Raw genomic sequence first — 57,671 nt, 5'->3', positions numbered from 1 at the left:
TTGAACTTGATGATGTTGAGCTTGATTTTGAAGAAGGCGCACTTGAAGAAATTGCTAAAAAAGCAATTGAAAGAAAAACAGGTGCCCGAGGACTGCGCTCCATTATTGAAGGAATCATGCTGGATGTAATGTTTGATCTTCCATCACGCGAAGATATTAAAAAATGCATTATTACGAAAGAAACGGTTATTGATAATGGTTCGCCAAAACTTGTTTTGGAGGACGGAACAGTCGTAGAAGAAGAGCGTAAGACGTCAGCATAATAAAAAGTGGCCAGCCTTGAGGCATGGCCATTTTTTATGCTCTTAAATATTTATTCTTGAGGCCCCCAAGGATGGGGTCATGCGGACATTGCCACAGGACAAGGAAAGCTGTGGTATCGATACATCGCAGGACCGAAAGCGGCAGCTTTTGGGAGGAGGCGGCGCTTTAATCTGTGTTCCTTCGTGAGCAAGACGCTTCCGCTTTCCATGCTTACTTTTAAATGAATTCCTTGTTTATTCCAACTCAGTCAGGGAGATACTAGCATTATCAACGAGAACAAATAATGCAGGAGGGAACACAATGAGTTGGACGGGGATCGCTTTATTTATCCAATTGTTTTTTGGAATTGTCATTGGGCTTTACTTTTGGAATTTGCTTAGGAGCCAGCGGACACAAAAGGTTTCTATCGACCGTGAATCAAGGAAGGAAATGGATGTATTGAAAAAGATGCGTTCCATTTCATTAACTGAACCTTTATCAGAAAAAGTTCGTCCAGCCAGTTTTGCAGACATTGTAGGACAGGAGGATGGAATTAAATCTCTGAAAGCGGCATTGTGCGGACCCAATCCTCAACATGTAATTATTTATGGTCCTCCCGGCGTGGGAAAAACGGCTGCTGCCAGATTGGTACTGGAAGAGGCCAAGAAAAATGCAAAGTCCCCTTTTGAGGCAGCTTCTGTTTTTATAGAACTGGATGCTACTACGGCGAGATTCGATGAGAGGGGCATTGCAGATCCTCTAATAGGTTCTGTTCATGATCCAATTTATCAGGGAGCCGGGGCAATGGGCCAGGCGGGAATCCCGCAGCCTAAACAGGGGGCTGTTACAAATGCACATGGTGGGGTGCTTTTTATTGACGAAATCGGTGAGCTTCACCCCATTCAAATGAACAAGCTTCTGAAAGTGCTTGAAGACCGGAAAGTATTTCTGGAGAGTGCTTATTATAATGAAGAAAATACTCAAATACCAACCCATATTCATGATATCTTTAAAAATGGCCTGCCGGCGGACTTTCGCCTGATTGGAGCAACTACCAGGACCCCGAATGAAATACCGCCTGCCATTCGTTCCAGATGCATGGAGGTATTTTTCAGAGAGTTAGCTGAAGAAGAGATTTCAGCTGTAGCCAAAAAGGCTTCGGAAAAGGTCAATCTCACTATTAGTGAAAATGCTCTAGGCATTCTCGCCAATTATGCAAGAAATGGACGAGAAGCGGTTAATATGATTCAAATTTCTGCTGGGTTAGCGATTACTGAAGATCGTGATTACATAAAAGATGAAGATATTGAATGGGTTGTGCAATCGAGTCAGCTTTCACCGAGAATGGAAAGGAAAATCAATTCTCATTCTGCTGTTGGTCTTGTAAATGGTCTGGCCGTATATGGACCGAACACAGGTGCTTTGCTTGACATTGAAGTTACTGTGATTCCTGCAAAAGAAAAGGGCAGTATTAATATAACAGGCATAGTAGAAGAAGAAAGCATTGGCGGCCAAGGAAAGTCAATCCGCAGAAAAAGTATGGCCAAGGGTTCAATTGAAAATGTTATTACTGTTTTGAGATCAATGGGCGTACCGGCTGACGAATATGATATTCATGTCAACTTCCCCGGCGGAGTTCCTATTGACGGCCCTTCTGCCGGCATTGCCATGGCGACAGGGATTTATTCTGCCATTTATAAACGGCCAGTCGACAATACTGTAGCCATGACCGGGGAAATCAGCATTCACGGGTATGTCAAGCCAATTGGAGGCGTATATCCAAAGGTGAAAGCTGCTAAAAAAGCAGGAGCACAGACAGTTATTATCCCAAAAGAAAATATGCAATCCATCTTAAAGGAGATAACAGGCATTAAGATTATCCCTGTAACCCATTTGAATGAAGTATTTGATGCAGCGCTGCAAAAAGAGTATCTCAAAGAGCAAGCCATAACCGCTTCAATCGAATTAAAGAAAAAAGAGAGCATATGATGTGTGGCCCAGTAACCCATTCAGGGTTTGTCAGTTATTGAAAACTTGCTGTACAAACGCCTCCCGCTAATCGCGGTCAGAAACTTCGGTTTGCAGTTTAGGCTACAAACCGAAGTTTTATTTGCGTAAAGAAGGATAAAGTGTAATTATAAATGAATATCTTTTTAATACAGGCTTTCAGCAATTTCTCTTTAATAGACACTGCTATTTAAATACGATAGAATTGTACAAAGAAATTATTAGCAATAATGGGGTTAAAAAGATGCATTTTGGAGGTGCAAAGGAATGGCGAAAAAGAAAGAAATCATCGTCCCCCTCCTGCCGCTTCGAGGCTTGCTTGTTTATCCGACCATGGTTCTGCATTTGGATGTAGGCCGTGAGAAATCGGTTCAGGCCCTTGAAAAAGCAATGGTAGATGACCATTTAATTTTCTTAACAACACAAAAGGATATATCTATAGATGAACCATCAGAAGATGATCTATATAGAATGGGCACGCTAACACGTGTAAAGCAGATGCTCAAGCTTCCAAACGGTACCATCCGAGTTCTTGTTGAAGGGCTTAAGAGAGCGGAAATTATTGATTTTCAGGATGAAGCCGAACATTATTCTGTTAGTGTAAAGGTTTTTGAGGATCCTGAGACCAAGGACGTAGAAGATCAGGCATTGATGAGGACCATGCTTGAATATTTTGAGCAATACATAAAGGTATCGAAGAAGATTTCAGCCGAAACGTACTCCTCTGTAGCAGATATAGAAGAGCCGGGGCGCATGGCAGATATCATTTCTTCCCATTTGCCTTTAAAGCTTAAAGAAAAACAGGAAATTCTTGAAACCATAGATGTAAAAGAGCGGATGAACCAGGTTATTGAAATCATCCATAATGAAAAAGAAGTTCTGAACCTTGAAAAAAAGATTGGCCAGCGTGTGAAAAAATCGATGGAGAGAACGCAAAAGGAATATTATTTGCGTGAACAGATGAAGGCAATCCAAAAAGAGCTGGGGGATAAGGAAGGCAAGACAGGAGAAATAGCTGAGCTGACGGAAAAGATTGAAAATGCCGGCATGCCTGAGCATGTCGAGCTGACAGCTTTAAAAGAACTGGACCGCTATGAAAAAGTTCCATCCAGTTCAGCTGAAAGTGCAGTTATCCGCAACTATATCGAATGGCTTGTCACATTGCCATGGTCAAAGGCAACAGATGATGACCTGGATATCCTGAAGGCGGAAAGAATTCTGAATGAAGACCATCATGGCCTGGAAAAAGTTAAGGAACGGGTTCTGGAATACCTTGCAGTGCAAAAGCTGACGAATTCCCTTAAAGGGCCGATTCTTTGTCTTGCAGGCCCTCCTGGTGTCGGCAAAACAAGCCTTGCCCGTTCTATCGCGACATCGCTTAACCGCAATTTTGTCCGTGTATCACTCGGCGGAGTTCGGGACGAGTCTGAGATTCGCGGACATAGAAGAACTTATGTAGGTGCAATGCCTGGCCGCATCATTCAGGGCATGAAAAAGGCAGGTACGATTAACCCTGTGTTCCTGCTTGATGAAATCGACAAAATGTCTTCTGACTTCCGCGGGGATCCTTCATCTGCGATGCTGGAGGTTTTAGACCCCGAGCAGAACCATAATTTTAGTGATCATTACATTGAAGAAACATATGATCTTTCAAAGGTCATGTTTATAGCCACAGCCAACAATCTCGGGACGATTCCTGGTCCGCTGCTGGACAGAATGGAAGTTATCACGATTGCAGGCTATACAGAGCAGGAAAAGATTCATATAGCAAAAGACCACCTGCTGCCTAAACAAATTAAAGAACATGGTCTTTCCAAATCTCAGCTTCAGATTCGTGAAGATGGCCTTCAGAAGGTAGTCCGCTATTATACTCGTGAGGCAGGAGTCCGGGGCTTGGAGCGTCAGCTGGCTACTATCTGCAGGAAAACGGCTAAAATTATCGTATCCGGCGAAAAGAAGAAAGTGATTGTGAATGGTAAAAATACTGAGGAGTTTCTTGGAAAGCCAAAATACCGCTACGGTCAGGCTGAGCTTGAAGACCAGGTTGGTGTTGCTACAGGGCTGGCCTATACAACAGTTGGCGGCGACACCCTTCAGATAGAAGTATCCCTCTCTCCTGGAAAAGGGAAGCTTGTTCTTACAGGTAAACTTGGGGATGTCATGAAAGAGTCTGCTCAAGCGGCATTCAGTTATGTTCGTTCTAAAGCAAAGGAACTGGGAATTGATGAGAATTTCCATGAAAAGCATGACATTCACATTCATGTTCCAGAAGGTGCAGTCCCAAAAGATGGTCCATCTGCAGGGATTACTATTACAACCGCACTGGTTTCTGCGCTGTCTGGAAAGCCAATCCGTAAAGAAGTGGGAATGACAGGGGAAATCACTTTAAGAGGCCGAGTGCTTCCTATTGGCGGTTTGAAAGAAAAGTCTTTGAGCGCCCATCGGGCAGGATTGACTAAAATCATCCTCCCTAAAGATAATGAAAAAGACATAGAAGATATCCCTGAAAGCATCAGGGAAGAGCTTGATTTTGTTTTGGTATCACATGTGGACGAAGTCTTAAAACATGCCCTGAATGGCGGTGTCGAAGCATGAAAGTAACCAGCTCAGAAATCGTCATCAGTGCTGTTAAGCCTGATCAATACCCTGAAAGTGAATTGCCGGAATTCGCCCTTGCCGGCCGTTCCAACGTCGGCAAATCTTCATTCATTAATAAAATGCTTAATCGAAGGGGACTTGCAAGAATATCCTCTAAACCGGGGAAGACACAAACCCTGAATTTTTACCTTATTAACGAAATTCTTCACTTTGTTGATGTTCCAGGCTATGGATATGCTAAGGTATCCAAAAAGGAACGTGAAGCTTGGGGAAAGATGATAGAAACATACTTAACCAGCAGAGAGCAGTTAAAAGCAGTTGTGCTGATAGTTGATTTGCGCCATCCCCCTTCAAGTGACGATGTCATGATGTACGACTTTTTAAAGCATTATGATATTCCCTGTGTAGTGATTGCTACAAAAGCGGATAAAATACCTAAGTCCAAGTGGCAAAAACATATGAAAATCACGAAAGAAACCTTGGATATCGATCCGAATGATCAGATCATTATGTTTTCCTCCGAAACGGGTTATGGAAAAGACAAGGCCTGGTCTGCATTGAAAAGCTTTATGTAATTCAAAAAATCCCGCTGCATTGTGCAGCGGGATTTTTTGTGATTTCTCCATTTGGGTCTTTCGTCATAGAGAAGCTTTCAGTGCGATATTTTGCAGGGTGAAAGAATGGGATAATATGGATAATATTTTTGTCGAAGGGTGAGGAATCTGCAGAATACTGGAGGATAAGGAGTCATGTTGGAGTTCAAAGAGGGTAAGTTAATGAGAACAGCTTAAATTCTGTAATATCATTAATTATCATAAAATATGAATTTTGAGAATATTTTAAAATCATGATAGAGTTAAAGGGCATTTATAAAAGAGAGATACTGAAGGGGGAATTTAGACTAGTGAGACATTGGTTAAAAGGAATTATAGCAGCTGCTTTTGTATTGGTCCTGGCGGCATGCGGCGGATCAGAGGAAGCGTCTAAAAGCGGAATGGATCTAGTAAACGATGACAAATTTACGTATGCAGCTTCAGGAGAGTTCAAACCTTTTAGTTATACAAATGATGATGGAAGCATGAGCGGATTTGATATTGATGTGGCCGAAGCTGTAGCAAAAGAACTCGGGCTTGAGCCGGTTCAGAATAAATTTAAGTTTGGCGGTATTGTCGAAGGTGTGAAATCCGGCCGTTTTGATGCAGCGGTAGCCAGCCATACCATTACGGAAGAACGTTTGAAGGCAGTCAATTTTTCGACGCCATATTACTATTCTGGCCCGCAAATTTATGTGCGTCCAGACAGCAGCGTTGAAACGCTTGCTGACCTCAAAGGCATGGAAATAGCAGTATCGAAGGGTTCTACATATACTTCAAATGCAGAGGAGGCTACAGATAATATCCAGTTCTATGATAGTGATGTTGTGGCCCTGGAGGCCTTGAGCAAGGGAAAACATGATGCGGTCATCACAGACTTTGTAACAGGTAAAGAAGCGATTGGCGCCGGAATGAAAATCGAAGGCAAAGAGCTGCTGGGCCGCAGTGAGCAGGCAATTGCTGTTGCAAAGGATAATAAAGAGCTGCTCGAAAAAGTGAATGAAGCTCTTGAAACACTTCGAGAGAATGGAACACTCACAGAAATCAGCAAAAAATATATCGGTGAAGATATAACAGTTGATCCTGAGAAGGAATAACATTGCGGGCGGATGTGTGTCAAACATTCGCCTGTTTTGTTTTTTACACAAACTGAAATAGCCAACTGAAGGGGGATTTTTGTGGATTTGCTTACAAAGTTTATGGATACATATCCCGTATTTTTAAAGGGAATGCTCTTAACCTTTCAATTAACCATTGTAGCGGTGTTTATTGCTATTTTTATAGGATTGTTTTTTGCCTTTTTAAAGATTTCGAGAATTAAAGTTCTGGAATGGATTGCGGACATCTATATTTTCCTTGTAAGGGGAACGCCGCTTGTTGTTCAGATTTTCATCTTCTATTTCGGTTTGACAGCATTGGATATTTCACAGTTTTGGTCAGTTGTCCTTGGACTTGCTTTTCACAATGGTGCCTATATAGCCGAAATTTTCAGGGGCTCCATTCAATCCATCGACAAAGGACAAATGGAAGCAGGGCGTTCGCTGGGTATGACTGCTGGCCTTGCAATGAGAAGGATCATTCTGCCTCAGGCTTTCCGCCGGGCTATGCCGCCTCTTGGCAATCAATTTATCATTGCTTTGAAGGATTCATCACTTGCTTCCTTTATCGGCATGTACGAGCTCTTTAATGTGGCCACGACTTACGGTTCCAATGAATATGACTACATGAGTTATCTGCTGATCGTAGCTGTTTACTATTTAGTACTTGTACTTATTTTCTCTATCCTTGTAAATATGATTGAGAAAAGAATGGCTAGCAGTGATTAAGGGGGAATGAAGGCATGAGTGAATCGTATATGATTAAGGTAGAAAAATTGAACAAATCATTCGGGGATCTGCACGTACTAAAGGACATTGACATAACAGTAAAAGAAAGTGATGTTGTTTGCCTGATCGGTGCAAGCGGGTCCGGTAAAAGCACACTTCTCCGCTGCTTGAACTTTCTAGAATTAAAGGACAGCGGCAATATCATTTTTGAGGGCGAAAAGGTTGAAAAAGAAACACATGATCTAAATAAAGTAAGAGAAAAAGTAGGAATGGTTTTTCAGCATTTCCATTTATTTCCTCATATGACTGTTCTCGAAAATGTGATGGAAGCACCATTACATGTGAAAAAGCTTCCAAAGGATCAAGTAAAAAAAGATGCCCAGGACCTATTAAAAAAAGTAGGGCTTTCTGACAAGGAGAATGTATATCCATCAAAACTTTCGGGCGGACAAAAACAGCGTGTAGCCATTGCAAGAGCGCTGGCAATGAAGCCCGATATCATGCTTTTTGATGAGCCGACATCGGCACTTGATCCGGAGCTTGTAGGGGAAGTGCTTTCCACAATGAAAGAGCTCGCCCTTGAAGGGATGACAATGGTCGTCGTCACCCATGAAATGGGCTTTGCAAGAGAAGTAGCAGACTGGGCTGTCTATATGCATGATGGTAGAATTGTAGAAGTGGGGCATCCGGAGGATTTGTTTAACAATCCAAAAGAACAAAGAACCAAAAATTTTCTCGATTCAGTACTCTAACCAGTTTGAATATAAAAAGACAGGGAAAAGTTTACTATCCCTGTCTTTATTTTTTTGCTCCAGCGCCTGCCCCCTCGAGGTCACAAGCCTGTCTAGTTGCGGCTCCCAGGGACGAAAGACTAGCCAATCCCTTCCAGAAGGAAAGAACACTTCCGGCAGGGCTCGTCTTATGCTTGTCATCCCTGTGCAGTTGCCTTCACATTTCAAGCAATCCTCCCCAAAAGGCAAAGAATGCCTTTCCGTGAGTCTCGTCTTGTGCTTGCAGGGGGTGAGCAGTAAGGGAAAGCTTCCTTGGGTGTTCTTCGCAGGAACAGGCGCTTTTGGCTTGCTCCGAAGATGCTTACGCTTTTACTTTTTCTTCACTAATAAAAAATATAATCCAATTAGCATTAAAAGAATTGGCCATAGCTGCCAAACATCAGAAACACCATTTTCCAGGAGCCCCATCCACTCTGCAACCCTGTCATAAAAAAGAAGCAATGCGGCAAGAATTAAAAATAAGATGCCCTGGAACAATCCTGCCCCTGTTTTCTGATGACGAAGGAGGAAGCCGAGAGCAATTATCAGAATAAATGTTCCGATATGATCCGGCCAAATTTCCAGGCGGTTCACCACATGAAAGTGAAGGCCAAATCCTGTTAAAATGACACCTGGCAATATGGAATCATAATCCCTTGCTCCATATCCCTGAATTAAAAAGGCTGCTCCGACGATAATGAGAAGGGTCGGCCAGGAATAGAACGGCTGTAAGGCAGTAAATCCGCTCTGCTGAAGGAAAAAGTAGGCTCCAAATCCGAGTAAAATAATTCCTGGAAAAACACGCTGATTTTTCATAAAAAACACCACTTCCAATAAGGTATACTTGAATCCGGCAAGTTTTTTTGTTACTGTACATAAGGGAGTATTTGTCTATTTAAGGATACCTATGACCAGGCTCCTGTTTAAAAAATATAGTACCATATGTGTTCAATATCTGTTCACATTTAAGCATTAATTGAAAAAATAGAAATGATATAATTAATATTAATGAACAAGGCAATAATTCTGGGGGTGTCAATTTCAATGCATATCTTGGTCGTCGGTCTAAACTATAAAACTGCCCCTGTTGAAATCCGTGAACGTCTAACCTTTAATCCTTCACAATTGGGCGAGGCAATGAAGACATTAAATGACAAAAAAAGCATTTTAGAGAATGTCATTCTGTCTACATGCAATCGGACCGAAATTTATGCAGTTGTGGACCAGCTTCATACTGGCCGCTATTATATAAAGGAATTTTTGGCAGAACATTTCAAAATGGATCAGAGTGAATTTTCTCCATTCCTATTTATTTATGAAGAGGATGGGGCCATTGAGCATCTATTCAAGGTAGCATGCGGCCTTAACTCCATGATCCTTGGCGAAACACAGATTTTAGGACAGGTAAGGACAAGTTTTCTGGAGGCTCAATCAGAAAATACAACCGGAACAGTTTTTAACCACTTGTTTAAGCAGGCAGTAACGCTCGCTAAGCGGGCACACTCTGAAACGGAGATAGGGGCAAATGCAGTTTCTGTCAGTTATGCAGCAGTGGAACTGGCTAAGAAGATTTTCGGATCCCTCCAAAATAAACATGTTCTTATTTTAGGAGCCGGTAAAATGGGGGAGCTGGCAATCCAAAACCTTCATGCCAACGGAGCCAGTAAAGTAACAGTTATTAACCGTACATTCGAAAAAGCGCAGGATCTCGCAAGCCGCTATGCGGGCCAGGCAAAAACATTGCATGAGCTTCAATGTGCCCTTGTTGAAGCAGATATTTTAATTAGTTCTACTGGGGCAAAAGAGTTTGTTGTCACGAAGGAAATGATGGCTTACGCAGAAAAAATGCGCAAAGGCAAGCCTCTATTTATGGTGGATATTGCTGTCCCAAGAGATCTGGATCCGAAACTGGCTGATCTGGACAGCGTTTTCCTATATGATATTGATGATCTTGAAGGCATTGTTGAAGCAAACCTTCAGGAGCGTAAAAAGGCAGCCGAGAAGATTCAGCTTATGATTGAAGGGGATATTGTTGAATTCAAGCAATGGCTGAACTTGCTTGGTGTTGTTCCGGTAATTTCCGCTTTGCGTGAGAAAGCACTGGCTATACAGAGTGAAACCATGACAAGCATTGAAAGAAAGCTGCCGCATTTGAGTGATCGTGATAAAAAAGTGCTGAACAAGCATACAAAGAGCATCATCAATCAGCTATTAAAAGATCCTATTTTACAAGCTAAAGAAATGGCTGGACAGAAAGATTCGGAACAGGCATTAGACTTATTTGTAAAAATCTTTAATATAGAAGAACTTGTTTCAGATCAGCAGAACGTGCCCGCAGCAGCCAAACCAAAGCACGCATTCGCTCAATCACCGCAGACTTCCTTTCAATCATAAAAGGGGTCCTGTCCATGTCTGACATCTATATGACACGGCTGCACGAATTAACGGTGGTTCTGTATGCCCTATGTGTCTTATTATATTTTATTGATTTTCTTCATCATAACCGGAAGGCGAATAGGATTGCCTTCTGGTTACTTGCATTTGTATGGGTGCTTCAAACGGTGTTCCTGATACTTTATATGATTAATACAGGAAGGTTTCCTGTATTGACCATTTTTGAGGGCCTATACTTTTATGCCTGGGTGCTTATCACTCTTTCTTTGGGAATTAACAGGCTGCTCAGAGTCGATTTTATCGTCTTTTTTACAAATGTTCTCGGCTTTATCATAATGGCGATCCATACATTCGCACCTGTGCAGATTGATTCGGCTGTCAAAGCACAGCAGCTCATATCAGAACTTCTGCTGATTCATATAACGGTTGCAATCCTTTCATATGGAGCGTTCTCGCTATCCTTCGTTTTTTCATTGCTTTATCTGATTCAATACGATTTGCTGAAAAGGAAAAAATGGGGAACGAGGCTGCTCCGGATAACAGATTTGTCAAAGCTTGAACATATGTCGTATGTATTAAATGTAATCGGTGTACCTATGCTGATGATAAGTTTAATTTTAGGTATTCAGTGGGCCTACATTAAATTGCCCCATATGGTCTGGTATGACTCAAAGGTGATCGGTTCTTTCATTGTCCTTGCTTTATATAGTATTTATCTCTATATGAAAGTTGGAAAGGGCCTATATGGAAAATCTTTAGCCCTCTGGAATTTGGCATCATTTTTAATTGTATTAATCAACTTCTTTTTGTTTGGTAAACTTTCATCTTTCCATTTTTGGTATTCATAGAAAAGCGGAGGCGACTGTTCAGCCCCGACAAGCATAAGATGGGCTGTGGCGCGGCGCAGTTTGCCGCAGAGCAGACCAGCTTATGACCTCGAGGGGCTAGGAGCCGCAGCTGGACATAGCAAAGAAAAGCGGAGGCGACTGTTCAGCCCCGACAAGCATAAGATGGGCTGCGGCGGGGCGCAGTTTGCCGCAGAGCAGACCAGCTTATGACCTCGAGGGGCTAGGAGCCGCAGCTGGACATAGCAAAGAAAAGCGGAGGCGACTGTTCAGCCCCGACAAGCATAAGATGGGCTGCGGCGGGGCGCAGTTTGCCGCAGAGCAGACCAGCTTATGACCTCGAGGGGCTAGGAGCCGCAGCTGGACATAGTAAAGAAAAGCGGAGGCGACTGTTCAGCAGGAGCCATAGCTAGACATATTTGCAGGAGGCAGTCATGAGAAAAATTATCGTAGGTTCAAGACGAAGCAAGCTGGCACTAACTCAGACAAATTGGGTGATCAGCCAATTGAAAAGCATTGATCCATCCTTTGAGTTCGAGGTGAAGGAAATTGTCACTAAGGGTGATAAAATTCTTGATGTTACCCTTTCAAAGGTCGGAGGAAAAGGGTTGTTCGTAAAGGAAATAGAGCAGGCCATGCTTGATGAAGAAATCGATATGGCTGTACATAGCATGAAGGATATGCCCGCTGTTCTTCCGGCAGGGCTGACAATTGGCAGCATTCCTGAAAGAGAAGACCATCGGGATGCCCTTATCTCAAAAGGGCATATAAAACTGAATGACTTAAGGGAAGGATCTATTGTAGGAACAAGCAGCCTGCGCAGAGGGGCACAATTGCTGGCACAGCGTCCGGATCTGGAGATTAAGTGGATCAGAGGAAACATTGATACCAGATTATCTAAACTGGAAACGGAAGAATATGATGCGATTATTCTTGCAGCAGCAGGTCTCTCCCGAATGGGCTGGGCGGCTGATGTTGTTACAGAATTCCTGGAGCCGGAAGTTTGTGTGCCGGCTGTTGGCCAGGGGGCACTATCCATTGAGTGCCGTGAAAGTGATAAGGAGCTTCGGGCATTGCTGGATAAATTTACATGCTCTGAGACGAATCAGACTGTACGTGCAGAGCGTGCGTTCCTTCATAAAATGGAAGGCGGCTGCCAGGTTCCGATTGCAGGGTTTGCCACAATTAATGAAACGGGTGAAATGGAGTTAACCGGACTTGTAGGTTCCCCTGATGGAAAAGTGATTTATAAGGAGACCCTAACAGGTTCTGATCCGGAAGAACTTGGTGTTAAGATGGCTGACATGCTAACCGAACAAGGGGCCAAAGAGCTGATTGACAGAGTGAAAGAGGAGCTTGACGGGCAATGAAACAGACTTCCCCTTTAGAAGGCATGACTGTTTTAGTGCCAAGAGGGAAAAAACAGGCTCACTCCTTTTCGGCTCTTATCCAAAGCTATGGGGGGATACCTGTTGAGATCCCCTTGATTGCTTTCGAGACATTGCAGGATAAGGAAACTTTATATAAAACACATAAGCGGATTCAAACTTATGATTGGGTGATTTTCACAAGCGCGACAGCTGTGGACGCTTTTTTTGAAAATCTGAGTCAGGGCGGGCCTTTCCCTAACATAGCGGTTATCGGAGAGAAGACTAAGAAATTGCTTATGGATAAGGGATTAAAAGTGCAATTTATGCCTCGGGATTATGTTGCTGAAGGGTTTGTTGAGGATTTTTTGCCATTAGTAGAAGAAGGGATGAAAGTATTAATCCCCAAAGGGAATCTGGCGCGTGACTATATCGCAGCCTCCCTTTCGGAAAATGGTGCAGACGTTGATGAAATCATTGTTTATGAGACAACTTTTCCACGTGAAAGCATCGGTCTGTTAAAAAAACAGCTTTCAGGAAAAGGGTTAGATATTCTTGCTTTTACCAGCCCTTCCACAGTAGATCATTTTATAGGGGCTTTAAAGGAGCTTGGATATGAGAATGCTGTTAAAGACAGTGTGGTGGGCTGCATCGGGCCTGTGACTAGAGAACGCGCAAAGGCTTATGGGCTGCAGGTTCATGCGGTTCCTGAAGAATATACAGTACATAACATGCTTAAGAGCATTATTAGCTACTTGGCAGAAATCAGGAGGGAAAATTAATGGATCTTCAATTTAATAGACATAGACGCCTTCGCAAAAGTCCGAATATGAGAGCGCTTATCCGTGAGAACTTCTTGCGTACAGAGGATTTAATTTATCCAATTTTCGTGGCAGAAGGAGACGATATTAAAAGAGAAATCCCTTCGATGCCGGGAATATACAATTTGTCGCTTGATCACCTCGAAGAGGAAATGAATGAAGTTGTTTCTCTTGGAATAAAATCGGTGCTCTTATTTGGAATACCTAAAGAGAAAGATGCATGCGGGGAGCAGGCTTATCATGATCATGGGATCGTGCAGGAAGCTACAAGATTTATAAAAGCTAAATATCCGGAAATTATCGTAATTGCTGATACATGCCTTTGCGAGTATACCGATCATGGCCATTGCGGATTAATTGAAAATGGAGAAGTGCTGAACGATGCATCCCTTGAACTGCTTGTGCAGACAGCTGTCAGCCAGGCTAAAGCAGGAGCAGACATAATTGCCCCGTCAAATATGATGGATGGATTTACAGCAGCTATCCGGGCAGGTCTTGATGAAGCCGGATTTGAAGATATCCCGGTTATGTCTTATGCGGTTAAATATGCATCTGCATTCTATGGTCCTTTCCGTGATGCAGCTGACAGCACGCCGCAATTTGGCGACCGAAAAGCATATCAGATGGATCCTTCCAACCGCATGGAAGCCATGCGAGAAGCAGAATCTGACTTAATGGAAGGGGCAGACTTCCTGATTGTTAAACCGGGAATGCCTTATCTGGATATTGTTCGGGATGTGAAAAACACCATCAACCTGCCGATTGTGATTTATAATGTGAGCGGTGAATATTCAATGGTTAAAGCTGCTGCACAGAACGGCTGGATCGATGAACAGAAAATCGTCATGGAAATGCTCACAGGCATGAAGCGTGCAGGAAGTGATTTAATTATTACTTACCATGCGAAAGATGCGGCAAGGTGGATTAAGGAACAGGACTAATAATATGATGTCTTAGTAAGTCTTAGTAATTGAAAACTTCTTATTAAACGAAAAGAGGGATGACATGCGCTCTTACGAAAAATCTAACAAGGCTTTTAAAGAGGCAAGCGAATTGATGCCTGGGGGAGTAAACTCTCCTGTACGTGCCTTTAAATCAGTTAATATGGACCCCATTTTTATGGAACGCGGACGAGGCTCTAAAATCTACGATATCGATGGAAATGAATATATCGATTATGTTTTGTCCTGGGGCCCATTAATCCTGGGACATACTAATGAACGTGTGGTCGAGGGTATTAAGAAAGTAGCTGAAATGGGGACAAGCTTTGGCGCTCCTACCGAAATCGAGAACGATCTTGCCAAGCTGGTCATTGAACGTGTGCCTTCCATTGAAGTAGTGCGAATGGTTTCTTCCGGAACAGAAGCTACTATGAGTGCCCTGAGGCTTGCTCGAGGATATACCGGCCGAAATAAAATCATGAAATTTGAAGGCTGCTATCATGGCCACGGCGATTCCCTTTTAATTAAAGCTGGTTCTGGTGTAGCAACTCTGGGGCTGCCTGACAGTCCGGGGGTTCCTGAAGGAGTTGCCAAAAATACAATTACCGTTCCTTACAATGACCTTGAAAGCGTAAGATATGCCTTTGAGCAATTCGGAGACGATATCGCAGGTGTGATTGTGGAACCGGTAGCTGGAAATATGGGTGTCGTTCCTCCTCAGCCAGGTTTCCTTGAAGGCTTAAGAGAAATTACAGAACAAAACGGCTCTCTGCTTATTTTTGATGAAGTAATGACTGGTTTCCGCGTCGGCTATAATTGTGCGCAGGGTTACTTTGGAGTGACACCGGATATTACATGTCTTGGAAAAGTTATTGGCGGTGGGCTCCCAGTCGGTGCATATGGCGGAAAAGCGGAAATTATGAAGCAGATTGCACCAAGCGGTCCAATTTACCAGGCAGGAACACTATCCGGAAACCCTCTTGCCATGACAGCAGGTTACGAGACATTAAGCCAGCTGACTCCACATTCCTACAAAGAATTCGAAAGAAAAGCAGACAGACTGGAAGAAGGGCTTAAAGCAGCTGCAGAAAAATATGATATCCCGCACACCATTAACCGTGCAGGTTCAATGATCGGTATATTCTTTACAAATGAAGATGTTATTAACTATGAAAAAGCCAAAACATCCAATCTGGAGTTCTTTGCAGAATACTACAGGGAAATGGCAAACCAGGGAGTCTTCCTGCCGCCATCCCAATTCGAAGGACTCTTCCTCTCAACTGCACACACTGATGAAGATATTGAAAAGACTATCCAGGCAGCGGAAAAGGCATTTTCAAAATTAAAATAAGCAAGACCTGACACTCATCGATTGATGGGTGTTTTTTTATGCCCTTGGAAATATAGTTATTAGAGCTTTTATCCATCGTTTGGGAGAAACCCCTTTCCTGTGGCTGGATTCAATAGACTGTGAAAATGCAAAATTTTTATTTTGCACGGTGTTGATTGGAGTGGAAGGCGCTAATCCCGCGAAAATGTATCCGCATTTTATTCGTGCGGTGTTGATTCAAGGAAGCTTATTTATTGTCCTGCGGGAGTAGCGTACAGGGAGACCCCACAGACGCATAGCGCCGAGGAGGCTCCCGGCAGCCCCGCAGGAAAGCTTGAGTGCCTGCAGCGGAAATCAACACTCATAGCAAACAGCCGCTAAAAAAGTCTTATCTAAGGAACTTTTTCTAAATTAATCTAAGATTCCCTTAGAGCGCTATTTTTCTAATCATAAAGTATCCTAATCCTTCATAGGATTGTTAATGACATAGTGATTAAACGTAAAGATTCGAAGGGAGGAGTCGCTTTGTCTCAGGGGAATCCATCGTGCTTACGATTTTCTTTAGAAGAATCAGTATGGTTTCAAAAAGGACAGGAAGTATCGGACCTGATTACCATCTCGTTAGACCCCAATATAACAATTCAGGAAAGCGATCAATATGTAACAATCCAGGGAGCACTTGAACTGGCAGGTGAGTATAGACGCAGCGATGAAGAAGCATCCGAGGAAGATCAAGAGGGTTTGGCAGTCACCAAATTCGTTCAGACAGTTGAAGAAAGAGGAGAAGGAGTTTGTGAATTCAAACACTATTTTCCTGTCGATATAACCATTCCGAATAATAGAATCCAAAGCATCTACGATATTGATGTTGCGGTAGAGTCCTTCGATTATGTTCTGCCGGAAAGAAGCTGTATGAAATTGACAGCTAATTTAACCATTACCGGATTATATGGTGATCAGCAGCATATTCCTGTTCAAGAATGGGAGGAAGAAGCGGAAGCTGAAACTGAAACGGAAGAATTAGAGGTTCAGTACAGATCTTCTGAGGTGGCAGAGGAGACAGAGGAAGAAGAAATTATACAGCAGGAATGGCCGTCATATCAGCAAGAAGAACAGGACCTAGAGGAAGAGGAAGAAAGAGAGGAACAGGTATACTCGAGCGCCGAGGAAGATATACGGGAAGAGGACCCGCAGGAAGAGCAGTCAGAAACCGATGAGGTTTTTATTCCATTTGAGGCAGAAGCAAGAAAGCAGCCTGAAGTGGAAGAGCAGGCCGTCATTAGACCTTCAGTGCCGGCGGCGCTCGAATTAAAACAAGAGCAGCCAGAAGAAGAAGAACAGACTCCGAAAACTGCACCGGAAATATCTTTTTCTTCTCAGCGCAATGAGGAGGAAGCACCGCCAACCGCACAGGAAATCTATCAAATGACGGAAGCATCCGAATCAGATAGTCCTTCCTTTGAAAAGAAGCCTGTTCAAGCGGCTGCACAGGAAACCCATGAGGAAACAGAGGAATCCTCATCCTCTTCAGAACAGGAGGCTAAGAAGAAGAAACTCTCCAAGAAGAAAAGCATGTCGTTAACAGAGTTCTTTGCCCGGAAGGAAGAGACAGAGGAACATGTTAAGCTCAAGGTTTGCATTGTGCAGAACGGCGACACAATTGATGCCATTGCTGAAAGGTATGATATACCAGCCCAGCAGCTATTACGGGTGAATCACCTTGAAATCAATCAGGATATTTATGAAGGGCAAGTGCTGTACATTCCTGTTGCGGTAGCCCATTAAATGGTTAAAAGGCTGAGCAGGTATTAATAACCCGCTCAGCTATTTTCATTTAACCAATATATTTTAGAATAACATCATTCTTTCTCATTCTGGAAAGTGAGTGGTTAAGGTGGAAGAAAAAAATCGGCTGCGGAAAGTCTCCCCTATTTTAAATCATTATTCAATAGAGCCGCATTTTGTAGAGGAGTTTGGGAGAGTTCAGAAGGTATACAGCAGCAAAGGTGTATTTGCCTTGAAGAAAATAAAGCCTCAGCATGGAGCAGATTTTATAAGGCATGTACAAACCCTCTTTCAAAAAGGCTATAACAGAATTGTCCCTATTTACCCGACGGTGGATGGAAGATATGGGGTGCTCCATCAGAATGAATTATATTATTTAATGCCATGGATGCCTAATGAAGAAAAAGAGGATAGATTTGAGAGGCATCAGCAGATGCTGAGGGAATTGGCAAGACTGCATACATTGTCCTCGAGGGAAGTTCCTATAAACAAGGAAGACAGAACCGAACATTATGAAAAAACTTTGCAGGAATGGGAGAAAGAAAAGGAGTTCTTGGAGGGATTTATCGAAGCCTGTGAAAGAAAAGAGTATATGTCTCCTTTTGAGCTAATGTTTTCCCTATATTATCACGACGTCAGCCAGGGACTAAAATTCTCCACAAACAAATTTAAAGATTGGTATGAAAAAACAAAAGAAAGCGACAAAGCACGAACGGTAATCGTCCATGGGAAAGTTTCAACCGAGCATTTTCTTTACGATGATAGGGGATATGGGTACTTCACGAATTTCGAAAATGCAAGACAGGGGTCGCCGCTCCATGATATATTGCCGTTTTTATCAAGGACACTGAAAACTTATCCAAAAAGATCAGAAGAATGTGTAGAGTGGATTTACACCTATATGAAATACTTTCCATTCAGAGACGATGAGATGCTGCTGTTTCAAAGCTACTTTGCTCATCCGGGTCCTATTATCAGGGCGGCCGAACAATATTATAAAGGGGAGAGTAAAAGGGGAGAAAGAAAGGCTGTCCAGCATTTGCAAAGGCAGTATTGGCTCTTGAAAAATATTGAATATGCTGTAATGAGAATCGATGAAATCGAGAGGCAAAAACAAGAAGCAAAAGCAGCTGCCGAAGCTCAAGCACAAGAAGGAGCCCAAAGCTAAAAGATGCGGGCTCCTAAACCAATTGAAGATGGAAAGCAATAGCAATCAGAATGAACAGCGATAGCAGCAGTACATCAAAGGTGGTAGGCAACAAAATTGTTCTTATGCCTTGAAAAACACAGAACGGGATTATGAACTGTGCACATACATTCCTGAAAGTTCTTAACCAGGGAGGCAGTGTGTAAGGATTATATTTTCTTCTCATTGTCGCATGCCCCTTTCCCGAATGTTCATATGTATATTCTATGATTCATTTTTCGGTAAAGTGCCTATTTTCGTTTCTTTCCTGTATAACAGTATTTTAAAACTCCCCTAAAGAAGTCTTTTTCGGGCAAAATCATCATCACTTCGGTAGAAATAATGAATAATATATAAAAAACTCGGGTATCCTTATTGACTATAACAGTCTTTTTTCGGTAGTATATTTTATATATAAAATTGTATATCGATGCTAAGACAGGGAAGAGTACAATGGCGATTTGCCTTTTAGAGAGGAAAACCAGCAGCTGAAAGGTTATCCAGGCAAAACTGTTGGAAGGTCGCCCTAGAGCATCTTTTGCGAAAGGCTGCAGCCAAGTAGTAAAAGACGGGAAATCCGTTATCTGTTTAAGTGTCAATCTCTATAAGAATGTCTTTCCCTGATTTTCTTTAGTGATTGAAAAAAAGGTGGTACCGCGAAGCAAACTCCATTCGTCCTTTTATGGCGAATGGAGTTTTTTATTTTTTTGGATTGCTTTCAGAAAGGAAGAATGACACATGGATAATAATGAATTATCAATGCCGACGAAATATGATCCGCAGGCGATTGAAAAAGGACGATATGACTGGTGGCTGGAAGGTAAATTCTTTGAAGCAAAAGACGATGAAACAAAGCAGCCATATACAATTGTGATTCCGCCTCCGAATGTAACAGGAAAGCTTCATCTCGGTCATGCATGGGATACAACTCTTCAGGATATCCTTACTCGAATGAAGCGAATGCAGGGATACGATGTTCTATGGCTTCCAGGAATGGACCATGCGGGCATCGCCACTCAGGCAAAGGTTGAAGAAAAGCTTCGCAATGACGGCAAAAGCCGCTATGATTTAGGCCGTGAAAAATTTGTAGAAGAAACATGGAAGTGGAAAGAGGAGTATGCCAGCCATATCCGCCAGCAATGGTCAAAGCTTGGATTGGGACTTGATTACAGCCGCGAACGTTTTACACTGGATGAAGGCCTTTCAAAAGCTGTAAGAGAAGTTTTCGTTTCACTTTATAATAAAGGATTGATTTATCGCGGCGAGTATATTATTAACTGGGATCCGTCTACAAAAACGGCTCTTTCTGATATCGAAGTTATTTATAAGGATGTTCAGGGTGCCTTCTACCATATGAGATATCCTTTAACGGATGGTTCAGGACATATCGAAATTGCCACTACACGCCCTGAAACGATGCTTGGCGATACAGCTGTAGCAGTACATCCGGAAGATGACCGCTATAAGCATTTAATCGGCAAAACGGTTAAACTGCCGATCACAGGACGCGAAATTCCGATTGTTGCAGATGATTATGTAGAAATGGATTTCGGATCCGGCGCAGTAAAAATTACGCCGGCTCATGACCCAAATGATTTTGAAATAGGAAACCGCCACAATCTTGAAAGAATTCTTGTAATGAATGAAGACGGCACAATGAACAGCCGAGCCGGTAAATACCAAGGTATGGACCGCTTTGAATGCCGCAAGCAAATCGTGAAGGATCTTCAGGACGAAGGAGTGCTTTTCAAAATTGAAGAGCATATGCATTCTGTGGGCCATTCAGAGCGCAGCGGCGCAGTTGTTGAACCTTACCTTTCAACACAATGGTTTGTAAAGATGCAGCCTCTTGCTGATGAAGCCATCGCTCTTCAAACTAAAGAGGAAAAAGTAAACTTTGTTCCAGAGCGATTTGAAAAAACGTATTTGCGCTGGATGGAAAATATTCGTGACTGGTGTATTTCACGCCAGCTTTGGTGGGGGCATCGGATCCCGGCCTGGTACCACAAAGAGACAGGTGAGGTTTTCGTAGGGCACGAAGCACCAGAAGATATTGAAAACTGGGAACAGGACAAAGATGTTTTGGATACCTGGTTCAGTTCAGCTCTATGGCCATTTTCAACAATGGGCTGGCCGGATACAGACTCAAGCGATTTCAAGAGATACTATCCGACTGCTGCTTTGGTAACTGGCTATGACATCATTTTCTTCTGGGTATCACGAATGATCTTCCAAGGTCTCGAATTTACAGGGGAGCGTCCATTCCAGGATGTATTAATTCATGGTCTTGTTCGTGACTCACAGGGACGCAAGATGAGTAAGTCCCTTGGAAATGGCGTTGATCCAATGGATGTAATTGATCAGTATGGTGCTGATTCACTCCGCTATTTCCTTTCTACAGGAAGCTCGCCGGGACAGGATCTGCGCTTCAGTATGGAAAAGGTTGAGGCAACATGGAACTTTGCCAATAAAATCTGGAATGCATCCCGATTTGCATTAATGAACATGGATGGATTAACATATGAAGAAATTGATTTAAGCGGTGAAAAGTCTGTTGCTGATAAATGGATATTAACCCGTTTGAATGAAACTATTGAGACGGTTACAAGATTATCTGACCGCTATGAGTTTGGCGAGGTTGGCCGAGTGCTGTATAACTTCATTTGGGATGACTTCTGTGATTGGTATATCGAAATGGCAAAGCTTCCGCTGTACGGAGAAGATGAAGCTGCCAAGAAAACCACCCGTTCCATCCTGGCATATGTTCTGGACAATACAATGCGTCTGCTGCATCCATTTATGCCATTTATCACGGAAGAAATTTGGCAGAATCTTCCTCATTCAGGTGAATCCATTACGGCTGCACAATGGCCGGCAGTTAACAATGAATACACTGATAACCAGGCTGCAAATGAAATGAAGCTGCTTGTAGAAATTATTCGCTCTGTCCGCAACAGCCGTGCTGAAGTAAACACGCCTATGAGCAAGAAGATTAAAATGATGGTAAAAGCTAAGGATGAGGAAATTCTGGGCACACTGGAAAATAACCGTGCCTATATTGAACGATTCTGTAACCCAGAAGAACTAGTGCTGGCTCTGAATGTTGAGACGCCTGATAAGGCGATGACAGCAGTTGTGACTGGTGCAGAAATCATCCTTCCGCTTGAAGGCCTGATTAACATTGAAGAAGAAGTTGCCCGCCTTCAGAAAGAGTGGGATAAATTAAATAAAGAAGTTGAAAGAGTCCAGAAGAAACTTTCAAACGAAGGCTTTATTAAAAAAGCGCCTGAAAAGGTAATTGAAGAAGAGAAAGCAAAAGAACAAGACTACAGCGAGAAGAGAGCTGCTGTAGAAACTCGCATTAAAGAGCTAAAAGGAGAATAATTAATAGTTGCGGAAGGCGGGTCCATATGAAGGATTCGTCTTCCTTCCTGTATAACGGAGGTGCATGTATATATGTTTTCTACTTATGAGGAAGCACTGGAATGGATTCATTCAAGGCTAAGACTTGGGATGAAGCCGGGACTGCAAAGGATGGAATGGATGATGGAAAAACTCGGGCATCCCGAAAGAAGAATTAAGTCCATCCATATTGGCGGAACGAATGGTAAAGGCTCAACTGTAACGTTTCTAAGATCCATTCTTCAGGAGGCGGGTTATTCTGTCGGAACTTTTACATCGCCATATTTTGAGAAATTTAATGAACGGATTTCTCTGAACGGAATTCCAATTAACGATGAAGATCTTGTTCGGCTTGCTAATGATATATATCCGCTTGCGATTGAATTGGAACAGACGGAACTCGGCGGTCCAACCGAGTTTGAAATCATTACCGCCATGGCTTTCCAATATTTTGGCCATGTACAGCCGGTGGATCTCGTTTTGTTTGAAGTGGGCCTTGGCGGAAGGTATGACTCTACGAACATCATCTATCCTATATTATCAATCATTACAAGCATCGGACTCGACCATACAGCTATCCTTGGGAATACATACGAGGAAATCGCTTTTGAAAAAGCGGGAATCATTAAACCTGGAGTCAGTGTGATTACAGCTGTTAAACAAGAAGAAGCGCTCGCTGTTATTCAAGATAAAGCTTTAAGCATGAAGTCACCAGTTTATCAGCTGGGGAATGAGTTTGCTATTTCTGATCATAAATCCCTGGACCTGGGAGAATTCTTCTCCCTTAAGACAGTCTTTCAGAACTTCCCTGATCTTGAGACAGGAATGAGCGGAAAACACCAGACTGAAAATGCTTCCCTTGCTGTAATGGCAGCAGAGCTATTGAATAAATTTTATTCTTTCCTTATAGAGGTAAATCATATTAGAGCGGGATTGAAAAAAGCTTTCTGGCCCGGGCGATTTGAAATTCTATCTGAAGACCCGCTGGTAGTAATAGATGGAGCGCATAATGAAGAAGGGATAGCTGCCTTAACTGCTGAGCTGAACAACCGTTTTGAGGATAAAAGCAAAAATATTGTATTCGCTGCACTTGCTGATAAAAAGCTTGATAAAATGATCGGTAAGCTTGATTCTGCTGCAGATCGCATCACCTTTACCGAATTTGAGTTTCCGAGAGCAGCAGCAGCTGAAGATTTATATAATCTCAGTAAAAACAGCAGGAGACAGTTTCATACGGACTGGAAGGAGCTATTGGAGGCTGAACTGCGTGAAGCAGGAAAAAACAGCGTACTGGTTATTACCGGATCACTTTACTTCCTCTCAGAAGTGAAGCCTATTCTTTTGAATCTTTTGAAAAAAAATAAATGAAATATGACAAAAGTTAGAAAATTTGATAAAATGTTCGTGTTATCCGACTATTTTCCTGAATAAATTGGAGGAGGGGGAAAAGATCGTTAGTTCACAAGCCAAAAAAATAATATGGTTATTATGGATATTAATATTTCCTGCAGGTTCCATGCTAACCTATCATTTTTACCCTCCAGATTTTTCAGGACAGGGAATCAGTTTGTTTGCCTTTTTCATATTGATGTTTTTCGTTTCTTCCATGCCGATGGTAATCAATAATACACCAATCTTTTTAATTCAATGGGTTACGATGGCAGTGTTTTTAACCTTTGGGCTCTTTGCTGAAATGATAATGGTACAATTGGGGATCCTGGTACTTCTATTAAGGCTGAAAATACAAAAGGATCAGCTGTTTCGTCTGCCGCTTAACTCACTTTTGTTCTTTACATTATCTTTATTGAGCGGGCTGGCTTACTTTGCAATGGGTGGCAAAATAGGCGTAGATCTAATAGAAAATCCCCAATATTTCTGGATTGCTGCAGCATACCCGATAATCCATTTTACTTTAAATCAGGTATTAATCAGTGTAATTCAGGCTGCATTGTATGGCAGGAAAATTTCCTTTCTGGAAAAAGACCTTATATGGGAAACTGTTACTTCTCTCATAACATTCCCGATTGGCCTTATCCTTTACATTTTATATTCTGAAGTGGGAATTCTTGCACTGCTGTTTGTAGGGGTCCCATTTGTAAGTCTTTCTATCATTCTTCATCTTTATTACTCAAGTGAAAAGGTTATTGATTACCTTCAAAAAGCCGCAGATATAGGGCATCAAATGGCAGAGCGCCTTGATGTGAATGAGGTTATGGAGCTTTTCATTTTGAAATTGAGCGAAATGTTGCCTGTTGACTATGCCTATATTCTTGATATTAAGGATAACGATGAACTTCACTCCATTTACCGAATTGAGCATGGACAAATAAAGCCGAATGACCTTAAGCCTACCAAAAAAAGTGAGGGAATCAGCGGATTGGTTTTGGGTACCCGAAAATCTGCCCTTTTCCATTCGCGGAAGAAATGGAAAGGCATTGCTAAGGAATTCTTGCCTGAAGATGCCGAAAGCCTTATTTGTGTTCCAATAGTCCGGAGCAATGAAGTATTGGGGATACTGCTGCTTTCTTCAGCAAAAAAGAGGTCCTATGAAAAGTCACAGCTCATGATTGTCGATATTTTATGTTCGCACTTTGCAATAGCAATAGAGAATGCAAAGCACTATGAGGAAACAAAAGCCAAAAGCGAGCGCTGCGCGTTAACGAAACTATTCAATTATAGATATATGGAAGCTAAATTAAATGAAGAATTCAGCAGATTGCAAAATGGTGAAAGAGAATTCCTTTCACTCATCATCCTTGACATCGATCATTTTAAAAAAGTGAACGATACTTATGGGCACCAAAGCGGAAATGAAATCCTCTGCGAACTGGCAGGAAGGCTGGCAAATTTAATAGATGAAGCAGGAATTGCTGCCAGATATGGCGGAGAAGAATTTGTTGTCTTAATGCCGGATACAAGCAAAGAAGATACGCTTGCCTGGGCAGAGCTTATCAGGCAGACCATAGCTAACCGTCCATTCATACTCAAACAGAACATCGATGGAAGCAGCAGCAGCACAAAAGTTTATATAACTGCCTCCATTGGGGTAGCTGCTGCACCTGAAGATGCTGATGATTCACTGGCCCTTATACGCCATGCTGACAGGGCATTATATGTTGGAGCGAAGCGGGCAGGGAGAAATAGGGTTGCGGAATATGTGAAGTAAAAATCCTTTTGTTTGTCAAAAGGATTTTTTTGTGAAAATAAACCTTTTTACCTATTAATATATTGGTCCTATAGTGTATTGGTGTAATGTTAGTGATATACATCATTGAAGTTCATAAAGAATACACATATACTGTCCAAGTATATTTATATTTTTTTGGTTTTACAAATTTTGGAGGAGGAAACAAGCTGCGGGCATATCACAATATTGAGGACCTCTATATAAAATAGGACACTGAGGAAATCCAGCTTTCTTGTGCCTGCGCCGGCGCGTTGATATTTATGGTAAATCTCTTAATAATATTATTTTTATTCGGTACCATATTAGGTTCTTTCTACAATGTAGTTGGCCTAAGAGTTCCTGAAAATCAATCAATAGTAAAGCCGAGATCTCATTGTAAACACTGTAAGCATACTTTATCATATTTGGAGCTTATCCCAATTCTGTCTTATGTATTTCTAGGTGGAAAATGCAGGCGCTGTAAGGTGTCAATTTCAGCCTTATATCCGGCTGCAGAGCTTTCGACAGGTACTTTGTTTGCTGCTGCTCCATTAATTTTAGGGTGGACTTCCGAGGTGATTGTTGCCTGGACACTAGTTTCCCTTATGGTCATTATATTTGTATCTGACTATAAATATATGATCATTCCAAATAAAGTTCTCTTAGTTTTTGGTGTGATCCTAACAGCAGAACGTATTCTTATTCCTCTTTCTCCTTGGTGGGACAGTTTAGCAGGTGGGATACTTGGTTTTTTACTCCTTTTATTTATAGCTGTAATCAGTAAAGGCGGCATGGGTGGAGGTGATATAAAACTATACTCAGTTATTGGTATTGCTTTAGGTGTGAAGCTTGTGTTGCTTTCGTTTTTTCTAGCCACTTTGTTTGGTGCATTTCTAGGTGGTACAGGCATGCTTATAGGAGTTGTGAAAAAGGGAAAACCAATTCCATTCGGTCCTTTTATTGGTTTGGGAACAATAATTGCTTACTTTTATGGCAATGAATTGATAAAATGGTACTTTCACGCAGTCCTGTGAGTATAAAATCTGTAATTTTTCTATTCTGATGGCAATGAAGGAATACCTATAAATAAATTAGATCTAACTGAAAATCAAAATGAAAAATTTGACGAAATCCTTCCGTAGCAAGACGACAAAAGTCTTGTTATTTTTTTTTTTTCTTATGTTAGGATGAAAACAATTCAGGAAACGGCACGGAAGGAGGATGAGATATGGACAAGCCTAAAAGCGAGAAAACGATCACGATTAAGATAAATGGCAAGGACCGTCCGTTTCAGGAGAAAAAGGAAGAAATGCAGGAAAAAGCATGGGATCCGAGACAGCTGGATAGACAGAAAAAACAGGAACAAACTGAATTTTTCGCATCCATACAAACAGCGGCTGGCAAAGAGGCGGATGACAGCTTTGACTGGATTCTGCCTGAGGAAACGGAAGATGCGGATATAAAGGAATATAAAATAGCAGCCCCTCCTAAATCACCAGCTAAAAATGGTTTGAGTACACTGGCTAACAAATTCCAGGGAAGAAATAAGCAAGGATTCTTAACATCCATTTTTCTGGCTGTCTTTTTTGCTGTTCTGCTTGGGACTGGCTTCGGATTCATCATGCTGAAGCTGGTATTTACCGATCAGGCAGGCGAAACTGTGGCGCCTCCAATTAAAGAAACTCCGGCAGCATCAAATCAGCAGGCTCCCGCTGCAGCCGCAGAATTAGAAACATTAACAGCATACGTAGTTCAAGGCGGCGTATGGTCAAACAGTGAGGCAGCACAGCAAGTCCAGGAAGCGAACTCGCAAAAAGGAGTCTATAGCCAATCATTAAAAATGGGAGAGCAGACTTTTCTTTTTTTAGGGGTAACCGGAAGTCTTGATCAGGCGAAGGAAATAGGTGCCGATCTAAAAAGCAAAGGAATTGATGTATTTGCAAAAGAAGTTGCCTTTGAAGGTAAAGTAATTGAAGGGCTGAATGCTGAAGAGAAAAAGCTGGCTGACATTGCACCTGCTTTATATCAAAGCCTCTCAGAAGGCGCTGCCAGTGCCTCTCTCGGCAGCTCCATAACGCCAGAGACGGCTCAGGAAATAAAAAATCATAGCAAGGCAGTGAATGAACTGCAGGCAGATCAAATTCAAAATAAAAGCCTGACATCTATAAAAGAGGAACTTTTGGATGCCTCGAAGCAAATAGAAACTTACCAGCAGGCAGGGGATTCTGCATCAGCCGGTAAAATTCAGGAGCACCTGCTGGCATTTCTTGCCGCTTATCAGTCTCTGCTCCAGTCAGACGGGCAGTAAGGTCCCGGCATATTGTGCCATAATTTTATCCGATTCGAATATTTTCTGGGAAATATCACATATTAAATGGAGTCTGTTCGGGAAATTTAGACAGACTCTTTCTTTTTGCCACATTTCGATAATTTATGATAAAAATATCAACAAATTACCTCTTAAAAATTGTTTGTCTGGCAATTTTTTGATACGATTAATCTGTATCTCCCAATATGATACATAAAGGTAAGGTGATTACATGCAAAACCTCATTTTAGCCTCTTCTTCCCCGCGGCGAAAAGAACTTCTTGAAAATCTTCATTTGCAATTTGAAGTCTCCAGCAGTGATGTCGATGAAAGTTTTGATCCAGTGCTGAAACCAGGAGAGATCGTGAAGGAGCTTGCCCATAGAAAGGCACAGGCTGTATTTAATAAACACCCTGATTCATATGTAATTGGCTCAGATACAGTTGTAGTTAAAGACGGCAATGTTTTAGGAAAGCCAGGCAGCAGCAAGGAAGCCTTCACTATGCTCAAAAGTCTGTCTGGAACCACCCATTCTGTTTACACAGGTGTATCCATCGTGACGCCTGAAAATGTAATTACATTTTATGAAAAAACCGAGGTGGTGTTCTGGGAGTTAACAGATGAAGAAATTGACTCTTATATCGGCACCGGTGAACCATTTGACAAGGCAGGTGCATATGGGATACAAGGCATTGGCAGCATGCTTGTAAAAAGCATAAATGGAGATTATTTCTCTGTTGTCGGCCTTCCTGTCTCCAGAACGGTTCGTGAACTAAGGAAAGCAGGATATTCGCTTCCTTAATATACTTTTTTTCATCCTCAGCTCCTGGCCCCAGAGTTTAGGGAGGAAAATATGCAAACGGATACTCTATTGATTAAAGATTTCCCTCAAGATGAACGCCCTCGTGAGCGCTTTGTCCTAAATGGTCCGCAAAGCTTATCCAATCACGAACTGATAGCGATATTACTCAGAACAGGCACGAAAGATGAATCTGTCCTCCAATTAGCGAACAGGCTTATTACCCATTTTGAAGGACTCCGGCTATTAAAGGATGCATCCCTGGATGAAATAACGGCCATTAAAGGAATAGGATCGGCAAAGGCAATACAGCTGCTGGCAGCAGTTGAAATTGGCCGGAGGATTTCAACTCTCACATATGACGACAGATATACTATCCGTTCTCCTGAGGATGGAGCAAATTATGTCATGCATGATATGCGATTCCTGTCTCAGGAACATTTTGTATGCCTTTATTTAAATACAAAAAATCAGGTGCTTCATAAGAAGACCATCTTTATTGGAAGCCTGAATGCTTCAATTGTTCATCCGAGAGAGGTTTTTAAAGAGGCCTTTCGCAGATCGGCTGCGTCGATTATCTGCATTCATAATCATCCGAGCGGTGATCCGACTCCAAGCCGGGAAGATATTGAAGTAACCAAGAGACTTGCAGAGTCCGGGAAAATAATCGGCATTGAAGTGCTGGACCATCTTATCATCGGTGAAAATAAATTTGTCAGTTTAAAGGAAAAAGGGTATTTATAACACTATGTTTTTATTTGACGTTACGCTATAATATTGGTTATGATTTTTGAGATGCCTCGCATTTTGGAGGCTCATTGTACTAGAAAAATTAAAGAAAATTCCATTAAAATACCTTACTTAGGAAAATGAGCAATTTGTATCAGAAAGGGAGATACCATTTATGTTTGGAATCGGTACTAGAGACCTTGGAATAGATTTAGGAACAGCTAATACACTTGTCTATGTTAAAGGAAAAGGAATTGTTGTCAGAGAGCCGTCAGTAGTAGCACTGCAGACAGATACTAAAAATATTGTAGCTGTCGGCAATGATGCAAAAAATATGATCGGCCGTACACCTGGCAATATTGTTGCGCTCCGTCCAATGAAGGATGGCGTTATTGCGGATTATGAAACAACCGCTGTCATGATGAAATATTATATTAAACAAGCCAATAAAAATAAGGGCTTCTTTGCAGGCAAGCCATATGTAATGGTTTGTGTGCCATCCGGCATTACAGCTGTTGAAGAACGTGCTGTTGTCGATGCAACCCGCCAGGCAGGGGCACGCGATGCTTATACCATCGAAGAGCCGTTTGCCGCTGCAATCGGGGCTAATCTTCCTGTTTGGGAACCGACAGGAAGCATGGTGGTTGATATCGGGGGAGGAACTACCGAAGTTGCCATCATCTCCTTGGGCGGAATTGTTACGAGCCAATCCATCCGCATTGCCGGTGATGAAATGGATGACGCGATCATCAATTATATCCGCAAAACTTACAACTTAATGATTGGTGACCGTACAGCAGAAACCGTTAAAGTAGAGGTTGGCTCTGCAGGAGATCCTGAAGGTGTTGAAAACATGGAAATCCGCGGACGTGACCTGCTGACAGGCCTGCCAAAAACAATTGAAATTACTGCTGAAGAAATTTCAAAAGCATTGAATGATACTGTATATGCGATTGTGGATGCAGTAAAAAATACTCTTGAAAAAACTCCTCCTGAACTGGCAGCAGATATTATGGACCGAGGTATTGTCCTGACTGGAGGGGGGGCGCTTCTTCGCAACCTCGACAAGGTGATCAGCGAAGAAACAAAAATGCCTGTCCTTATTGCAGAAAACCCATTGGACTGTGTCGCAATTGGTACTGGAAAAGCTCTTGACCATATCGATTTATTCAAAACAAAAGCAAAAGAATCCAGATAAATTGAAGCCTGAATAAGAAAATGATAAAGCCCATTCACTTCTTAAAAAGTGCATGGGCTCAAATTTGGTTTTTTTCTTGAACCATAAATGATAATTTTGCAGATATATGTTATATTTTGTTGAGCAGTGCCTGAATGGCGCAATCTTTTCTGAAAAAATACTAATCGAGGTGTAACGGATGCCACAGTTCTTTTTGAACAAACGCCTGATTATTTTGCTTGTCAGCATTATTATTCTCGTGGCATTGATTGGATTTTCTTTAAAAGATAGAGAAAATTTGACCTGGCCTGAACAATTTTTAAAAGATACTACCGGGTTTATACAAAATGCTGTTTCCAGCCCAGTGAATTATGTGGCAGGATTCTTTGAAAATGTCGAAGACTTGCAAAATACATACAAAGAAAATAAAGAGCTAAAGACAAGGCTGGATGAGCTTGCACGCCTTGAGTCTGAGGTTCAGCGACTGAAAAAGGATAATACAGAACTTCGTGAGATTCTGGATAAGAAAGACTCTTTAAGTGAATTTGAGCCAAAGCAGGCAACTGTTATAGGAAGAAATCCCGACAGATGGCATGAATTGCTTATCATTAATAAGGGAAAAAATGCTGGCATTGAACCGAACATGGCTGTTATTACGTCTAAAGGCCTGATCGGCAAAGTGAAAAGCAGCAATACCTTTACTTCAACAGTTCAGCTTCTTAGTTCAATGGACCCAACAAATCGCATCTCTGCAGAGATACAGGCTGAGAAAAGTGAATATGGACTAATTGAAGGCTATGATAAGGAAAAAGGTCTCCTTCTGCTTAAGAGAATTCCATATGATGCTAAGATTAAAAAAGATCAAAATGTAATTACATCTGGTTTAGGTGGTGTTTTCCCTAAAAGTTTACTAATTGGGAAGGTTGTAGATGTTGTTCCTGATGAATTTGGTCTCACTCAAACCGCCTATGTTAAGCCGGGGGCAGATTTCTACGATATTGGACATGTAATGGTCGTCAAAAGAGGTGCTTTACAGCCTGAGCTAATGGAAATGGTTGATGAGAAGGAGGAGGAACTGTGAGAAGATTCCTTCTTCCTCTCATACTCCTGGCCTTATTTATCGGTGAAAGCATATTTGTTCAAATAACTCCGCATGATTTGTTAGGCAGCGGAAAAATAGCTGTTCCCCGTTTCCTGCTGGCCGGATTGCTTTTTTTGACCATCTTTGGCTCAAAAAAACACGGAATTCTTTACAGCTTATTATTCGGCTTGCTTTTTGATATTGTATATGTTGAAATTATCGGCATTTACCTGTTTCTATTTCCAGTCATTGCTTTTATTACAACTAAACTGATGAAAATTCTTCAGACAAATATGGCTATGGCTTCCATCATTGTGCTTTTAGGCATCACTCTCCTTGAGGCCGGTGTCTACCAGATGAACTTATTAATTCACCATACTGATATGGTTTTTGCAGCTTTTCTATCGTCACGCCTCGTGCCAACTCTGATTTTAAATGCCATTTTCATTATTTTAGCTGTTTATCCATTTAAAAGACTTTCTGAAAAATTTTCAGATAGCTTAAACGACTAATTGTTTGAAGTGATATAATTTCACAGTTCATTTAAAAGAAACCGGATTAATCCGGTTTCTTTTAAATGAATAATTTTTAGTAAAAAAGGAATTTAGAAGGTTTCTGTCGAATTCTACCTTTATGGGCAAATTAGATAGGGATAATTGACATAATTTATTTTTAAAAGAATGGCCCTGCGAGGCTGATTGAAAATATAGCAGTTCATGGACTGCTTTAAAATAGAGTGCCACCAGCACTTATGTGTTTCTTATCATTGAGGTGAACATCTTGAAATGAAAAAAAACCAAAACGTTACAATAAAAGGGACGAAAGATGGTCTGACACTGCATCTCGATGATTCCTGTTCATATGGAGAGCTGAAGAAAGAACTTGATAGAAAGCTTTCAGAAAACTCGAGATCGGTTGAAGACCGGCTTCTTTCAGTGAGGGTACAAGTCGGCAATCGTTATCTCACAGAAGAGCAGCAGGAAGAATTGAAGGAGTTAATAAGGCAAAAGAAGAACCTGATCGTTGAGTCTATAAGCTCGAATGTCATTACCAAAGAAGAAGCTGAAAAACAGAAGGAAGAAAATGAAATTGTATCTGTTGCGAAGGTGATTCGTTCCGGGCAGGTTCTCGAAGTGGCGGGAGATCTGCTTCTTATCGGAGATGTAAACCCCGGAGGCACTGTCATGGCAGGTGGAAACATCTTTATAATGGGGGCGCTAAAAGGCATAGCCCATGCCGGATGCCATGGGAATAAGGAAGCTGTGATCGTTGCTTCGCTTATGAAACCATCCCAATTAAGGATCAGCAATTGTATTAACCGGGCTCCAGACAAGGATCAGGATGACGAAAAAAGAGAAATGGAATGTGCTTACATAGATGAAAATGATCAAATAACTGTAGATAGATTACAAGTATTAATGCATCTGAGACCTAATATAACTAGATTGCAAGGGGGAAGCTAGGATGGGAGAAGCGATTGTCATTACGTCCGGAAAAGGCGGAGTCGGAAAAACGACTACTTCCGCAAATGTAGGTACTGCTCTTGCCCTTCAGGGGAAAAGAGTGTGCCTGGTGGATACAGACATTGGCCTTCGAAACCTTGATGTGGTGATGGGATTGGAAAACCGCATTATTTATGATCTGGTCGATGTAGTCGAAGGCCGGTGCAAAATACATCAGGCTGTGGTTAAAGACAAACGGTTTGATGATTTGCTGTATTTGCTTCCTGCTGCTCAAACAAGTGATAAGACGGCTGTTACTCCAGAGCAGATGAAAAAGCTGGTCGATGAATTAAAGCAGGATTATGACTATATTGTCATAGACTGCCCTGCTGGAATTGAGCAGGGGTACAAAAATGCTGTTGCCGGTGCTGATAAAGCAATTGTTGTTACCACTCCGGAAGTTTCAGCCGTACGTGATGCTGACCGGATTATCGGCTTGCTTGAAAAAGAGGAAAATGTAGAGGCTCCAAAACTGATAATAAATAGAATTAGAAGCCATATGATGAAAAATGGCGACATGCTCGATGTAGATGAAATTACCGCACATTTGTCGATTGATTTAATTGGAATTGTGGCAGATGATGATGAAGTAATCAAGGCATCCAATCATGGTGAGCCTATTGCATTAAACCCTAACAGTAAGGCTTCTATTGCTTACCGTAATATCGCCCGCCGCATACTTGGTGAAGCTGTTCCGCTTCAGCCTCTTGAAGAAGAGAATAAAGGTGTATTCTCAAAACTAAAAAAGTTTTTTGGTGTTAAATAATTATAATTTATCGAACAAAAGCCGGGGAGACTTCTCCGGTTTATTTTTTTATCTCAGACACCCACTTCAAGTCATACTCTATTTGGACAACTCATAAACTTGTACAAATAGAGCTATATAGAAATGGTGGGGATATTATGAATTCAAGAGCGGATGAAATACGCAAGAGAATTGAGCGGAGAAAAAAAGAGAAAGAAAGATTCTCAAATAAGAAAGATTCAACAGTTCTTTGGACAGAAGATGAAGAGCGGTATGGGTTTAGTAAGCTGCCTTCATACGAGAGCAAACTCGATGAGGGGAACCACCCTTTATTTCGAAAGGAACTATTTCTATTCAAGCTGCTAGCTTCTGCCTGTATTTTTTTATTCGCTGCTATTCTTTTTAAAAACCAGGCTGCGACATTTGATCCTGCTAGAGATTTTGTAAAGGCAGCCATGGAGAAGGATTTTCAATTCGCCGCAGTTTCCGGCTGGTATGAAGAACAATTCGGAAAACCACTGGCACTGCTGCCATTTTCAGATGGCAAAAAAGATGAGAAGAACGTTGAAGAAAACAGTGAGTATGCATTGCCTGCTTCTGCAAAAATCCTGGAAGACTTTAATGATAATGGACAGAGAATAACAATCGAAACAGGTAAAGAAGCATCCATCGAAGCAATGAGTGAAGGGCTTGTGCGGTTTGCTGGAAAGAAAGATGGTTTCGGAAATACGGTTATTATTCAGCATGGTGATAAAAGTGAGTCCTGGTATGGCAATTTGGCTGAAATTAATGTGAATTTATATCAATATGTTGAAAAAGGAACCGGTATTGGCACTGCAGGTGACACCGGTGATGGAGAAAAAGGGTCTTTCTATTTCGCGATTAAAAAAGATGATGATTTTATAGATCCGATCCAGGTGATCCCATTTGAATAAAATAACAGGATTAATTAAATATATTCATATACATCCTTTGTTATGGGCCATTATCGGACTATCTGTCGCAACTGCTCATTTTATGGAATTATGCATGCTGCTCCTGATTATCTTCGTTCATGAAATGGGCCATGCAGCTGCAGCATCCCTTTATTCCTGGAGAATAAAAAAGATCGCCCTTTTGCCATTTGGCGGTGTAGCGGAAATGGATGAACACGGAAACCGGCCGCTGAAAGAGGAAATCGTAGTCATTATAGCAGGGCCGCTTCAGCATATTTGGATGATGGGGGCGGCGCTGTTATTTTATGAGCTCTCTTTTGTATCTGCTGATATTTTTCACCTGTTTATTCAGTTCAATTTAATGATCCTGATTTTTAATCTGCTACCTGTATGGCCATTAGATGGAGGAAAGCTTGTTTTTTTATGGCTTTCTCTTAATAAGGCATTTCCGGAAGCGCACAGAAAAACACTTTTCATTTCGGCTGCGGGTCTATTCAGTTTCATAATATTAACTTTGCTGACCTCTCCTGTAAACCTGAATATATGGGTAGTCCTCGCTTTTTTGGTGTTTTCGCTATATCATGAATGGAAGCAGAGCCGATTCATATTTATCCGTTTTCTCCTCGAAAGATACTATGGGAAGCACAGCGACTTCCGGACATTAAAACCTATCGTTGTAAGAGAGGAAGAATTGGTTATTGACGTTCTGGAAAGATTTCAGCGAGGATGCAAACACCCAATCATAGTTGAAAAGGACGGGAAAGAGAAGGGTGCTTTAGATGAAAATGAATTGCTGCATGCGTGCTTTGCAGAAAAAGTGCTGACTGCTAAAATTGGAGATTTGCTTTATGTTTACTGAAGAGCGAGTTTTTATTGAAATGAATAAATAATGGTTTAAAGTGAGGAAATAGTTTTGGACATGTTAGTTGTAAATTATGCATCAAGAGAGCGCCGGTTTGCACATTTAAAAGATAAGAGGGTCGAGAAGCTATTTATCGATCAGCCGAAGCAGCGTTCATCAGTAGGGGATATTTACTTGGGCACCGTTGCAAAAGTAATGCCTGGATTGAATGCAGCTTTTGTAGAGATTGGGGAAGATCAAAGCGGATTTATTCACCGGGACAAACTGGCAGCCTATGTTTGTTCTGCCGAAGAATCTCAAGTAAAGGAAAAACGGAGCATCTCTTCTTTTGTCCATCAGGGAGAAAGAATACTTGTTCAAGTTGAAAAGGACGCTGCCGGAACTAAAGGACCGAGATTGTCAGGGGTGCTTGAGTTTTCAGGAGATTCGCTGATATATATGCCAAATGGCCGTTATGTTGCTGTATCCAAGAAAATTGAGGATAGTGAAGCAAGAGAAAACTGGCGCCAATTTGGCTATCGTGCTAAGAAAGAGAATGAAGGGCTGATTTTCAGAACATCCTGTGATAACAAGAAAGAAATTGAACTCATAGATGAACTTGAAAGGCTAAGACTGGAGTACAGGGACCTTTTAAGGGCAGCAGAAGTAAAGAAAAAACCGGGAAAAGTTTACGAAGCGGATTCTTTTATTGAGAAAATTAAAGAAGAAGCAAAGAAACTGGCCGATGGAGAAATCGCAGTGGACGACTTAACACTGAAGAGTGTGCTCCAGAAACACACCAGCCTGCCAATTCGGCTGCATTCTGGCAAGGAAAATATCTTCTCCGCTTTTAATGTTGAATCTGAAATTGATAAAGCGCTGAAACGGATTGTATGGCTTGAAACTGGCGCATATCTTATTTTTGATGAAACCGAAGCTTTAACAGTCATCGATGTAAATACCGGAAAGTTCGCCGGTAAGCAGGACCGCAGGGAAACGGTGTTAAAAACGAACCAGCAGGCGGCCGAAGAAGCTGCAAGACAGATCAGGCTCCGCGATATAGGCGGCATGATCCTAATCGATTTTATCGACATGAAAGAAGCATCTGACCGCAACCATATCCTCTCCACCATGGAAAATGCGCTGAAAAAGGATGAAAGACGCACTAAACTAGTTGGATTCACCCCGCTTGGAATCCTCCAGATGACCCGAAAAAAAACGAAACCGGCCATTTCAGAATCACTTACCGAAAGGTGTCAAGTATGTGAAGGCACCGGAAGAGTGCTGAGTGCTGAAACCATTGCCTTCAGGCTGGAAAGAGAACTGTGGGAACATCGAGGCAAAGACCATGAAGCTGTCTTAATCGAAACCACCCCAGACACAGCAGCGGTATTCTCAGGGGAAAATGATGCCCATAAAAAGAGAATCGAAGACAGCATTGGACTAAAAATCATGTTTTCCTATAAGGAAAAGTGCAAGCCATTTTATGAAATCAGAAAGTTTGGCAGTGCCAATGAGCTAGGTTAGTTCAAAGCAGGCGGATTTAACCACCCCGCCTGCTTTTTTAGTGCAGTATTTCCCACTTCCCTAATAACCCCATTAGCATTATAATTGTATAGGCACGCAAAAAAGTCACTTTTAGGTGCAAACAAAGAGAATCATATAATTCTTATTGACATGATTAATCATTATATGATAGGATTTTTATGTTATGTTTGTAGCGCACCCGTGCTACAACCGCACAGAACAGGTACATAAGCCCGCTTTCGTGTCGGCGCCTGGGATGGCGAGTCTTAGTCTAAGAGGAGGTGCAGTTCATGTACGCGATTATCGAAACTGGCGGTAAGCAATTACGTGTAGAAGAAGGTCAAGCTATCTACATCGAAAAGCTTAGCGCTGAAGCAGGCGAAACAGTTACATTTGAAAAGGTTCTTTTCGTTGGCGGAGACAGCGTAAAAGTAGGAAGCCCTGTAGTTGAAGGTGCTACTGTTACAGCTAAAGTTGAAAAACAAGGCCGTCAAAAGAAAATCACTGTATTCAAGTACAAAGCAAAGAAAAACTATCGTAAGAAGCAAGGTCATCGTCAGCCTTACACTAAAGTTGTGATTGAAAAAATCAACGCTTAATCAGGCGATTCAGATGATTGAAGTAACGATTATTCGTAAAGATTCCGGAAATATTCATTCGTTTGAAATAAGCGGTCATGCATTCTTCGCAAACAGAGGCAAGGATATCGTCTGTGCAGGCGTATCTGCCGTTTCCATCGGTGCCATTAATGCTGTCCATGCCCTAACCGGCGTGACACCAGAAATCAGCCATGGAGATGGCTTTCTCCGCTGTATTCTTCCTGATCTTCAGGATGACATGAAAGAGAAAGTGCAGCTTCTTCTTGAAGGCATGGTTGTTTCATTGCAGACGATTGAAGAAGACTACGGAACGTATATAAAGATTACCTTCAAAAAGCAGGAGGTGGAATAAATGCTATTAAAATTAGATCTTCAGTTGTTCGCTTCTAAAAAGGGAGTAGGTTCTACAAAGAACGGCCGTGACTCAATCTCTAAGCGTCTTGGCGCTAAGCGTGCGGACGGACAATTCGTAACTGGCGGCTCAATCCTGTACCGTCAGCGCGGTACTAAGATCTACCCAGGTGTAAACGTGGGTAAAGGCGGCGATGACACACTATTCGCGAAAGTTGACGGTGTTGTTAAGTTCGAACGTCTTGGACGTGACCGCAAGCAAGTGAGCGTATATCCTGCAGCTCAAGAGGCGTAAGCCTTTTCGAGAAAACCCTAGCCCACAAGGTTAGGGTTTTCTTTTTTTGGCAAAAAAATCCGACAGTGCACTTCACATTTTATCTGATGAATTTATAGCTCCAGAAGACAGCAGCTCTTCTTCGCATAAGCAATATTTTCTTATTTAACATAAATTTGCTTACTGTACTTATGTTTTTTGATATACTTACAGCAAGCACAGTCTTCTGTCAGCCTAATAACCATACAGGAGTGCATATATGGAAAAAGACTGGAATATGATTGAAGTGCTGCGTCATGCCCGGCATGACTGGCTGAATAAAATACAATTAATTAAAGGCAACCTTTCCCTTAACAAGGTAGACAGAGCTAAGGAAATCATAGATGAAATCGTGGTGGAAGCACAGCAGGAAGCAAGACTTTCGAACTTAAACCTTCCTGAGTTTGCTTCGCTTTTATTGACTTATAATTGGGAAAACCACTACTTTCAGCTTGAATATGAGGTGCTTGATGATACCATTTCCGGCCGATTGGATGACATTATCCTTTCTGAGTGGACAGGCTCTTTTTTTGCCATTTTGGACTCATCAGTAAAGCCTTACCATGATAATCATTTATCTGTATCCATCAGGCATGAAAAAGAAGGGGCTCGTTTCTTTTTTGATTTTAGCGGAATACTAACAGATATCGATAAATTGGATCAGTTCTTCAAAAAGAAGAACGATGACATAACGGCTGCTGTTCAGGTATTAGCTGAAGAGGAGCTTGCACTGGAGTTATTTGTGCCATTCATTGCGAATGGCAGAGAGTGATTTCCGCCGCAAAAAGCAATACTAAGTGTGAAACTCTGCAGGCTGGAGCATTTCTTAAGTGTAAGAGTGGATCCAGTCAGTGCCTGTAATTTGGCTGAATGCCAGACAATTGGGACATACTGCAGACGGGAGGAATAATATATGTTTGTCGATCAAGTCAAAGTTTATGTTAAAGGCGGAGACGGGGGCAACGGAATGGTTGCTTTCCGCCGTGAAAAATATGTGCCGAACGGAGGCCCAGCCGGCGGAGATGGCGGTAAGGGTGCCAATGTTGTTTTTGAAGTGAATGAGGGATTACGCACGTTAATGGATTTCCGTTATCAGCGCCATTTTAAAGCTCCCCGCGGTGAGCATGGCATGTCTAAAAATCAGCATGGAAGAAATGCAAAAGACATGATTGTTAAAGTCCCGCCGGGAACAGTCGTAACTGATGCCGAGTCAGGGGAAGTAATCGCAGATTTGACTGAGCACGGGCAAAAAGCTGTCATAGCCCGCGGGGGCCGCGGAGGCAGAGGGAATACCCGTTTTGCCACACCGGCTAATCCTGCTCCAGAATTGTCCGAACATGGCGAACCGGGCCAGGAAAGAGATGTTGTGCTGGAGCTCAAGCTTTTAGCTGATGTTGGTTTAGTCGGTTTTCCGAGCGTCGGAAAATCCACGCTGCTATCGGTTGTATCATCGGCAAGGCCGAAGATTGCGGAATACCACTTTACGACGATTGTTCCCAATCTGGGAATGGTTGAGACTGAAGACGGCCGCAGCTTTGTCATGGCAGACTTGCCTGGATTAATTGAAGGCGCCCATTCGGGAGTAGGCCTTGGTCATCAATTTTTACGGCATATTGAGAGAACCAGAGTTATTGTCCATGTTATCGATATGGCTGCTGTTGAGGGCAGGGATCCATTTGAAGACTATCTAACCATCAATAAAGAATTAAAAGAGTATAACCTTCGTCTCACTGAAAGGCCTCAAGTCATTGTGGCTAATAAAATGGACATGCCTGATGCAGAGGAAAATCTTAAGAAATTCAAAGAACAGCTTGAAGAAGAGTATCCGATTTTTCCGATCTCCGCTTTAACAAGACAAGGGTTAAGGGATTTATTATTTGCCGTTGCGGATAAGCTTGAAGAAACGCCTGAATTCCCGCTGTCACATGAAGAAGAAGAAGACACAGGTGTGCACCGCGTTCTTTATAAGCATGAAGCTGACCAGACGGAGTTTGTCATTACGAGAGACCCTGCAGGAGTGTTCGTCGTATCTGGCGATGCTATTGAGAAGCTCTTTAAGATGACTGATTTCTCAAGAGATGAATCTGTCCGCAGGTTTGCAAGACAGCTGCGCGGAATGGGTGTGGATGATGCTCTTCGTGAAAAAGGAGCAAAAGACGGTGATACCGTTAAGCTGCTTGATTATGAATTCGAGTTTATTGACTAACCTTCACGATTGACGGGGTGGAGAAATGAGAAAAGATAGATTCGATAAGAAATTTTATTTGGTTCGCGAAGATGTTTTGCCTGAAGCAATGAAGAAAACTTTGGATGCGAAGGAAATGATCGAAAGGGGAAAAGCCGAATCGGTTTGGGATGCTGTCCAAAAAGTTGATTTGAGCAGAAGTGCTTTTTATAAATATAGAGACACTGTGTTTCCTTTCCATACTGTTGTCAAAGAACGGCTGATCACTTTATTCTTTCATTTGGAAGACAGATCGGGGACTTTATCACATTTATTGGGCGTTGTGGCTTCATCGGGGTGCAATGTCCTAACCATACACCAGACCATTCCGCTCCAGGGAAGGGCAAATGTCACGCTTTCCCTGAATGTAACTGAAATGGGCATCGAGATTGAGGAGCTCTTGGGTAGGCTTCGAAAATTGGAGTTTGTAGAAAAAGTAGAGGTGCTGGGGACGGGTGCGTAAGAAAATGCGCTCTGTACCCTGCCCTTTTTTAGTTTTTTATTTTGCAAATTACATACATATGTTAAAGTAGTAAAGTATAAAGAAAATTTTCAGTGATTTATGATAAGTCTGACGAAAAGGAGGTAATTACCGTGAAGATAGGATTTTTGGGCCCAAAAGCCACCTTTACAGATATTGCTGCAAGGAGTTTATTTCCGAATGAGACAGCCGTTGCCTACCCAACGATACCTGCCTGTTTTGATGCATTAAATGAGAATGAAATAGAACTGGCGGTAGTTCCTCTTGAAAACGCATTGGAAGGCTCAGTGAATATTACATTGGATTATTTAATCCATGAAGTGGATTTTCCAATTATCGGCGAACTGACAGCCCCGATTCGCCAGCATTTTATGGTCCATCCTGATCATGTGAACGAATGGGATAAAACTGATGCAGTCTATAGCCATTCCCATGCTATTGCACAATGCCATAAATTTCTGCATAAAGAGCTGAAAGGCATCCCTTGCGAAAGCACTACTTCAACTGCAGCAGCAGCTCAATATGTAAAAGAAAATCCAGATTTGCGGGCCGGCGCCATCGCTAATGAATTAGCGGCAGAAGTATATGGACTGGCGATCGTTAAAGAGGATATCCATGATTTTGATTTTAACCATACAAAGTTCATAGTATTATCCAGTAAAGAACTGTCAATCAATGAAGACCGCAAAGAGTTTGCCGGGCACAAGACGACTGTTATGGTGACGCTGCCGGCTGATAGGTCAGGGGCACTTCATCAAGTGCTTTCGGCATTTGCCTGGAGGAAGCTCAATTTGACTAAGATTGAATCAAGGCCGATGAAAACAGGATTGGGAAATTATTTCTTTATCATTGACGTGGATATGAAGCAGGACGATGTCCTTATCCCCGGAGCAGTTGCCGAATTGGAGGCACTGGGCTGCAGCGTTAAGATTTTGGGTAGCTATCCATATTTTCAGCTTCGCAATAAAAATACAAAAGTTCTTCAGGATTAAAGCTAAAGAAAAGGATCCGGTATACATATCCGGATCCTTTCTTATTTAAAAATAATAAGGATTAACGCTATTCCTGGTCAATAAGAAATCCTGCTTCCTTTAATAATTTCTCAGCTTCATCGAGTTTCCGTTCGGAGGCTGCAGAAAGAGTATGAAGATGAATGCCATCTGTCAGTTCTGATAAGAAGGAAGCTTTTGTGGCTTTAATTTTATCCATGAATTGCTTGACTTCCTGACGGGTTGAAACCATAACCGAGGCAGTTAAGTCACCATAAACAGGATGTTCAATCCTTACATCTTTTACTGTAACCCCATGATCGACAAGCAGATTCAATTCTTCTTCAGTCCTCGCGGGGTCATGATGGCAGGCAATGACCCGCTCAGCTGAAGATGCAGGAGAAGCCTGATGAAGATACATATAACCTTGGCTCGTAGCAATGATTGGCTCTTTTCTTGCCTTTAGAAGGGTGATATCCCCAACAATTACCTGTCTGCTTACATTTGTTTTTGCTGCAAGGTCGCCTCCTGTAATGGGCTGTCCGCTTTCTTTAAGAAGCTGAAGCAGAAAGGTCCTTCGCTCCTCTCCGAGCACCTTTTTTTGTTCCTTCATTTTTCCTCACCCTTATAATCCGATAATGTCTCATTCTAACATAAGAACCGGCAGAATATAAAAGATTAGAGCGGTCCGAGTTCCCGGGCCATTTCTGCCAGCTTTTCCCCCAGTGACTTTGCCTCCTCAACAGCAGTATTCCACCCGAAAGAAATCCGGAAAAATTCCTTTCCTTTTTTTTCTGTAACCCCTAGGGCCTTCATCGTTTTAGAAACAGTTTTCATGCCTGTGCTGCATGCGCTTCCTGTAGATATGGCATATCCATGTCTGTTGCATTCAAGCATGATATATTGCCCTTCGACCCCTTTTAACCGAAGTCCCAATGTAGAAGGAAGCTGGTAAGAGCCTGCAAAATCGTATAACACAAATTTCTCCTGTGAAGACTCAAGCTCCTTCAGCAGTGCTTCACGCAGTGTTTGGAAATGGCTGTTATGTCTGTTTAAATTTACATAAGCTTTCTGTGCAGCTACTGTCATTCCGGCAATTCCCGGAAGGTTCACAGTGCCTGGCCTGAAACCTTTTTCATGTGATACGCCTGGTAAGAAGGAGCTCCACCGCCTGCCAGGTTTGAGGTAAACCCCGCCCACCCCTTTTGGCCCGTAAAATTTATGGGCAGAAAAGGACAGGCTATCAACAAAGCTGGCGACTTGTTGTAAATCTGATTTTCCAAAAGTATGGACACAATCACTATGCAGCAATATCTTCCTTTGCCTGCAAAGCTGGCTGATCTCAGGGACAGGCTGCAATGTGCCAATTTCAGGATTGCCATGCTGCATGGTAATTAAGACGGTATCATCCCTGATGGCCGAACTTAATTTTTTTAGGTCAATACGGCCATCCGCCCCAAAAGGGATTTCTGTAATTTCATAGCCATTATCAAGGCTTAATTTCTCTAGGACACTATGAATAGAGGAATGTTCAGCCATTCCCGCTATAATATGTTTTCCTGATTTTTCAGAGGCAGACAGCAAGGCTAATATAGCGAGTAAATTGCTTTCTGTACCTCCACTGGTAAAGTAGATTCCTTCACTCTCAACTCCCAAAAGGATGGCTAATTCTCTCCGGCAGTTTTCAAGAAGCCCTTCTGCTGCGCTCCCGGTATCATGAAGGCTGAGGGAGTTGCCAAAGTATTCAGTTGAGGCTTTAATATAGGCATCTGCCGCTTCCGGATCAAGCGGACAAGATGCTGCATAATCGAAATATTTCATGTTCTCACCTGCTCTCTCTCTTTAAATAAAGCCTTCGAAAAGCAAGAAGTTCCTCTTAAACTATGAAAACCTCTTGTCATAATTCTAAATCTGTGTAAATATAGGTGTCAAGACACCTGTAAAAACAGGAGGTATAAAATAATGAATGCCGACGTTTTGATTATTGGAAGCGGGGTAGCCGCTTTGCAGTTGGCAAAGAAGCTGCGACAGGACTTAAATGTGATTATTCTCACAAAGTCAACTGTAAAAAATGGAAACTCATATATGGCGCAGGGCGGCATTGCGGCTGCCCTGGGAGTAAATGATCACCCATCCAAGCACTACATGGATACACTCGAAGCAGGAAGGTTTCATAATGATTCTGATGCAGTGCTGTCCCTGACCAGTGAGGCACCCTCCCTGATAAAAGAGCTTAATCAAGAGGGATGCCTGTTTGATATGGATTCTGAAGGAGCATTTGCGTTAGGCATGGAAGGGGCTCATTCAGAAAGCAGAATTGTTCATGGAGGCGGGGACAGCACTGGAAAAACAGTCATTGATTTTATGCTGTCAAATAAAAATCAAAACGTTCGAATCATGGAAAATGTTCTTGTGTTTCAATTGCTGATAAATGAAACGGAAGGCAGTTGTATAGGGGTAAAAGGAAAAGATTCCAATGGTGTAATTCATCGTTTCATTTCATCTCATGTTGTGCTTGCAACAGGGGGCTGCGGCCAGCTATATGAATATACATCCAATGCCGATTCCGTAACCGGAGATGGTATTGCCTTAGCGTACAGAGCAGGTGCGGAGATAGCGGATATGGAGTTCATCCAATTTCATCCCACACTTCTATATAAAGACGGTAAAGCATTAGGGCTAATCTCGGAAGCTGTCAGGGGAGAGGGCGGCAGGCTCGTTACAGAAGACGGAAGACCAGTAATGGCAGGACTTCATCCACTGGGAGATTTAGCGCCAAGACATGTTGTGTCACAAGCAATTTTTCATTCTTTAGAGAAAGGGAAATCCGTGTTCCTGGATATCTCCTCAATTGAAAACTTTAAATCCAGGTTTCCGACAATAACAAAAATCTGTGAACAAAACGGAGTAGATTTAAGCATTGGGAAAATTCCAGTTTCACCCGGAAGCCACTTTTTAATGGGAGGAATTAAAACAGATTTATTGGGCCGCACCAGCATTCCTGGCCTGTATGCGATTGGTGAAGCTGCATGCACAGGCGTACATGGCGCTAACCGGCTTGCAAGTAACTCCCTTCTGGAAGGTTTATATTTGGGCAAAAGGCTTGCGGAGTGGATTAATGAACAGCCATCAAGTGATCCTGCTAAAGGACTGACATTTCCCGAGACAGCATTCAGATGTCAAGTCAAAGAAAGTTTACCTTCAGTTGAAGAAATTAAATTGAGAATGATGAAAAATGCAGGGATTATCAAAACAAAAGAAGGGCTTTTAGATCAGCTTGCCTGGCTTAAAGGCTGCAAAATTGAAGAATGGATTAAAGCAGAACTTGATGATCTTTCAATAGAGGAAGCAACACGGGCTTTCATGCTTATCGCAGCTTATCTGATAACAAACGCTGCAGTAAGGAGGACAGAGAGCCGGGGAGGCCATTTCCGGCAGGATTATCCCTTCGAAAGTCATGAATGGCTTGGAAAAAGAATCATTCAATCCCGAAAATCTGAAAAGGGTGGTAAATATGAACAAATTAAAGCTGCGATTGCAACTTGAACAGTTTTTTCTCGAGGATATCGGTGACCGCGACCTGACAAGCGGACTTATTTTTGGAGAAGATCAGACTGGAATGGTCGTTTTCCTTGCAAAGGACAATGGCATTTTTTGCGGAGAAGAAATAATCAGGTCAGGATATAAGATGCTAAATCCAGCCGCTGAAGTCAATATAAAAGTAAAGGATGGAGAATGGATTGAGAAAGGTCAAGTCCTTGCTGAAGCTGCAGGGCCTGTATCCGATTTATTAAAAGGAGAAAGAGTGGTCTTAAATCTGCTCCAAAGAATGAGCGGAATTGCAACAAAAACAAGTGAGGCTGTCCGGGTATTAAATAGTTCACATACGAAAATCTGCGATACAAGAAAAACTACACCTGGCCTTAGAATGCTTGAAAAATATGCAGTCAGATGCGGAGGGGGATTTAACCATCGATATGGCCTCTATGATGCAGTCATGATTAAAGACAACCATATTTCTTTTGCAGGATCAATTTCGAAAGCTGTGGAAGAAGTGCGGTCAAAAGTTGGGCATATGGTAAAAGTTGAAGTCGAAACGGAAACAAAAGAACAGGTTCTTGAAGCAGTTGAGTCAGGGGCAGATGTTATCATGTTTGACAACAGGAGCCCTGAAGAGATTAAAGAGTGGATCAGCAGCGTGCCGAAGGGGATCCTGACAGAAGCATCCGGCGGAATCACGTTGGATAACCTGTCAGCTTACAGCGATACAGGGGTTGATTTTATTTCATTGGGTTTTCTTACTCATTCCGTGAAATCGCTTGATATAAGTGTGAAGGTTACTGTGGAATAAAAGCGGAAGCGCCTTGCCCACAAAAGAACGCAGACTAGGAACGCCACGTCCTGTGGCAACGTCTGCATGACCCCCATCCTAGGGGCCTCAACCCACAAGACGAGCCTCCCAGGAAGGTGTTCTTGCCTTTTTGGAGGATTGGCGCTTGTTACCTCGAGGTGGGAGACGCTTCTCTAATGAGCTAACGCTTTTAGTCGTGCGATGAATACGCTGTCGAAGCGTTCCATGTGGAGCTGGACTGTTACCGACGTTCAAAGGATATAAATTCCTAAAAAAATAAATGAATAATTGGCAAAGGGGTATGGAGGAAATGAATATTTTTCAGACAGCAGAAAAACAAACAACTATTCTTCCGGAAAAATATCGAATGATGACTATAAAGGAACTGGAGGATCGAGCAAGAGAAATAAAAGATAAGCTTGGGAATAAGCTGTTTATTCCGGGTCATCATTATCAGAAGGATGAGGTCATCCAGTTTGCGGACGCTACCGGTGATTCACTAAAGCTTGCCCAGCTTTCACAGGAAAATGCAGAGGCAGAATATATTGTGTTTTGCGGAGTTCACTTTATGGCTGAAACGGCAGATATATTAACAGATTCTAGTCAAAAGGTACTATTGCCTGATATGCGCGCAGGCTGCTCTATGGCCGATATGGCTGATATCAGCCAAACAGAAAGAGCCTGGACGAAGCTGCAGAATATGTTTGGCGATACAATGCTTCCTTTAACATACGTAAACTCTACTGCGGGCATCAAGGCTTTTGTAGGCCGCCATGGAGGAGCAACTGTTACTTCATCGAATGCTGAAAAAATGGTGAGCTGGGCGTTTGAGCAGAAGCCGAGAATTGTATTTCTGCCTGACCAGCATCTTGGAAGAAATACGGCTTATAACCTCGGAATTGGGCTTGAGGAAATGGCTGTATGGAACCCCATTACGGATCAGCTGGAATATGAAGGGCCGCTTGAGGACATTAAAGTAATTCTTTGGAAAGGCCATTGTTCAGTTCATGAAAACTTTACTGTTGAAAATGTCAAAGAAGTTCGGGAACAATATCCGGCAATGAAGATCATTGTCCATCCGGAATGCAGAAGGGAAGTTGTGGAACTTTCCGACATGGCCGGGTCGACCAATTATATAATAGATGCAATAGAACATTCAGAACCTGGGTCTTCATGGGCGATCGGTACAGAGATGAATTTGGTTAAAAGGATTATCACACAGCATTCAGATAAAAAAATCATCTCACTTAACCCTCATATGTGTCCTTGCCTGACCATGAACCGAATCGATTTACCGCACCTTGTTTGGTGCCTTGAAGCAATTGAGCAGGGGGAAAGCCAAAATCTAATTCAGGTTGAAGAACAAACAGCAGCATTTGCTAAATTGGCATTAGATAGGATGCTCGAACGTCCATAAGCGTTTGCAAAAGGTTAGCCGGTCATTAAATCAGCGGAAATTACACAGAAATACTCTTCGTAAATTTAGGCAATAAAAAATTCTCCCCGCCCGGGAGGATTTTTTTATTGCCTTGCTGCCCTTTGCTGTTAATAGGATTAGAAGAAACGATGAAGCATAAATCCTGGGAAAAATGCATATCTTTTTGTGTAGATTGTTAGCAATTTGCCCATTTCTTCATACACTATATGGACTCATCGCGATTAACGGGCACTAATCTGCAATTTTCAAATAAATGGATGAAATGCCCGTAAATGCTGATTAGGAACACAGACTAGGAACGCCACGTCCTGTGGCAACGTCTGTGTGACCCACATCGTGTGGGCCTATACTAACCATCATTGATGGAAGTATCACCTTACGCATAGGAGGGAATTCAGAGTGAAAATCCATATCGTACAGAAAGGGGATACTCTTTGGAAGATTGCAAAAAAGTACGGCGTGAATTTTGAAGAGCTGAAAAAGATGAATACACAGCTCAGCAACCCTGATATGATTATGCCCGGTATGAAAATAAAAGTTCCTGCAAGCGGGGGCTCAATAAAAAAAGAGGCTCCTATTGGAGGAAAACCGGAAGCAAAAATAAATATGGGTGCCAAAAAGGAAATGCCAAAAGCAGAACAACCTTTTGCCAAAGAGAAACCTATTACCATGCCATCAGCTGAAGCACCTAAGGAGAAGCCGGTAAAAGAAGCACCGAAAAAGGAAATGCCAAAAGTAACGGCGCCAAAGGTTGAAATTCCGAAAGAAGTGCCAAAACCTGCACCAAAAGAAGTTCCCAAAAAACCTTATACGCCAAAAATGCCAAAGCCTATTATGCCTGAAATTGATATAAATAATTATTATATGATGAATATTCAGCAGCCGGCTCCGCAGCAAAAGCCGCTTCCAGCAAAAGAGATTAAACCGCAGCAGCAAAAGCCGCTTCCAGCAAAAGAGGTTAAACCGCAGCAGCAGAAACCGCTTCCGGCTAAAGAGGTTAAAGTGAAGGAAAAACCAGTGAAGCCTGCAGAAACAAAACCACAGCAAAAACCACTGCCTATATCAGAATCCAAGCCACAGCCCCAGCTCCCGCCTAAACCAGTCAATATCCTTCCGCAGGCAAAGCCGGCTCCAAATCAAGAAAGTCCTGAATCGCCGGAAAGCGAATCTTCTTTATATACACATCAAGGAGGTCAATATCAGCCAATGTTTCCTTTTAATCCATGTTACCCGCAAATGCCTTATCCTCAAGTACAGGGAGCAATGATGCCGCAGATGCCGCATCAGATGCCACATCAGGTGCAGGGAGCGATGATGCCGCAGATGCCGCATCAGATGCCACACCAGGTGCAGGGAGCGATGATGCCGCAGATGCCGCATCAGATGCCACATCAGGTGCAGGGAGCGATGATGCCGCAGATGCCGCATCAGATGCCCCAGGTGCAGGGAGCGATGATGCCGGAGCATCAAATGCCGCATATGGGTATGATGGCTGGAGTTGAAAGTCCGGATTATGATGAATCTTCGCCGTTCATGCCAATGGCTCAAATGCCATCAGGTGTGATGGGGGCAGAAGATATGGGACAACAGATGCCACATCAAGTGCAAGGGGCGATGATGCCGCAGATGCCGCATCAGATGCCACATCAGGTGCAGGGAGGGATGATGCCGCAGATGCCGCATCAGATGCCACATCAGGTGCAGGGAGCGATGATGCCGCAGATGCCGCATCAGATGCCACAGGTGCAGGGAGCAATGATGCCGCAGATGCCGCATCAAATGCCATCGGGAGTGATGGGTGCAGAAGATATGGGAATGCAAATGCCGCATCAGATGCCGCATCAAGTACAAGGAGCAATGATGCCGCAGATGCCGCACCAAATGCCATCGGGTGTAATGGGTGCAGAAGACGTGGGAATGCAAATGCCGCATCAAGTGCAAGGAGCAATGATGCCGCAGATGCCGCATCAAATGCCATCAGATGTAATGGGTGCAGAAGACATGGGAATGCAAATGCCACACATACCGCAGGTGCAGGGAATGGAAGAATCTCCGGGTATGTCTCAAAAGCCATTAATGCCTGGTTCAGTGATGGGTGCTTCTAATGATTGCGGATGCGGAGGACCGAAATTTGCTCCGGGAGGATACGGTCCGGGACCAGGATTCGGTCCAGGGCCGGCATATGGTCCGGGATTTGGCTATGGCCCAGGACCAGCATTCGGTCAAGGTTTTGGCCAAATGGGCGGAGAGGCATTTGGAATGCCAAGAAGCTTTGACGAAAGCAGTGAATACGACGGTTAATAATGGAGGAGACGATTTAGTTCAAAATCGTCTCCTCTCCTATTTGCAAGATCAGCTGCCCTTTAAAATTGAAGAGTTAAAGCCGATTAGAAAGAAGGTTTATTTACTGAGGACACAGGAACGGGCCTTTGTATTGAAAGGATTTTCATCCTATCACCGGCTAAAGCTTCAGGAGGCATTTACTTCATCATTAATGAATGAAGGATTTGCAAAAACATATATTTTTTATGAGGTTGCAAAAGAACCGCCATTGTTTTTTGACCGGACATATTTTGGGTGTCTGGAGTACATCCCGCCTTCTGAAGAAGTGTTCACCTATTTTTTGAAGAGCGATCGTTTGGAAGGGCTAAATTTGCTGAAGAATTTCCACGATACTACAGAGAAGCTTGTAAGCCGTTACCAAACGGTTGTGCCGGCATATCGGCAGGCAGACAAGTGGAGAGAGAGAGCGACCCTTTTCCTTAATAATCTCCCAGTAATAAGATATTTTGTCCAAAAAGAAATTATTAATGAATTATTAGCCTGGGCAGATTGGGCCTTGAAAGGAATTGAAGAGGACGCCTGGCTTTTTCAATACGGGAGGAAGGTTATTCTGCATGGTGATGTAGCACATCATAATTTTCTCAGAGCTAAAGATCAATCTTTATATTTGCTTGATTTTGACCTGATAGCAGTAGGTACTCCACATTCCGATTACCTGCAGTATGCGAACCGCATCCTCCCCTTTATGAAATGGTCATTTGACGATTTAGGAAAATATTCAATATTTAAATCCAATCTTGAAGAAAAGGGCTTTCTTCATGCATTGGCATTTCCAACTGATATATTTAGGGAATGGAATCGTGTAATAAGGGATAGAACATATCTTGATTCTGTAAAGATTCGTCCTGTTTTGGATTTAACTGTTGGTCAGTTTGCTGAGAGACAGCGTTTTATTAAAGCTCTTAAATATGCCGTTAATGAGATAAACAAATAATGTACAAAAAAATGGACGTAAATGGACAGAATGAAAGCCTCCTTTCGCTCACAAGCTAAGAAAGAGCAGCAATGCTCAGGGCTTGTAATATTAGCGAGGGGGTTTTTCGCTTGCACAAGAAATTAATTGCAGTACCGATGGCTGCCATCATGACAATGGGATTGGCAGGATGCGGAACGAACGAGGATGCATCTGTTGATCGAAAGAATGAAATTGGTCAGCCCATGGGATATTATTCAAATGAAAATCACGGAAACCGCGGTGGAAATGTCCGGGTTGAAGATGGTACAGATAATGATGGGCCTCTGACAGAAATGATGGATCATACTCTGGGTGCAGAGGGAAAAAATAATGGCTCCAACAGAGTGGAAAATAATGCAAGAAGAGTCAGGAATGAAAATACCGGAAACCCAACTGTTCCTCTTGCTGACAGGGACCGCAGCTTTTTGCAGAGAGATAATCGTTTTAGCCATAGCGATGCAAATTATCATGGCCATCTCGATGACAATACACGACAAGCCAAAAATTCTTATTATCAGGCTTATGAAGGTGAGCTTGCTGAAAAAATTGGCAACGTTGCAGCTTCTGTTCCTAACGTTGAGGATGTCCGTTCCGTGACCTATGGAAGCGATGTTTTGATTGCTGTGGATTTGAATGATTATGATAAGGAAGAACAGACGAAAGAAGCGATTCATGAAGCTGTTCAGCCATATTTACGCGGAAGATCTGCTACGGTGGTAACGGACGAAGGAACGTTTAGCCGTTTAAGAAATATTGATAACAATCTTCGTGATGGCGGCCCGCGAGAGCAAATTGATTGGGATTTAAAAAGTTTATTCCGCAGGGAAAAATAATGATTCCGCAAAGAGGGCAAAGCTGCTGGGCTTTGCCCCTGTTTACATAATTAATTTTTTTCAGGATAAACATGAAAATGTTGGTCACACTAATCATAAAGATCTGGGAAAACAGGCTCAGGCGGATGCTGCAGAAGTTACTATTTAATCGAGGTGATCGATCATGAGAACCATATGGGGCTTGCTAATAATAGGAGCTGCTTCCTTTTATCCCTTCTTCCAGGCGGATGCATTCAACTTTTTATCTGAGGGTACTTCTGTATATGCTGAGGCAGCAGGAAAACACATTGAAGGGCCGCTTAAGATGGATGTCATTTTGGAGAGAGAATATCTGGATGGGGAAGTAAGCCAGGAAACCATAGAGGAAATCATATGGACCCTTGAAGATTTCTGGGCTAAATATGATCAATGGCAGCTTGTTGATATGGATATGGATTATATAGTGTTCCGCCGGAAAATGGATGATATATCACCATTATTAAAAGCAAATGGGTACTTCGGTGTAACCGAGGACGGCACATTAACCATTTTCAATGGAAGGCCGAAAAAAACAAATATTATTCAGTCTTTCTTTCAAATCGATTTAGGGAAATTAGAAAGCACGAAATGTGAAGAATTAAAAAAAGGAATCCCCATTGTAACAAAAGATCGATATGTGGAAGTTCTGGAGACCTTTAAAAGCTATACTGCCGGTGAAAAGCAAGCGAATTGAAAAGCAGTAAAACATGCAAGGGAATGGGATTCTCTTGCATGTTTCTGTTTTTTTAAACAATAAGAAAATAATTATTTTGAACGTTGATAATCTGACTAGGTCCAGCGTCTTCCTGCTCAAGATGTCGGGGGAGAGCAAGGCGCTTCCGCTTTTCTTATGAACTGCATTCAATCATTTGTAATGTTACTTATTTTTTGATAGCTTATACTTATGTAACATTAGTTGCAGGAGGGAATCTTGTGGAATATGTTGATCCTATCAAGGACATCAAAAGCATAAATAAAATTAAAGAGATTTTAAGACAGCAGTCACAGCGGGATCTTTTGCTTTTTGTATTAGGTATAAATACGGGCATAAGAGTGAGTGATTTGCTATCTCTGAAAATTAGTGATGTTTGGGATGGGAAGGAGATAAAAGAGTTTATTTATTTAAACGATCTCAATAGTGATGAAATTAAAGCATTTTACTTAAATAGCAGCGTGAAAAAAGAACTGAAAAAATATTTTACTCAGCATGATTTCTCTGAATGTGATTATCTCTTCAAATCCAAAAAGAATAACCAGCCAATTACCCGCCAGCAAGCCTACCGGATCATAAATAATGCAGCAAAGGAAGCTGGAATTCCAGGGAAGATCGGAACACATACACTTCGAAAAACATTTGGCTATCATGCCTATAGAAAAGGGATTGCCATTTCAATCATTATGTCCATCTATAATCACCATTCTTCCGCTGAAACTTTGCGCTATCTCGGTATTGAAAGAGGCGGGAAGCAATTAATAAAAGTGGACGTTAACCTATAAAATGAGTTTAATGCATTGGCTGATATAAAGCGTCTTGTGTACCATAAGGATTTTCCTCCATAAGCAATGTATCTGGCCCCATTCTGTTCAGCATTTTATTCTTCGTGCCTAAAATATAATATGGTACAATGAGGTACAGTTAAACTAGAGGAGAGAAAGGCATTGTATGAATTCGTAAGAGGCAAGCTGGATTTTATCGGGCCGGAATATGTGGTTATTGAAAACAATGGTATTGGCTATCAGATTTTAACGCCAAATCCATTTAGCTATACCCCGGAGTTCGGGCAGGAAGTAAGGATATACACGTATCATTATGTACGGGAAGATATTATGGCACTGTACGGTTTTCAGACTCGGGAGGAGAAGACCCTTTTTACCAAGCTGCTGAATGTTACCGGAATTGGGCCGAAGGGAGCTCTTGCAATTCTTGCTTCAGGTGAACCGGAACAGGTGGTGCAGGCAATTGAAAATGAAGATGAAGCGTTCCTCGTTAAGTTTCCTGGAGTCGGAAAGAAAACAGCGAGGCAGATGATTCTTGATCTGAAAGGGAAGCTGCCGGATATTGTACCTGACTTTTTCCCTAATCTGTTTTCTGCGGATAAACTTCAGGCTGAAAGCGGACCTTCAGGGGACCTGGAGGAGGCTTTGCTTGCATTAAAGGCGCTGGGCTATTCAGATAAGGAACTGAAAAAGATTACACCGGAAATGAAGAAGGAAAAGCTTACAACGGACCAATACATAAAGAAAGCTCTGCAAAAGCTTTTAAAACTATAATGTATTGGACGGGTCCGATTCATTTAAGCTGATATTAAGTAGGTGATTATGTATGGAAGAGCGGATAATATCCGGTGAAGCTGATCTTCAGGATCTTTCATTCGAACAGAGTCTGCGACCGCAGACACTAAAGCAGTATATTGGACAGGATAAAGTAAAGCAGAACCTCGAGATCTTTATCAAAGCTGCCAGAATACGCGAGGAGACCTTAGATCATGTCCTTCTATATGGGCCGCCTGGATTGGGGAAAACCACACTGGCTGCCATTATAGCCAATGAAATGGGAGTAAATATCAGAACCACTGCAGGCCCCGCCATTGAAAGGCCTGGTGATTTGGCTGCGATCCTGACTGCATTGGAACCTGGTGACGTCCTGTTTATTGATGAAATTCATCGCTTGCCGCGTTCTATAGAAGAAGTTCTATATCCGGCAATGGAGGACTTTTGTCTTGATATCGTCATCGGAAAAGGGCCAAGTGCCAGATCAGTCAGATTGGACTTACCGCCTTTTACACTGGTTGGCGCGACTACAAGGGCGGGGTCGTTATCGGCCCCGTTAAGGGACCGTTTTGGTGTGCTTAGCAGGCTTGAATACTATTCAGAAGAGCAGCTGACTGATATTGTTGTCCGTACAGCTGAGGTCCTTGATACAGGTATAGATCTAAAAGCCGCCATTGAGGTTGCCAGAAGGTCAAGAGGCACGCCTAGAATTGCAAACAGGCTCCTCCGGAGAGTCCGGGATTTTGCCCAGGTCAAATCAGATGGCCAGGTTGATGAAACACTGGCAAAGGAAGCTTTGGAGCTTTTGCAGGTTGACCGTTTAGGCCTTGACCATATTGACCATAAATTATTAAGAGGGATTATAGAGAAATTCCGCGGCGGTCCTGTTGGCCTTGAAACAATTGCAGCGACCATTGGGGAAGAAGCACACACGATTGAAGATGTTTATGAACCATATTTATTGCAGATTGGGTTTCTTCAGCGGACGCCAAGAGGAAGAATTGTAACGGACCTGGTGTACCGCCATTTTCAGATGGAGGTGCCTGCTGATTGAGCGGCATATCAAAGTGGCTGATGGTCATTGGTGCCATCATTTTTGCTATCGGATTTATAAGCCAGTTTATTAATATTGGCAAGCTGCCGGGGGATATAGTGATCAAGAAAGGCAATACGACATTTTATTTTCCAGTCGTTACATCGATTTTGATCAGTGTTATCCTTTCTGCCATCTTTTATTTTATAGGAAGGCTTCGGTAGTCTATATGAATAACAGAGGGTGACATCATGAAAGTAGATTGGTTTGATTTTCATTTGCCTGAGGAATTAATTGCACAAACGCCTTTGGCTGATCGGACTAGCAGCAGGCTAATGGTCCTTGATAAAAAAACCGGAGATCTTCAGCATAGTGTATTTAAAAATATTAAACATTATCTCAAAGCTGGAGATTGTCTTGTGCTGAACGACACAAAGGTCCTTCCTGCCAGGCTGTTTGGAGAAAAAACAGGCACTGGTGCGAAAATAGAGGTGCTTCTTCTAAAACAGCTTGAAGGGGATTCCTGGGAAACGCTGGTCAAGCCAGCCAAGAGAGTGAAAGAAGGAACTGAGATAACGTTTGGAAACGGCAATTTGACTGCTGTTTGCACTGGAACTTCAGATCATGGCGGCAGGGTACTGGAGTTTAAGTATGACGGGATATTCTATGAGGTGCTGGAGGAATTGGGAGAAATGCCATTGCCGCCTTATATTAAGGAGCAGCTTGATGATCGTGACCGTTATCAGACTGTATTTGCCCGTGAACGCGGTTCTGCTGCAGCCCCTACAGCAGGCCTTCATTTTACTGAGCAGCTTCTTGAAGAGATTAAGGAAATGGGTGTGCATATTGCTTTTATTACTCTGCACGTTGGTCTGGGAACTTTCAGGCCGGTTAGTGTGGATGATTTGAATGAGCATGAAATGCACGCTGAATTTTACCAGGTAACAGAAGGGACTGCACGGCTGTTGAATGAAGTGCGTGAGCAGGGAGGAAGAATTATCAGTGTGGGGACTACATCCACAAGGACTTTAGAAACCATTGCTTCCATGCATAATGGCCGTTTTGAAGAAGCAAGCGGCTGGACAGATATTTTCATTTATCCCGGCTATGAATTTAAAGCGATTGATGGCATGATTACAAATTTTCATCTGCCTAAATCGACCTTGATTATGCTTGTAAGTGCACTGGCTGGCCGTGACAACGTTCTGAATGCCTATAATCAGGCCGTGGAGGAGCATTATCGTTTCTTCAGCTTTGGAGATGCTATGCTCATTATTTAATAAATAGGTTATCTCTGTACTTCGATAACTGTCTAGCTCCTAGCGCCGATAAAGGGGCGCTCTGCGCTTTAAATGGAAGGAGAACTGTAAGTTGACTGCAATTCGTTATGAATTAATTAAAACATGTAAGCAAACCGGTGCCCGTCTGGGACGGGTCCATACGCCGCATGGATCTTTTGAAACTCCTGTGTTCATGCCTGTGGGAACACTTGCTACAGTAAAAACCATGTCCCCTGAAGAATTAGTGGAAATGGGTGCGGGCATTATTCTGAGCAATACTTACCACCTGTGGCTTCGACCGGGTCAGGAAATTGTGGAAGAAGCAGGCGGCCTGCATAAGTTTATGAATTGGGACCGGGCCATTCTGACAGATTCCGGCGGGTTTCAGGTGTTCAGTCTTAGTGAATTCCGTAAGATTGAAGAAGAAGGCGTTCATTTCAGGAACCACCTGAATGGAGACAAGCTGTTTTTATCACCTGAAAAAGCAATGGACATTCAAAATTCCCTTGGTTCAGATATTATGATGGCGTTTGATGAATGCCCACCTTACCCAGCATCCTTCGAATATATGAAGAAGTCAGTAGAGCGGACTTCCCGCTGGGCTGAGCGATGCTTACAAGCACATAAACGCCCGAATGATCAGGGACTCTTCGGAATTATTCAGGGTGGAGAATATGAGGAGCTGCGTAAACAAAGCGCGAAAGACTTAACATCTCTTGATTTCCCGGGGTATGCTGTTGGTGGTTTATCTGTAGGTGAACCTAAAGATGTAATGAACCGTGTACTTGAGTTCACAACACCGCTTTTGCCGTCTGATAAGCCAAGATACCTTATGGGAGTAGGATCCCCCGATTCCCTGATTGATGGTTCAATCAGAGGGATTGATATGTTTGACTGTGTTCTCCCTACAAGGATTGCCAGAAACGGAACATTGATGACAAGTAATGGCAGACTGGTTGTTAAGAATGCAAAATTTGCAAGAGATTTTGGCCCAATTGACGAGAATTGCGATTGCTACACATGCCGTAATTACAGCCGTGCTTACATCAGGCATTTGATCCGCTGTGACGAAACATTTGGAATCAGGCTTACAACTTACCATAATCTCTATTTTCTGCTAAAATTAATGGTGCAGGTAAGACAGGCGATTAGAGATGATCGCTTGGGTGATTTTAGAGAAGAGTTTTTCGAAAGGTATGGATTCAATAAGCCTAACGCGAAGAACTTTTAATAATAAAAATTGAGAGTTCGTTTAAGGAGCAGCTTTTCCTTAA

The 57,671-nt window shown here is 42.4% G+C and carries 54 protein-coding genes and 2 other annotated features (1 of these 56 only partly in view); of the genes, 50 read left to right on the top strand and 4 right to left on the bottom strand.

The annotated features are described in order from the left end of the window. The 7 genes from clpX to NR125_RS06355 all read left to right on the top strand — a co-directional run. Positions 1-263, top strand: the end of a protein-coding gene (gene clpX / locus NR125_RS06385; RefSeq protein WP_009333167.1) for an ATP-dependent protease ATP-binding subunit ClpX. It extends 1,003 nt beyond the left edge of the window; only the last 263 of its 1,266 coding nucleotides appear in the window; the start codon falls outside the window, past its left edge; its stop codon occupies positions 261-263. Positions 264-564: 301 nt separating this feature from the next. Next, complete coding sequence (gene lonB, locus NR125_RS06380) at positions 565-2,232, top strand: ATP-dependent protease LonB (RefSeq protein WP_009333166.1); 1,668 nt, start codon at positions 565-567, stop codon at positions 2,230-2,232. 285 nt (positions 2,233-2,517) lie between these two features. Further along, positions 2,518-4,845, top strand: a complete 2,328-nt coding sequence (gene lon / locus NR125_RS06375) for an endopeptidase La (protein WP_009333165.1) — start codon at positions 2,518-2,520, stop codon at positions 4,843-4,845. Beyond that, positions 4,842-5,423 carry a ribosome biogenesis GTP-binding protein YihA/YsxC gene (yihA, locus tag NR125_RS06370; RefSeq protein WP_009333164.1) on the top strand — a complete coding sequence of 194 codons (582 nt, stop codon included), beginning with the start codon at positions 4,842-4,844 and terminating at the stop codon, positions 5,421-5,423. Before lon ends, yihA begins: the two co-directional genes overlap by 4 nt. 329 nt (positions 5,424-5,752) lie before the next feature. Then, a complete protein-coding gene (locus tag NR125_RS06365) occupies positions 5,753-6,538 on the top strand; it encodes a transporter substrate-binding domain-containing protein (RefSeq protein WP_009333163.1) in 786 nt (261 codons plus the stop codon). 102 nt (positions 6,539-6,640) lie between these two features. Further along, on the top strand, positions 6,641-7,267 hold the full coding sequence (locus NR125_RS06360; RefSeq protein WP_175502145.1) for an amino acid ABC transporter permease: 627 nt from the start codon (positions 6,641-6,643) through the stop codon (positions 7,265-7,267). A gap of 14 nt (positions 7,268-7,281) precedes the next feature. Beyond that, positions 7,282-8,019 carry an amino acid ABC transporter ATP-binding protein gene (locus NR125_RS06355; RefSeq protein ID WP_009333161.1) on the top strand — a complete coding sequence of 246 codons (738 nt, stop codon included), beginning with the start codon at positions 7,282-7,284 and terminating at the stop codon, positions 8,017-8,019. 348 nt (positions 8,020-8,367) lie between these two features. Here NR125_RS06355 and NR125_RS06350 read toward each other — a convergent pair whose 3' ends face one another. Continuing rightward, entirely contained in the window at positions 8,368-8,853 is a 486-nt protein-coding gene (locus tag NR125_RS06350) for a LiaI-LiaF-like domain-containing protein (protein WP_009333160.1), read from the bottom strand. Between the two features lie 228 nt (positions 8,854-9,081). Between NR125_RS06350 and hemA the strand changes: the two genes are divergently transcribed. The 8 genes from hemA to ysxE all read left to right on the top strand — a co-directional run bounded on the left by hemA (position 9,082) and on the right by ysxE (position 18,688). Beyond that, positions 9,082-10,431 carry a glutamyl-tRNA reductase gene (gene hemA / locus NR125_RS06345; RefSeq protein WP_009333158.1) on the top strand — a complete coding sequence of 450 codons (1,350 nt, stop codon included), beginning with the start codon at positions 9,082-9,084 and terminating at the stop codon, positions 10,429-10,431. 14 nt (positions 10,432-10,445) lie between these two features. Beyond that, positions 10,446-11,279: a cytochrome c biogenesis protein gene (locus tag NR125_RS06340; protein WP_009333156.1), complete on the top strand. Its 834-nt coding sequence runs from the start codon at positions 10,446-10,448 to the stop codon at positions 11,277-11,279. 431 nt (positions 11,280-11,710) lie between these two features. Further along, a complete protein-coding gene (gene hemC / locus NR125_RS06335; RefSeq protein ID WP_009333155.1) occupies positions 11,711-12,646 on the top strand; it encodes a hydroxymethylbilane synthase in 936 nt (311 codons plus the stop codon). Continuing rightward, positions 12,643-13,425 carry a uroporphyrinogen-III synthase gene (locus NR125_RS06330; RefSeq protein WP_009333153.1) on the top strand — a complete coding sequence of 261 codons (783 nt, stop codon included), beginning with the start codon at positions 12,643-12,645 and terminating at the stop codon, positions 13,423-13,425. The genes hemC and NR125_RS06330 overlap by 4 nt, the downstream gene beginning before the upstream one ends. Beyond that, positions 13,425-14,405 carry a porphobilinogen synthase gene (gene hemB / locus NR125_RS06325; RefSeq protein WP_071156191.1) on the top strand — a complete coding sequence of 327 codons (981 nt, stop codon included), beginning with the start codon at positions 13,425-13,427 and terminating at the stop codon, positions 14,403-14,405. The genes NR125_RS06330 and hemB overlap by 1 nt, the downstream gene beginning before the upstream one ends. Positions 14,406-14,469: 64 nt before the next feature. Next, positions 14,470-15,756 carry a glutamate-1-semialdehyde 2,1-aminomutase gene (gene hemL / locus NR125_RS06320; protein WP_009333149.1) on the top strand — a complete coding sequence of 429 codons (1,287 nt, stop codon included), beginning with the start codon at positions 14,470-14,472 and terminating at the stop codon, positions 15,754-15,756. 504 nt (positions 15,757-16,260) lie between these two features. Beyond that, positions 16,261-17,520, top strand: coding sequence for a stage VI sporulation protein D (spoVID, locus tag NR125_RS06315; protein WP_009333147.1), 1,260 nt, complete (start codon positions 16,261-16,263; stop codon positions 17,518-17,520). A 109-nt stretch (positions 17,521-17,629) separates the two neighbouring features. Beyond that, a complete protein-coding gene (gene ysxE / locus NR125_RS06310; RefSeq protein ID WP_009333146.1) occupies positions 17,630-18,688 on the top strand; it encodes a spore coat protein YsxE in 1,059 nt (352 codons plus the stop codon). A gap of 13 nt (positions 18,689-18,701) precedes the next feature. Here the strand turns inward: ysxE and NR125_RS06305 are convergent, their stop codons facing one another. Then, positions 18,702-18,893 (bottom strand): hypothetical protein, encoded by a 192-nt coding sequence (locus NR125_RS06305; protein ID WP_019380294.1) that lies wholly within the window; start codon positions 18,891-18,893, stop codon positions 18,702-18,704. A 239-nt stretch (positions 18,894-19,132) separates the two neighbouring features. Beyond that, positions 19,133-19,389 (top strand) — a binding site (T-box leader). A 55-nt stretch (positions 19,390-19,444) separates the two neighbouring features. Here NR125_RS06305 and NR125_RS06300 point away from each other — a divergent pair. From NR125_RS06300 to pheA, 22 genes are all read left to right on the top strand, one after another. Further along, on the top strand, positions 19,445-22,090 hold the full coding sequence (locus NR125_RS06300; RefSeq protein ID WP_009333144.1) for a valine--tRNA ligase: 2,646 nt from the start codon (positions 19,445-19,447) through the stop codon (positions 22,088-22,090). A 72-nt stretch (positions 22,091-22,162) separates the two neighbouring features. After that, entirely contained in the window at positions 22,163-23,476 is a 1,314-nt protein-coding gene (locus tag NR125_RS06295; RefSeq protein ID WP_009333142.1) for a bifunctional folylpolyglutamate synthase/dihydrofolate synthase, read from the top strand. Between the two features lie 148 nt (positions 23,477-23,624). Then, positions 23,625-25,274, top strand: a complete 1,650-nt coding sequence (locus NR125_RS06290) for a sensor domain-containing diguanylate cyclase (RefSeq protein WP_009333140.1) — start codon at positions 23,625-23,627, stop codon at positions 25,272-25,274. A 281-nt stretch (positions 25,275-25,555) separates the two neighbouring features. Continuing rightward, on the top strand, positions 25,556-26,308 hold the full coding sequence (locus NR125_RS06285; RefSeq protein WP_071156195.1) for a prepilin peptidase: 753 nt from the start codon (positions 25,556-25,558) through the stop codon (positions 26,306-26,308). A gap of 194 nt (positions 26,309-26,502) precedes the next feature. Then, positions 26,503-27,582, top strand: a complete 1,080-nt coding sequence (locus NR125_RS06280; protein ID WP_256814810.1) for an SPOR domain-containing protein — start codon at positions 26,503-26,505, stop codon at positions 27,580-27,582. A gap of 232 nt (positions 27,583-27,814) precedes the next feature. Then, positions 27,815-28,384: a Maf family protein gene (locus NR125_RS06275; RefSeq protein WP_009333134.1), complete on the top strand. Its 570-nt coding sequence runs from the start codon at positions 27,815-27,817 to the stop codon at positions 28,382-28,384. A 51-nt stretch (positions 28,385-28,435) separates the two neighbouring features. Further along, positions 28,436-29,125, top strand: coding sequence for a RadC family protein (gene radC, locus NR125_RS06270; protein ID WP_009333132.1), 690 nt, complete (start codon positions 28,436-28,438; stop codon positions 29,123-29,125). A 160-nt stretch (positions 29,126-29,285) separates the two neighbouring features. Continuing rightward, positions 29,286-30,308 (top strand): rod shape-determining protein, encoded by a 1,023-nt coding sequence (locus NR125_RS06265; RefSeq protein WP_009333129.1) that lies wholly within the window; start codon positions 29,286-29,288, stop codon positions 30,306-30,308. A gap of 178 nt (positions 30,309-30,486) precedes the next feature. Next, entirely contained in the window at positions 30,487-31,368 is an 882-nt protein-coding gene (mreC, locus tag NR125_RS06260; protein ID WP_009333128.1) for a rod shape-determining protein MreC, read from the top strand. Further along, on the top strand, positions 31,365-31,880 hold the full coding sequence (gene mreD, locus NR125_RS06255; RefSeq protein ID WP_009333126.1) for a rod shape-determining protein MreD: 516 nt from the start codon (positions 31,365-31,367) through the stop codon (positions 31,878-31,880). Before mreC ends, mreD begins: the two co-directional genes overlap by 4 nt. A 273-nt stretch (positions 31,881-32,153) precedes the next feature. Continuing rightward, positions 32,154-32,831: a septum site-determining protein MinC gene (gene minC, locus NR125_RS06250; RefSeq protein WP_009333124.1), complete on the top strand. Its 678-nt coding sequence runs from the start codon at positions 32,154-32,156 to the stop codon at positions 32,829-32,831. Position 32,832: 1 nt separating this feature from the next. Continuing rightward, complete coding sequence (gene minD, locus NR125_RS06245) at positions 32,833-33,636, top strand: septum site-determining protein MinD (RefSeq protein ID WP_009333123.1); 804 nt, start codon at positions 32,833-32,835, stop codon at positions 33,634-33,636. A gap of 137 nt (positions 33,637-33,773) precedes the next feature. Further along, a complete protein-coding gene (locus tag NR125_RS06240; RefSeq protein WP_009333122.1) occupies positions 33,774-34,550 on the top strand; it encodes a M23 family metallopeptidase in 777 nt (258 codons plus the stop codon). Continuing rightward, the gene (locus NR125_RS06235; RefSeq protein WP_009333121.1) at positions 34,543-35,409 is read left to right on the top strand and encodes a M50 family metallopeptidase; all 867 of its coding nucleotides are present in this window, start codon (positions 34,543-34,545) and stop codon (positions 35,407-35,409) included. Before NR125_RS06240 ends, NR125_RS06235 begins: the two co-directional genes overlap by 8 nt. Positions 35,410-35,469: 60 nt before the next feature. Beyond that, on the top strand, positions 35,470-36,918 hold the full coding sequence (locus tag NR125_RS06230) for an Rne/Rng family ribonuclease (protein ID WP_083390450.1): 1,449 nt from the start codon (positions 35,470-35,472) through the stop codon (positions 36,916-36,918). A 198-nt stretch (positions 36,919-37,116) separates the two neighbouring features. Then, positions 37,117-37,195, top strand: a sequence feature (ribosomal protein L21 leader region). A 13-nt stretch (positions 37,196-37,208) separates the two neighbouring features. Beyond that, positions 37,209-37,517, top strand: a complete 309-nt coding sequence (gene rplU / locus NR125_RS06225) for a 50S ribosomal protein L21 (RefSeq protein WP_009333117.1) — start codon at positions 37,209-37,211, stop codon at positions 37,515-37,517. A gap of 13 nt (positions 37,518-37,530) precedes the next feature. Next, positions 37,531-37,869, top strand: a complete 339-nt coding sequence (locus NR125_RS06220; protein ID WP_071156199.1) for a ribosomal-processing cysteine protease Prp — start codon at positions 37,531-37,533, stop codon at positions 37,867-37,869. Then, positions 37,870-38,163, top strand: coding sequence for a 50S ribosomal protein L27 (gene rpmA, locus NR125_RS06215; RefSeq protein ID WP_009333115.1), 294 nt, complete (start codon positions 37,870-37,872; stop codon positions 38,161-38,163). Between the two features lie 238 nt (positions 38,164-38,401). Then, a complete protein-coding gene (locus NR125_RS06210; protein ID WP_009333114.1) occupies positions 38,402-38,953 on the top strand; it encodes a sporulation initiation phosphotransferase B in 552 nt (183 codons plus the stop codon). 141 nt (positions 38,954-39,094) lie between these two features. After that, entirely contained in the window at positions 39,095-40,387 is a 1,293-nt protein-coding gene (gene obgE / locus NR125_RS06205; RefSeq protein WP_009333113.1) for a GTPase ObgE, read from the top strand. 25 nt (positions 40,388-40,412) lie between these two features. Continuing rightward, positions 40,413-40,868 (top strand): ACT domain-containing protein, encoded by a 456-nt coding sequence (locus NR125_RS06200; protein ID WP_009333112.1) that lies wholly within the window; start codon positions 40,413-40,415, stop codon positions 40,866-40,868. A gap of 131 nt (positions 40,869-40,999) precedes the next feature. Then, on the top strand, positions 41,000-41,878 hold the full coding sequence (gene pheA, locus NR125_RS06195; RefSeq protein ID WP_071156202.1) for a prephenate dehydratase: 879 nt from the start codon (positions 41,000-41,002) through the stop codon (positions 41,876-41,878). Between the two features lie 67 nt (positions 41,879-41,945). Here pheA and NR125_RS06190 read toward each other — a convergent pair whose 3' ends face one another. Further along, positions 41,946-42,488, bottom strand: a complete 543-nt coding sequence (locus NR125_RS06190; RefSeq protein ID WP_009333110.1) for a transcription repressor NadR — start codon at positions 42,486-42,488, stop codon at positions 41,946-41,948. A 65-nt stretch (positions 42,489-42,553) separates the two neighbouring features. Further along, positions 42,554-43,696 (bottom strand): IscS subfamily cysteine desulfurase, encoded by a 1,143-nt coding sequence (locus NR125_RS06185; RefSeq protein WP_071156886.1) that lies wholly within the window; start codon positions 43,694-43,696, stop codon positions 42,554-42,556. Between the two features lie 141 nt (positions 43,697-43,837). On the opposite strand from NR125_RS06185, the gene nadB reads away from it, so the two are divergent. The 13 genes from nadB (at position 43,838) to tgt (ending at position 57,628) form a co-directional block, all read left to right on the top strand. Then, positions 43,838-45,421 carry an L-aspartate oxidase gene (gene nadB, locus NR125_RS06180; RefSeq protein WP_256814808.1) on the top strand — a complete coding sequence of 528 codons (1,584 nt, stop codon included), beginning with the start codon at positions 43,838-43,840 and terminating at the stop codon, positions 45,419-45,421. Further along, positions 45,390-46,226: a carboxylating nicotinate-nucleotide diphosphorylase gene (gene nadC, locus NR125_RS06175; protein WP_217025910.1), complete on the top strand. Its 837-nt coding sequence runs from the start codon at positions 45,390-45,392 to the stop codon at positions 46,224-46,226. Before nadB ends, nadC begins: the two co-directional genes overlap by 32 nt. A gap of 310 nt (positions 46,227-46,536) precedes the next feature. Then, a complete protein-coding gene (gene nadA / locus NR125_RS06170; RefSeq protein ID WP_009333106.1) occupies positions 46,537-47,643 on the top strand; it encodes a quinolinate synthase NadA in 1,107 nt (368 codons plus the stop codon). 420 nt (positions 47,644-48,063) lie between these two features. After that, complete coding sequence (gene safA / locus NR125_RS06165) at positions 48,064-49,965, top strand: SafA/ExsA family spore coat assembly protein (protein WP_256814807.1); 1,902 nt, start codon at positions 48,064-48,066, stop codon at positions 49,963-49,965. Beyond that, a complete protein-coding gene (locus NR125_RS06160; RefSeq protein ID WP_306219711.1) occupies positions 49,919-50,941 on the top strand; it encodes a phosphotransferase in 1,023 nt (340 codons plus the stop codon). Before safA ends, NR125_RS06160 begins: the two co-directional genes overlap by 47 nt. A gap of 110 nt (positions 50,942-51,051) precedes the next feature. Next, positions 51,052-51,795: a YhcN/YlaJ family sporulation lipoprotein gene (locus tag NR125_RS06155; RefSeq protein ID WP_009333102.1), complete on the top strand. Its 744-nt coding sequence runs from the start codon at positions 51,052-51,054 to the stop codon at positions 51,793-51,795. 163 nt (positions 51,796-51,958) lie between these two features. Next, positions 51,959-52,507: an intercompartmental signaling factor BofC gene (locus NR125_RS06150; RefSeq protein ID WP_071156894.1), complete on the top strand. Its 549-nt coding sequence runs from the start codon at positions 51,959-51,961 to the stop codon at positions 52,505-52,507. Between the two features lie 239 nt (positions 52,508-52,746). Further along, positions 52,747-53,310: a tyrosine-type recombinase/integrase gene (locus tag NR125_RS06145; RefSeq protein ID WP_019382920.1), complete on the top strand. Its 564-nt coding sequence runs from the start codon at positions 52,747-52,749 to the stop codon at positions 53,308-53,310. Positions 53,311-53,472: 162 nt separating this feature from the next. Next, positions 53,473-54,084, top strand: a complete 612-nt coding sequence (gene ruvA / locus NR125_RS06140; protein WP_019382919.1) for a Holliday junction branch migration protein RuvA — start codon at positions 53,473-53,475, stop codon at positions 54,082-54,084. A gap of 52 nt (positions 54,085-54,136) precedes the next feature. After that, positions 54,137-55,138: a Holliday junction branch migration DNA helicase RuvB gene (gene ruvB, locus NR125_RS06135; RefSeq protein WP_019382918.1), complete on the top strand. Its 1,002-nt coding sequence runs from the start codon at positions 54,137-54,139 to the stop codon at positions 55,136-55,138. Continuing rightward, complete coding sequence (locus NR125_RS06130; protein ID WP_009333097.1) at positions 55,135-55,341, top strand: DUF2905 domain-containing protein; 207 nt, start codon at positions 55,135-55,137, stop codon at positions 55,339-55,341. Before ruvB ends, NR125_RS06130 begins: the two co-directional genes overlap by 4 nt. A 27-nt stretch (positions 55,342-55,368) precedes the next feature. Further along, positions 55,369-56,397, top strand: a complete 1,029-nt coding sequence (queA, locus tag NR125_RS06125) for a tRNA preQ1(34) S-adenosylmethionine ribosyltransferase-isomerase QueA (protein WP_256814806.1) — start codon at positions 55,369-55,371, stop codon at positions 56,395-56,397. A 91-nt stretch (positions 56,398-56,488) separates the two neighbouring features. Further along, entirely contained in the window at positions 56,489-57,628 is a 1,140-nt protein-coding gene (gene tgt, locus NR125_RS06120; protein ID WP_256814805.1) for a tRNA guanosine(34) transglycosylase Tgt, read from the top strand. Positions 57,629-57,671: the final 43 nt, after the last annotated feature.

Origin of the sequence: Cytobacillus sp. Bac17, assembly GCF_024519925.1 — a bacterium.
Taxonomy (GTDB): domain Bacteria; phylum Bacillota; class Bacilli; order Bacillales; family Cytobacillaceae; genus Cytobacillus; species Cytobacillus pseudoceanisediminis.
This window is presented reverse-complemented; position numbering and strand designations above follow the sequence as displayed.

What these genes read in the sequence shown, in the direction of transcription:
- lonB (WP_009333166.1), top strand. Translation starts at nt 565, where the DNA reads ATGAGTTGGACGGGGATCGCTTTATTTATCCAATTGTTTTTTGGAATT.
- lon (WP_009333165.1), top strand. Translation starts at nt 2,518, where the DNA reads ATGGCGAAAAAGAAAGAAATCATCGTCCCCCTCCTGCCGCTTCGAGGC.
- yihA (WP_009333164.1), top strand. Translation starts at nt 4,842, where the DNA reads ATGAAAGTAACCAGCTCAGAAATCGTCATCAGTGCTGTTAAGCCTGAT.
- NR125_RS06360 (WP_175502145.1), top strand. Translation starts at nt 6,641, where the DNA reads ATGGATACATATCCCGTATTTTTAAAGGGAATGCTCTTAACCTTTCAA.
- NR125_RS06355 (WP_009333161.1), top strand. Translation starts at nt 7,282, where the DNA reads ATGAGTGAATCGTATATGATTAAGGTAGAAAAATTGAACAAATCATTC.
- NR125_RS06350 (WP_009333160.1), bottom strand. Translation starts at nt 8,853, where the DNA reads ATGAAAAATCAGCGTGTTTTTCCAGGAATTATTTTACTCGGATTTGGA.
- hemA (WP_009333158.1), top strand. Translation starts at nt 9,082, where the DNA reads ATGCATATCTTGGTCGTCGGTCTAAACTATAAAACTGCCCCTGTTGAA.
- NR125_RS06340 (WP_009333156.1), top strand. Translation starts at nt 10,446, where the DNA reads ATGTCTGACATCTATATGACACGGCTGCACGAATTAACGGTGGTTCTG.
- hemC (WP_009333155.1), top strand. Translation starts at nt 11,711, where the DNA reads ATGAGAAAAATTATCGTAGGTTCAAGACGAAGCAAGCTGGCACTAACT.
- NR125_RS06330 (WP_009333153.1), top strand. Translation starts at nt 12,643, where the DNA reads ATGAAACAGACTTCCCCTTTAGAAGGCATGACTGTTTTAGTGCCAAGA.
- hemB (WP_071156191.1), top strand. Translation starts at nt 13,425, where the DNA reads ATGGATCTTCAATTTAATAGACATAGACGCCTTCGCAAAAGTCCGAAT.
- hemL (WP_009333149.1), top strand. Translation starts at nt 14,470, where the DNA reads ATGCGCTCTTACGAAAAATCTAACAAGGCTTTTAAAGAGGCAAGCGAA.
- NR125_RS06305 (WP_019380294.1), bottom strand. Translation starts at nt 18,893, where the DNA reads ATGAGAAGAAAATATAATCCTTACACACTGCCTCCCTGGTTAAGAACT.
- NR125_RS06300 (WP_009333144.1), top strand. Translation starts at nt 19,445, where the DNA reads ATGGATAATAATGAATTATCAATGCCGACGAAATATGATCCGCAGGCG.
- NR125_RS06295 (WP_009333142.1), top strand. Translation starts at nt 22,163, where the DNA reads ATGTTTTCTACTTATGAGGAAGCACTGGAATGGATTCATTCAAGGCTA.
- NR125_RS06290 (WP_009333140.1), top strand. Translation starts at nt 23,625, where the DNA reads ATGCTAACCTATCATTTTTACCCTCCAGATTTTTCAGGACAGGGAATC.
- NR125_RS06285 (WP_071156195.1), top strand. Translation starts at nt 25,556, where the DNA reads ATGGTAAATCTCTTAATAATATTATTTTTATTCGGTACCATATTAGGT.
- NR125_RS06280 (WP_256814810.1), top strand. Translation starts at nt 26,503, where the DNA reads ATGGACAAGCCTAAAAGCGAGAAAACGATCACGATTAAGATAAATGGC.
- NR125_RS06275 (WP_009333134.1), top strand. Translation starts at nt 27,815, where the DNA reads ATGCAAAACCTCATTTTAGCCTCTTCTTCCCCGCGGCGAAAAGAACTT.
- radC (WP_009333132.1), top strand. Translation starts at nt 28,436, where the DNA reads ATGCAAACGGATACTCTATTGATTAAAGATTTCCCTCAAGATGAACGC.
- NR125_RS06265 (WP_009333129.1), top strand. Translation starts at nt 29,286, where the DNA reads ATGTTTGGAATCGGTACTAGAGACCTTGGAATAGATTTAGGAACAGCT.
- mreC (WP_009333128.1), top strand. Translation starts at nt 30,487, where the DNA reads ATGCCACAGTTCTTTTTGAACAAACGCCTGATTATTTTGCTTGTCAGC.
- minC (WP_009333124.1), top strand. Translation starts at nt 32,154, where the DNA reads ATGAAAAAAAACCAAAACGTTACAATAAAAGGGACGAAAGATGGTCTG.
- minD (WP_009333123.1), top strand. Translation starts at nt 32,833, where the DNA reads ATGGGAGAAGCGATTGTCATTACGTCCGGAAAAGGCGGAGTCGGAAAA.
- NR125_RS06240 (WP_009333122.1), top strand. Translation starts at nt 33,774, where the DNA reads ATGAATTCAAGAGCGGATGAAATACGCAAGAGAATTGAGCGGAGAAAA.
- NR125_RS06230 (WP_083390450.1), top strand. Translation starts at nt 35,470, where the DNA reads ATGTTAGTTGTAAATTATGCATCAAGAGAGCGCCGGTTTGCACATTTA.
- rplU (WP_009333117.1), top strand. Translation starts at nt 37,209, where the DNA reads ATGTACGCGATTATCGAAACTGGCGGTAAGCAATTACGTGTAGAAGAA.
- NR125_RS06220 (WP_071156199.1), top strand. Translation starts at nt 37,531, where the DNA reads ATGATTGAAGTAACGATTATTCGTAAAGATTCCGGAAATATTCATTCG.
- rpmA (WP_009333115.1), top strand. Translation starts at nt 37,870, where the DNA reads ATGCTATTAAAATTAGATCTTCAGTTGTTCGCTTCTAAAAAGGGAGTA.
- NR125_RS06210 (WP_009333114.1), top strand. Translation starts at nt 38,402, where the DNA reads ATGGAAAAAGACTGGAATATGATTGAAGTGCTGCGTCATGCCCGGCAT.
- obgE (WP_009333113.1), top strand. Translation starts at nt 39,095, where the DNA reads ATGTTTGTCGATCAAGTCAAAGTTTATGTTAAAGGCGGAGACGGGGGC.
- NR125_RS06200 (WP_009333112.1), top strand. Translation starts at nt 40,413, where the DNA reads ATGAGAAAAGATAGATTCGATAAGAAATTTTATTTGGTTCGCGAAGAT.
- NR125_RS06190 (WP_009333110.1), bottom strand. Translation starts at nt 42,488, where the DNA reads ATGAAGGAACAAAAAAAGGTGCTCGGAGAGGAGCGAAGGACCTTTCTG.
- NR125_RS06185 (WP_071156886.1), bottom strand. Translation starts at nt 43,696, where the DNA reads ATGAAATATTTCGATTATGCAGCATCTTGTCCGCTTGATCCGGAAGCG.
- nadB (WP_256814808.1), top strand. Translation starts at nt 43,838, where the DNA reads ATGAATGCCGACGTTTTGATTATTGGAAGCGGGGTAGCCGCTTTGCAG.
- nadC (WP_217025910.1), top strand. Translation starts at nt 45,390, where the DNA reads ATGAACAAATTAAAGCTGCGATTGCAACTTGAACAGTTTTTTCTCGAG.
- nadA (WP_009333106.1), top strand. Translation starts at nt 46,537, where the DNA reads ATGAATATTTTTCAGACAGCAGAAAAACAAACAACTATTCTTCCGGAA.
- NR125_RS06150 (WP_071156894.1), top strand. Translation starts at nt 51,959, where the DNA reads ATGAGAACCATATGGGGCTTGCTAATAATAGGAGCTGCTTCCTTTTAT.
- ruvB (WP_019382918.1), top strand. Translation starts at nt 54,137, where the DNA reads ATGGAAGAGCGGATAATATCCGGTGAAGCTGATCTTCAGGATCTTTCA.
- queA (WP_256814806.1), top strand. Translation starts at nt 55,369, where the DNA reads ATGAAAGTAGATTGGTTTGATTTTCATTTGCCTGAGGAATTAATTGCA.